Source organism: Streptomyces melanogenes (assembly GCF_014649795.1).
In the GTDB taxonomy this organism is placed as follows: domain Bacteria; phylum Actinomycetota; class Actinomycetes; order Streptomycetales; family Streptomycetaceae; genus Streptomyces; species Streptomyces noboritoensis.
Map to the genome: position 1 here is coordinate 1 of NZ_BMTS01000035.1, position 50,051 is coordinate 50,051.

Genomic DNA, 50,051 nt, shown 5'->3' on the forward strand with positions numbered 1-50,051 from the left:
CGGGCAACGGCAAGGGGCAGATCTTCGTGAAGGGTGAGGTCATCAAGACCGTGCCCGAGTCGAAGATCGTCGAGACGCTGATCGAGGAGGCGATGAAGATCGCCGAGCAGATGGAGAAGGACGGCGTGACGTCGGGCGAGCCGCAGGTGTCTGTGGCGGGTTGATCCCCCACCCCGCCCCTTCCCGAAACTCTCCGAGGGGTGTCGTTCGTCTGCGGACCGTGGATGGCTGGCCGCGCAGTTCCCCGCGCCCCTGAGATGCGCCCCTTCGGGGCGCCCCAGGGGATTGCCGCGGAGCGGCATTTTTAGGGGCGCGGGGAACTGCGCGAGCAACCCGCCACCGGCCCGCAGACGAGCACCGGGCAAGCCGCGTCGGCGCGTCGCCGGGTACAGTGCGGAGATCAGCAGACCGTATGGTGAGGCCCCTCGTGTTGACGCAGACCACCACCCGGGTCCTCGAACCCGGTGACCTCGGCGCGGCGCTCGCCGTCATGGAGAGCGATCCGGTCGCCAACGCCTTCGTGGCCTCGCGCGTGCAGGTCGCCGGCCTCGACCCGTGGCGGCTCGGCGGCGAGATGTGGGGCTGGTACGCCGACGGCAAGCTGCGCTCGCTCTGCTACTCCGGCGCCAACCTCGTCCCCATCTGCGCCACCCCCGAAGCCGTCCGCGCCTTCGCGGACCGCGCCCGCCGCACCGGCCGCCGCTGCTCCTCCATCGTCGGCCCGGCCGAGCCGACCGCCCTGCTCTGGAAGCTCCTGGAGCCGCACTGGGGCCCGGCCCGCGACGTCCGTCCGCACCAGCCGCTGATGGTCACCGAGCGGATGCCCGACGACCTGGCCCCCGACCCGTACGTACGCCGGATCCGCAAGGACGAGATGGACGTGATCATGCCCGCGTGCGTGGCCATGTTCACCGAGGAGGTCGGCGTCTCCCCGATGGCGGGCGACGGCGGGCTGCTCTACCAGGCGCGCGTCGCCGAACTCGTCGGCGCCGGGCGCTCGTTCGCCCGCGTCGAGGACGGCAAGGTCGTCTTCAAGGCCGAGATCGGCGCGGCCACCTCGCGCGCCTGCCAGATCCAGGGCGTCTGGGTCGCCCCCGAGCACCGGGGCCAGGGCCTGTCCGTCACCGGCATGGCCGCCGTCCTGCGCTACGCCCTCGCCGACGTCGCCCCCGTCGTCAGCCTCTACGTGAACGACTTCAACACGGCGGCACGCGCCTGCTACCGCCGGGTCGGCTTCCGTGAGACGGGGGCTTTCATGAGCGTGCTCTTCTGACAGTAGGGTGCGGCCATGGCACCTTCCTTTGGAGCCGGTCCCCGGACGCCCGAGGTGACGGTCGGACCGCTCGACCTCGCCGCCCGCGTGGACGAGGCCCTCGCCGTGCAGGCGGTCGCCTTCGGGCTCAGCGCGGAGGAGGTCGGCGTGCGCCGCCACATCGTGCTGCGCCACCTCGCCTGCCCCGGCGCGCGCGCCCTGGGCGCCACCACCCCCGACGGAAGCCTCGTCGGCTTCGTGTACGGGATGCCCAATGACCGCGCGCACTGGTGGTCCACGGTCGTCGAACCGTATCTGCGCCACAACGGCACCGACGCCTGGCTCGACGACTCCTTCGTGATCACCGAGCTCCACGTCCACCCCTCCCACCAGGGCCGGGGCGTCGGCCGCGAGCTCATCACCCGGATCACCGACAGCGCGGCCGAGCCGAGGTCGATCCTCTCCGCGATCGACACGGAGAGCCCGGCGCGGGCGCTGTACCGCGCGCTGGGGTATCTGGACCTCGCGGGCCAGGTCCACTTCCCGAGCGCGCCACGGCCGTACGCCGTGATGGGCGCGCATCTGCCGCTGCGGCGGCCGTGAGCCCGTAAACCGATTTCCACGCGCGCGTGGCGCGCGGATAACCTCCTGACACCACCCGTGTACGTACAGGAGAGATCCCCATGGCAGCCGCCCAGGTCCAGCGCATGTCCCGTCTGATGGTCAAGACACTGCGCGACGACCCGGCGGACGCGGAGACGCTCAGCCACAAGCTGCTGGTGCGGGCCGGATACGTACGGCGCAACGCGGCCGGGATCTGGACCTGGCTGCCGCTCGGCAAGAAGGTCCTCGACAACATCTCGAACATCGTGCGCGAGGAGATGGACGCGATCGGCGCCCAGGAGGTGCTGCTCCCGGCCCTGCTGCCCAAGGAGGCGTACGAGGCGAGCGGGCGCTGGGAGGAGTACGGCGACCTGCTGTTCCGGCTCAAGGACCGCAAGGGCGCGGACTATCTGCTCGGGCCCACCCACGAGGAGATCTTCACCCAGACCGTCAAGGACCAGTGCACGTCCTACAAGGACCTGCCGGTGATGCTCTACCAGATCCAGACCAAGTACCGCGACGAGGCGCGGCCCCGGTCGGGCGTGCTGCGCGGGCGCGAGTTCCAGATGAAGGACTCGTACTCGTTCGACACCACGGACGAGGGCCTGGCCGAGTCGTACGCGCTGCACCGCGAGGCGTACCGGAAGATCTTCGCGCGCCTCGGGCTCGACTACCGGATCGTTTCGGCGGTGTCGGGGGCGATGGGCGGTTCGGCGTCGGAGGAGTTCCTGGCTCCGGCCGCCGCCGGTGAGGACACGTTCGTGGACTGCCCGGCGTGCGAGTACGCGGCCAACACGGAGGCGGTGACGTTCGTGGCCGAGGCCGTGGACGCGTCCGGGGTCGGGCCCGTGGAGGAGCTGGACACGCCGGACACCCCGACGATCGAGTCGCTGGCGGCCCACCTGGGCGTGCCGGCCTCCGCGACCCTCAAGAACCTGCTGGTCAAGGTGGACGGCGAGATCGTGGCGGTCGGCGTGCCGGGGAACCGCGAGGTGGACCTGGGCAAGCTGGGCGAGCACCTGGCGCCGGCGGTCGTCGAGCTGGTCACCGCCGAGGACTTCGTGGACCGGCCCGATCTCGTACGCGGGTACGTCGGCCCGCAGGGCCTGGAGAAGGTCCGCTACATCGCCGACCCCCGGGTCGCGCCGGGGACGGCGTGGGTGACGGGTGCGAACCGTGCGGACACGCACGCGCGCAACGTGGTGTGCGGGCGGGACTTCTCGGTCGACGACTACCTCGACGTGGTCGTCGTCGAGGAGGGCGACCCGTGCCCCGCGTGCGGCGCGGGCCTCCGGCTCGACCGAGCGATCGAGATCGGGCACATCTTCCAGCTGGGGCGGAAGTACGCGGACACGTTCCAGCTCGACGTCCTGGGGCAGCAGGGCAAGCCGGTGCGGGTGACGATGGGCTCGTACGGGATCGGCATCTCGCGGGCCGTGGCCGCGCTGGCCGAGCAGACGGCCGACGCGGCCGGGCTGTGCTGGCCCGCCGAGGTCGCCCCGGCGGACGTCCACGTCGTCGCGGCGGGCAAGGCGCTGCAGATCGAGGTGGCGCTGGATGTGGCGGCGCAGCTGGCCGCGGCGGGGCTGCGGGTGCTGGTGGACGACCGGTCGGGGGTGTCGCCGGGGGTCAAGTTCACGGATGCGGAGCTGCTGGGCGTGCCGAAGATTCTTGTCGCGGGGCGGCGGGCCGGGGAGGGCGTGCTGGAGCTCAAGGACCGGCGGACGGGGGAGCGGGAGGAGCTGTCTGTGGCGGAAGCGGTCGCTCGTCTGCGGGGTTGAGCCCCCACCCCGCCCCTTCCCTAAACCCTCCGGGGGTGGAGGTGGCGCTCCCGGGGGCTGCGCCCCCGGACCCCGGGGTCTGCGTTCGTCTGCGGGCCGTCCCCAACTGGTCGCGCAGTTCCCCGCGCCCCTTAGATGCCGCTGCGCGGCAATCCCCTGGGGGCGCCCCGCAGGGGCGCATCTCAGGGGCGCGGGGAACTGCGCGACCAGCCCGCCACCCACCCGCAGACGAAGCTGCCCGCCCCTACAACCAGCCCGCGAACTCCAGCAGCAGTTCTGACTCCTGGGTGCGGCCCGCCGTTCGGGCGCGTAGGCCGGACTCCACCGCGCGGAACAGGGTCCAGCCGTGCAGTCGCGCCGGGTCGACATCCAGCGCGTCCGCCAGTTTGTTCACCCGGCGGCGGGCCAGCGCCGCGCCGCTCGGGGCCGCGATGAGGTCCTCGACGCGGTCGCGGACCAGGCGGGCCAGGTCGTAGGCCCGTTCGCCCACCAGGGGCTCTGGGCCGACCGTCAGCCACGGCGAGCGCCCGCCCGAAAGCACCTTGCTCTGGCGGAAGTTGCCGTGGAGGAGGAACTCCTCCGACGGTGACATCGTCAACTCGGACCGCGCCGCCAGCGCCGCCTCCGCCAGTGGGGCCACGTCCTCCGGCAACTCGCCCCTCATCGCCGCCGCCTGACGCTCCGTCCGTTCCGCCACCGACTCGAAACCGTGCGACACCGGCGGCTCCACCCACAGGCGGCGCAGCGTTCCCGCCGCCTCCAGGAGCGCCTTCGCCTCCGGGAGCGAGCGCAACGACACCTCGGGGTGCAGGCGTTCCAGCAAGAGGGAGTCGGAAGGGGAAGCGTCGAGGAACTGGGTCGCGCCCCAGCCCTTCCAGTGGGTCAGGGCCGCTCTCTCCAGCTCCGGCCGCGCCTCCGCAGGAGCCAGCTTCAGCGCCGCCGGGGTGCCGTCCGGGCAGCGGACGAGGAGGACCAGGGAGCTGCGGCCCCCGGGCGCCTGCACCCGGTCCACCGTCAGGTCGCGCTCCGCGACCGCCGCCTCGGCCAGGGCGGGCAGCTGCCCCAGCCAGCGTGCCGCGACGTCGTCCCCGTACGTCTCGCCGAGCGCGCGTACCAGCCGCTCAGGCGGTTCGAAAGCCATGCGTGCGTTGTCCCTTGGTCGGCTAACCGGTCGGGCCCGGACGTTCGGCGAGCCCCGGAAAGGCTACGCTGCCGCCCCGCCACCTCCCCGCCCGCACCGCCGCCTCCCGCAGCGCGGCCGCCGCCTCCCGGCGCAGCGGGCCCTCGGCCGCCCGGACCAGATCGGAGTAGACCCCCGCCACCCGGTCCTCCAGCTCGGCCGCCAGCCGCACCGCGGCCGCCGCGTCCGGCACCGGGAACGGCAGCGCGTACGCCGGCGCGGAGGCGACCGGCGCGCCGCCCAGGTCGCGCACGGTCCGGGTGAGCGCGTCACGGCGCGCGCGGTGGGCCGCGTAAGCCTCCCGGGCCTCCGCCCCGCGCGGCTCGGCGACCCGGCCGCCGAGCACCCCGTACCCGTACACCGCCGCGTGCTCCGCCGCGAGCGCGGCCTGCGCCGCTTCCAGCGCCGACATCAGCTGCCCTCCCGCCGGGTCAGCAGATACGCGTGGACCGCGCCCGCCGCCGCGACCGAGGCCAGCAGCCGGGCGAGCTCGGGGGGCGCCTCGGCGAGCGCCGCCGTGTGGGCATCCGAGGTCTGGCGGGCCGTCGCGGCCAGTGCGCGCAGCGCCTCGGCGGGGTCGTCGGGGATGGGGGACGGCGGCGGGGAGGCGAGGCGCGCGGGGGCCGCCGCCAGCGCCGTCGCGTGCTGAGCCGCCTCCTCACGCAGGGGCGCGAGCCGCTCCCGTACCGCCGGATGGCGCAGCGCGACCGCCTCGTACCGGTCGCGCAGCGCGGCGCTCGCCGCCGCGGTGCGCAGCCGCAGGGCGGCCTCGGCCCGGGCCGCGCGGGCCCGCTCCGCCGCGCCGCCGTCGGTCTGCCGCGACGGGCCGTCCGAGCAGGCGGCGAGCAGTCCGGCGGCGGCCGCGCCGGTCGCCGCGAGGGCGGCTCTGCGAGAGGTCGGCGTCCTGGTAGCGGGCACGTCTGTCTCCCCTGTGGGCTCCGGGCCCGGGGGCCGCCAAGTGATCACCGCAGGCGAGCGTACCCGCGCCCCGCTCCGGGTGGACGGCAACACCCCCCGGGACCGGATACCCTTTGACCTGACGGCGCAGACGTATGCCGTACGCGACGATCCCACAACAGCACACGCGGCCGAGGAGTCACCCGGATGAGCACGACCCAGAGCGAGAGGCTGCGCGGACTGCTGGAACCGCTCGTCAGCGCGAAGGATCTCGATCTCGAGGAGATCGAGGTGTCCCGGGCCGGCCGCCGCCGCATGCTGCGCATCGTCGTCGACTCCGACGAGGGCGTGGAGCTGGACACCTGTGCCGAGCTGAGCCGGGCCGTCTCCGACGCGCTCGACGAGAGCGACGTCATGGGTGACGAGGAGTACGTCCTCGAAGTCACCTCCCCCGGTGCCGAGCGCCCGCTCTCCGAGCTGCGCCACTACGTGCGCGCCATCGGGCGGCTCGCCCGGTTCACCCTCGCCGAGGGCGGCGAGCTGGTCGCGCGGATCCTGGGCGCCGACGAGGACGGGCTGGACCTGGAAGTGCCGGGCGTGAAGGGCCGCAAGGCCACCGCCCGCCGGATCGCGTACGCCGACATCGCCAAGGCGCGTGTCGAAATCGAGTTCAACCGCAAGGACAAGAAGGAAGAGGAGGCGTAGCCATGGACATCGACATGAGTGCCCTGCGGGGTTTGGTACGGGAGAAGGAGATCTCCTTCGACCTGCTGGTCGAGGCCATCGAGTCGGCCCTCCTCATCGCCTACCACCGCACCGAGGGAAGCTTCCGCCGCGCGCGCGTCAAGCTCGACCGCGAGAACGGCCATGTGACCGTGTGGGCGAAGGAAGACCCGGCCGACCTGGAAGAGGGCCAGGAGGCCAAGGAATTCGACGACACCCCGACCGGCTTCGGCCGGATCGCCGCCACCACCGCCAAGCAGGTCATCCTGCAGCGGCTGCGCGACGCCGAGGACGACATCACCTTCGGTGAGTTCGCCGGGCGCGAGGGCGACGTGATCACCGGTGTCGTGCAGCAGGGCAAGGACCCGAAGAACGTCCTGGTCGACATCGGCAAGATGGAGGCCATGCTCCCCGTGCAGGAGCAGGTCCCGGGCGAGGAGTACACCCACGGACTGCGCCTTCGTACGTACGTCGTACGGGTGGCGAAGGGCGTGCGAGGTCCCTCGGTGACGCTCTCGCGCACCCACCCCAATCTGGTGAAGAAGCTCTTCGCCCTGGAGGTGCCGGAGATCGCGGACGGCTCGGTGGAGATCTCCGCTATCGCCCGTGAGGCCGGTCACCGTACGAAGATCGCGGTGCGCTCGACCCGCAGCGGTCTGAACGCCAAGGGCGCCTGCATCGGCCCGATGGGCGGCCGGGTGCGCAACGTCATGGCCGAGCTGCACGGCGAGAAGATCGACATCGTCGACTGGTCGGACGACCCGGCCGAGATGGTGGCCAACGCGCTCTCCCCGGCCCGGGTCTCCCGGGTCGAGGTGGTCGACCTCGCGGCCCGCTCCGCGCGGGTGACCGTGCCCGACTACCAGCTCTCGCTCGCCATCGGCAAGGAGGGCCAGAACGCCCGGCTCGCCGCGCGGCTCACCGGCTGGCGCATCGACATCCGGCCGGACACGGAGCAGCCCTCCGAGCAGGACTGAACAGACGGCCACGGGGTCCGGGAATAGCACCGGGCCCCGTGGCTGTTGCCGTCATGGCGATCTTTTAGGACAACGGCCGTTCGATTTTTGCCCCAAAGGGGTGAGGTCGGTACGGGGAGGTAGACTTAAACGTGTCTGGCCGGACGCATGCCCGCGCATGCCCTGAGCGCACCTGTGTGGGGTGCCGGGAGCGAGCGGCCAAGACCGATTTGCTGCGCATCGTGGAGGTCGAGGGCGCTTGCGTCCCCGATCCTCGCGGTACGCTGCCCGGCCGGGGTGCGTACGTTCACCCCGCCTCGCTCTGTCTCGACCTGGCGGTCCGCCGCCGGGCACTCTCCCGGGCCTTCAAGGTCAAGGAGCCGCTGGACAGCGAGGCCGTGCGTCAGCACGTCGAGCAGGCAGCACCGTAAGAAGAAGTACGGCACGGAACACCGTGCGGTCAGGTACCTCGCGAGTTGGAAGTAGGTCGAGATTGCGATGAGCACTCGATGAGTACGCGATGAGTACGCCCATGAAGTAGCGACGGTCCGGCGGTAACCCGGACCTAAAAGGAGCGAAGTGGCTAAGGTCCGGGTATACGAACTCGCCAAGGAGTTCGGGGTTGAGAGCAAGGTCGTCATGGCCAAGCTCCAAGAACTCGGTGAATTCGTCCGTTCGGCGTCCTCGACGATCGAGGCGCCGGTTGTACGCAAGCTGACCGACGCTTTGCAGGGGCCCGGTGGCAACGCCGGCAAGTCCGCTGCCAAGCCGAGCGCGCCCCGCAAGGCGACGCCTGCCAAGCCCGCCGCGCCCTCCCCGGCGCAGGCGGCACGTCCCGCTGCCCCCAAGCCCGGCGCCCCGGCCCCCAAGCCGGCCGCCGCCGAGGCCCCCAAGAGCAGCACCCCGTCCACGGCGCCGGCTCCCGGCCCGCGTCCGGGTCCCAAGCCCGCGCCGGCCAAGCCCGCCCCGGCGGCTCCGGTCCCCGCGGCCGAGTTCTCGGCTCCGGCGGCTCCGGCCGCCCCCGCGCCGCAGCAGGCCCCGCGTCCCGCGGGTGCCACCCCCGGCCCGCGTCCGGCCGCCCGTCCCGCCGCCTCCGGCGGTCAGGGTGAGCGCCAGGGCGAGCGTCAGGGCGGCCAGGGTGCCCGTCCCGGCGGCGCTCCGCGTCCCGCCGCGGGCGAGCGTGCCCCGCGTCCGGGCGGTGCCCGTCCCGCGGGTCCGCGTCCCGGCAACAACCCCTTCACCTCGGGTGGCTCCACCGGCATGGCGCGCCCCCAGGCGCCCCGTCCCGGTGGCGGCGCCCCGCGTCCCGGCGGCGCCGGTGCCCCCGGTGGCGCCCCGCGTCCGCAGGGCGGTCCCGGTGGCGCTCCGCGTCCCCAGGGCCAGGGTGCTCCCCGTCCGACCCCCGGCGGTATGCCCCGTCCGCAGGGCGGCGCCCCGCGTCCGGGCGGCGCTCCGGGCGGTAACCGTCCGAACCCCGGCATGATGCCGCAGCGTCCCGCTGCGGGCCCGCGTCCCGGCGGCGGCCCCGGTGGCCGTGGTCCCGGTGGCCCCGGTGGCCGTCCGGGCGGCGCCGGCCGTCCTGCGGGCGGCGGCTTCGCCGGCCGTCCGGCCGGTCCCGGCGGCGGCGGTCGTCCCGGTGGCGGCGGTGGCTTCGGCGGCCGTCCCGGCGGTGGCGGCGGCGCTCCCGGTGGTGGCGGCGGCTTCGGCGGCGGTCGTCCCGGCTTCGCCGGTCGTCCCGGCGGCCCCGGTGGCCGTGGCGGCACGCAGGGTGCCTTCGGCCGTCCCGGCGGGCCCGCCCGTCGCGGTCGCAAGTCGAAGCGTCAGAGGCGCCAGGAGTACGAGGCCATGCAGGCCCCGTCGGTCGGCGGCGTGATGCTGCCCCGCGGCAACGGCGAGACCGTTCGCCTGTCGCGCGGTGCGTCCCTCACCGACTTCGCGGAGAAGATCAACGCCAACCCGGCGTCGCTGGTCGCGGTCATGATGAACCTCGGCGAGATGGTCACTGCCACGCAGTCCGTCTCCGACGAGACCCTCCAGCTCCTCGCGGGCGAGATGAACTACCAGGTTCAGATCGTCAGCCCGGAGGAGGAGGACCGCGAGCTGCTCGAGTCCTTCGACATCGAGTTCGGCGAGGACGAGGGCGGCGAGGAGTACCTCGTGGCGCGTCCGCCGGTCGTCACCGTCATGGGTCACGTCGACCACGGAAAGACCCGACTGCTCGACGCGATCCGCAAGACGAACGTCGTGGCGGGCGAGGCCGGTGGCATCACCCAGCACATCGGTGCCTACCAGGTCGCGACCGAGGTCAACGGTGAGGACCGCAAGATCACCTTCATCGACACCCCGGGTCACGAGGCATTCACCGCCATGCGTGCCCGTGGTGCCAAGTCGACCGACATCGCGATCCTCGTGGTGGCGGCCAACGACGGTGTGATGCCCCAGACGATCGAGGCGCTCAACCACGCCAAGGCGGCCGACGTGCCGATCGTGGTCGCGGTCAACAAGATCGACGTCGAGGGTGCGGACCCGGTCAAGGTCCGCGGTCAGCTGACCGAGTTCGGTCTGGTGGCCGAGGAGTACGGCGGCGACACCATGTTCGTCGACATCTCCGCCAAGCAGGGGCTGCACATCGACTCCCTGCTCGAGGCCGTCGTCCTCACCGCCGACGCCTCGCTCGACCTGCGGGCCAACCCGGAGCAGGACGCGCAGGGCATCGCGATCGAGGCCCACCTCGACCGCGGCCGCGGCGCCGTCGCCACCGTCCTCGTCCAGCGCGGTACCCTCCGCGTCGGCGACACGATGGTCGCCGGTGACGCCTACGGCCGAGTCCGCGCCATGCTCGACGACAAGGGCGAGAACGTGGAAGAGGCGGGTCCGTCGACTCCGGTCCTCGTCCTCGGTCTCACCAACGTCCCGGGCGCGGGCGACAACTTCCTGGTGGTCGACGAGGACCGTACGGCCCGTCAGATCGCCGAGAAGCGCGCCGCCCGCGAGCGCAACGCCGCGTTCGCCAAGCGCACCCGCCGGGTGTCCCTCGAGGACCTCGACAAGGTGCTCAAGGCCGGTCTGGTCCAGGACCTCAACATCATCATCAAGGGCGACGCGTCCGGTGCTGTCGAGGCCCTCGAGTCCTCGCTGCTCCAGCTCGACGTCGGTGAAGAGGTCGACATCCGCATCCTGCACCGCGGTGTGGGTGCGGTCACCGAGTCCGACATCGACCTGGCGATGGGCTCCGACGCCATCGTCATCGGCTACAACGTCCGTGCGGCCGGCCGTGCCGCGCAGATGGCGGAGCGCGAGGGCGTCGACGTCCGGTACTACTCGGTGATCTACCAGGCCATCGAGGAGATCGAGGCGGCCCTCAAGGGCATGCTCAAGCCGGAGTACGAGGAGGTCGAGCTCGGCACCGCGGAGATCCGCGAGGTCTTCCGCTCGTCCAAGCTCGGCAACATCGCGGGTGTGCTCATCCGCTCCGGCGAGGTCAAGCGGAACACGAAGGCCCGCCTCCTCCGGGACGGCAAGGTCATCGCGGAGAACCTCAACATCGAGGGTCTGCGCCGCTTCAAGGACGACGTCACCGAGATCCGCGAAGGCTTCGAGGGCGGTATCAACCTCGGAAACTTCAACGACATCAAGATCGACGACGTCATCGCGACGTACGAGATGCGCGAGAAGCCGCGCGGCTGATCGTCGTATCGAGTCGAGGCCGGTCGGCGGAGCTAATTCCGTCGATCGGCCTCGGCCGTTGCGTGTACGGTTCTGGTGTCCCCGCCAAGTTGTTGGCGGGGCCATCTACCCCGGACCGGCGGGATATCCGGACACCTATGTATGTGGGGACGCTGTCCTTCGACCTGCTCCTCGGCGACGTACGGTCGCTGAAGGAAAAACGCTCCGTCGTCCGGCCGATCGTCGCCGAACTCCAGCGCAAGTACGCGGTGAGCGCGGCGGAAGTCGGTGACCAGGACCTCCATCGAAGGGCCGAGATCGGCCTGGCGGTGGTCTCCGGCGACACGGGGCACCTCACAGACGTACTCGACCGGTGCGAGCGCATGGTCGCCGCCCGGCCCGAGGTGGAGCTGCTGTCGGTGCGACGCAGGCTCCACAGTGACGAAGACTGAAAACTGAGCTTGAGCAAGGCAAAGAAGGAGAAGGACCAGTGGCCGACAACGCGCGGGCGAAGAAGCTGGCGGACCTCATCCGGGAGGTGGTCGCCCAGAAGCTGCAGCGCGGCATCAAGGACCCGCGCCTCGGTACGCACGTGACCATCACGGACACCAGGGTCACCGGCGACCTGCGGGAGGCCACGGTCTTCTACACGGTCTACGGCGACGACGAGGACCGGGCCAGCGCGGCCGCCGGACTGGAGAGCGCCAAGGGCATCCTGCGCTCCGCGGTCGGCTCCGCCGCCGGCACCAAGTTCACGCCGACCCTGACGTTCGTGGCGGACGCCCTCCCGGAGAACGCCAAGACGATCGAGGACCTCCTCGACAAGGCGCGGGCCTCGGACGCCGCGGTGCGCGAGGTCTCCTCGGGCGCGAAGTACGCGGGCGACGCCGACCCGTACAAGAAGCCCGGTGACGAGGACGACGAGGGTACCGCCGCCGAATGAGCACCGTACAGAAGACGCCGGACGGCCTTGTCATCGTCGACAAGCCGTCCGGCTTCACTTCGCACGACGTCGTGGCCAAGATGCGCGGGATCGCCAAGACCCGCCGGGTCGGCCACGCGGGCACGCTCGACCCGATGGCCACGGGCGTGCTCGTCCTGGGCGTCGAGCGCGCCACCAAGCTGCTCGGGCACCTCGCCCTGACCGAGAAGGAGTACCTCGGTACGATCCGCCTCGGCCAGGACACCGTCACCGACGACGCCGAGGGCGAGATCACCTCGTCCACCGACGCCTCGAAGGTGACCCGCGAGGGCATCGACGCCGGTGTCGCGGCGCTGACCGGCGACATCATGCAGGTCCCGTCGAAGGTCTCGGCCATCAAGATCGACGGCAAGCGCTCCTACGCGCGCGTGCGCGGCGGCGAGGAGTTCGAGATCCCGGCCCGGCCGGTGACGGTCTCCTCGTTTCGCGTGTACGACGTGCGCGAGGCCGTGGCCGAGGACGGCACCCCCGTCGTCGACCTGGTCGTCTCGGTGGTCTGCTCGTCCGGTACGTACATCCGAGCCCTCGCCCGCGACCTGGGCGCCGGGCTCGGGGTCGGCGGTCATCTGACGGCGCTGCGGCGCACCCGGGTCGGGCCCTACGGCCTGGACGCGGCGCGCACGCTCGACCAGCTCCAGGAGGAGCTGACGGTGATGCCGGTCGCCGAGGCGGCGGCCGCCGCGTTCGCCCGCTGGGACGTGGACGAGCGACGCGCCGGGCTGCTCCTGAACGGGGTGCGCCTGGACATGCCCGAGGTGTACGGCGACGGCAAGCCCGTCGCCGTCTACGGGCCGGGCGAGCGGCTCCTCGCGCTCGTCGAGAGCCAGCGCGGCAAGGCGAAGAGCCTGGCGGTGTTCGGCTAGCCCCGAGGGGTGCGGCCGGGACTCGTCCCGGGCTTTCAAACGTGTGGCGGGCTCCTTGCGAGCCCGCCACAGGTGTTTTCACCCCTGCGTGCAGGCGCTCGTAGTGAAAGAGGGGTGCACAAGGGGGCGCTTTCGCCGCGCGTTCTTCTCGGGCGGATCATCCCAGAACTACCGTTTCGGACATGGGACGCGGGGACGGTGACGGGGGCCGGGAGACGCTGGTACGGATCTGCGATCTGGCGGGACGTACCCGGGGCACCGGATTCGTCGCCGACGACCGCGGCACCGTGGTCACCAGCCACGAGGCGGTGGACGGGCTCACCCGGGTGGTGCTGCACGCGCCCGGCGAGCGCACCTGCCTCGCCGAGGCCGACGCGGTCACCCCGCTGCCGGAGGCCGACCTCGCCCTGGTGCGCACCGAGGGGCTCGGGGTGCGGCCGTTGCCCGTCGCCGCCCGGGAGTCGGTCGCCGCGGGCACATACGTACGGATCGCCGCGCACGGCTGGCGCGAGGCGCGGGTGCTCGGCGAGTCGCCGGTCACCTACACCGCCACCGACCGCTTCCACCTCCTCGGCTCGGCCCTGGAGCTGGCGATCGGCACCGAGGGCGCCGACGCGCTGCGGCTCGGCGGGGAGGCCGCGGGCGGGCCGGTCCTGGACGCGGCGACCGGGGCGGTGCTCGGGGTGCTCGGCACCGCGCTGCACGCGGCGCACCGGGCGGCCGGGTTCGCGGTGCCGCTGCGGCCCGACGGGGGCCCGCTCGAAGAGCTGCTGCGGCGCAACGCGGCGACCGTTCCGGGGTACGGCGAGGACCTGAACCTGGCGGGCGCGCTCCAGCTCACCGCGACCTCGGTGGGCTCGGCCGGCGGGCCCGGGGTGCGCCAGGACCCGGTCGAACGGCGGCTCACCGTACGGCACTTCACGGACTTCGCGGCGGGCGAGGCCTGTGTGCTCGGCCTGGTCGGCGACCCCGGCACCGGCCGCACCACCGAGCTCGCCGCACTCGCCGCCCGCCGCGCCCGGGGCCCCGAGCCCGCCCCCACGGTGTGGCTGCGCGGCGCGGACCTGCGCGCGGGCGACGGCTCGGTGGCCGACGCGGTGGCGCGGGCGCTGCGGCAGGCGGGCCGGATCGTGGCGGCCGCGGGCGCCCCAGGCGACATGGAGTGTGCCACCCCCGAGCGGGTGGCGCGGCTGGCCTCGGACGCCGGGCGGCCGCTGCTCGTCCTGCTCGACGGGCCCGAGGAGATGCCGCCCGTGCTCGCCCACCGGCTGCCCGAGTGGACGGCGGGCACGGCGGAGTGGCTGCGCGCGGCCGGGGCGCGGCTCGTGGTCGCCTGCCGCCCCGAGCACTGGGAGCAGGCCGGGGCGCTCTTCCCGCCGGACGCGCTGCACCCGGCCGAGGCGTCCCGGCTGCCGCACGCCGTGCGGATCGGCGACCTCTCCCGCAAGGAGGCCGCCCGGGCTCGCGAGCGGTACGGCATCCCGGAGGGCGCCCTGGCCGACCGGGCCGGACGGCATCCGCTGACGCTGCGGCTGCTCGCCGAGGTGCGCGACGCGCTGCCGGGCGAGGTGCCGGGCCGCCCCGGCCGCGAGGACGTCTTCGCCGCGCATCTGGACCTGATGTGCCTGCGCATCGCGGTACGGCTGGCGGCCGCCCGGCGCCCCGCCCTGCGCGGCACGGCGGTGCGGCGGCTCGCCGCGCGGGTCTCGGGCCGGGTCCACGAGGCGGCCCGGCGCTGTCTGGGCCCGGGCCAGGGCGAGCTGGACCGGGAGAACTTCGAGGAGATCTTCCCCTGGCGCACCGGCTGGGCCTCCGCGGTCCTCACCGAGGGGCTGCTGGTCCCGGCGGGCTCCGGCTACCGCTTCGCGCACGAGGAGCTGGCCGACTGGCTCCAGGCTGCCCACCTCGACCTGGACGCTGCCCTGCACGCGCTGGTCCACCGCTGGTGCGAGGACGCCCCCGGCACCGCCGGCCGGGCCCCGGCCCGGCTGCCGTCCCGCCCGGGCACCAGCGGCCCGGCCGGGCGGAGCGAGGACGGGGCGGCGTACGTGCCGCCTCCGCCGGGGTCGCGCGCCGCCGCCGACGCGGACGAGGAAGCCGTCGGGCCGCCGCCCCTCGGCGTTCCCGACCAGCGCCGCCCGCCGCGCCGCGAGGACGGCAGGCGGGGGCGGCGGTTCCGGCCGGGGCCCGTGCCGCCCGCGCCCGGGGCGGAATCCGCGCCCGCCGAGGACGAGCCCCGCACCCTCCCGGTGCCCCGGCACCGCATCGGCCCCGTCCTCCAGGCCCTGCTGCTCCTGGACCGCGAGCACGGGGCCGACCGGCTCGCCCCGCACCTGGCGAAGGTGGTGGACGCGCTCGACCGGCTGGCGGCGGGCCCCGGCGCGGGCGAGCCGGATCGGACGGAGGACGCCCGTTGGTGGGCCGTCCATCTGCTCGGGCAGACGCTGCTGCGGGTGCCCGAGCCCCGTACGTACCTCTGTGTGCTGCGGCTGCTCGCCGACCGGATCAGCGAGCGGTCGGTGCGCGCGGGCGGGCCGGGACAGCTCGGTGGGCTGGGGGAGTTCGGGCCGTGGTTCTGGCAGCGGCTGCGGATCGGTGACGACCGCCGCATCGAGCTGATGCGGCGGCTGGTGCCCGCCGACGGGGCGCCGGGCGCGGCGCCTCAGTGGGAGCGCTATCTGGACGCCGTGGACCGGCGGCTCGCGGCCGAGCCCCGGAGCGTACAGCCGCTGCTGTGCCGGTGGTTCACCGACGAGCGGCCGCTGCCCGCGCCGCCGGGCAGCGAGATGCGCCCGACGGTGGCCGGGGCCGCGCAGGCCCTGCTGTACGCCCGCCGCTCGCTGGCCATCGACGACCTCACCGAGGCGCTGGTCGCCACCGCGCACGCCCGCGCCGACGAACTGCTTGCCGCGCTCGCCGAGGACGAGCCGTCCGCGCTCTGCCGGGCCGTGGACCGCTGGGCCCACGACGACCGGCCCGAACGCCGGGTGGCGGCCGCCGCGTACGGGCCGCGCGTCGCGCCGTACGTCACCACCGGCGCCGACCGCGACCTGCTGCGCTACGCCGCGCTCGCGCTGCTCGCCCGGTCCGCCGACACCCCGCTGCACGGCGCCGCACTCGGGCTGCTCATCCGGGATCCGCGCACCCGCGCCCGCTACCTCGACAAGACGCTCGCGCGGTACACGGGCGGCGATCCCCGGCTGCCCGCCGCAGCGCTCACCGCCGCCCTCACCACCCACCCCGAGCCGGTGCTCGCTGCCTTCCAGGCGCGCCTGGACCAGCCGGGCGACGGCGCGGCCGAGGTGCTGGGGGCGCTCGCCGAGATCAACACGCCCGCGCTCGCCCGCCGCGCGGCCGCCCTGGTCCGCGCCTATCTGGACCGCCACCCGGAGGGCGCGGTCCACGCCGCCGCCTTCGTGGAGCGGCGCCTGGAGTACGGACCGGCCGCGAGAGCCGTGCTGTTCCCGCTGGTCACGTCCGTACTGCGGGGTTGCTCGCCGCAGGTGCGGCGGGCGCTCGCGCCGGTGCTCGCCGCGCCCGGCAGCCGCACCTCGCGCCCGCTGCGGGCCGAGCTCCTGGACGTGCTCCTCGAATACGAGCGGTACGAGTCGCGGGACCCGGCGGTCCTGCACGCCCTGCTGCGGGCCGCGGCGCTAGGGGCCGAGGCGCGGCCCGAGGCGCGCACCCGCGACCTGGTCCACCGCACCGGGCTGCTCCTGGTGCGCACCCCCGAAGGCGCCTCCTGCTTCGACCGCCGGGTCGTCGAGCTGGCCAGGGAAGTACCGGAATTCGCCGTTCAGGTGGCGGGCTGGCTGGTCCAGGCGCCGCACGAGTGGTCGGCGGTGATCGGGCCGAGCGCCCGCCGCACGGTCGAGACGCTTGCGGTGCCCATGCCGATGCGGGCCGAGCCCGCCGGGCATGGCAGTCTTAGACCTGTGTGAGAGGCCTACTCTCACGTACACGGGTTCGGTTTTCGGGCGAGTTTCGGGCGAGGAGCGGTCACAGTGCAGCGCTGGCGTGGCTTGGAGGACATTCCCCAGGACTGGGGACGCAGCGTCGTCACCATCGGCTCCTACGACGGGGTGCACCGCGGGCATCAGGTGATCATCGGGCGGGCCGTGGAGCGCGCCCGCGAGCTGGGCATCCCGTCGGTCGTGGTGACCTTCGACCCGCACCCCAGCGAGGTCGTGCGCCCCGGCAGCCACCCGCCGCTGCTCGCCCCGCACCACCGGCGCGCCGAGCTGATGGCGGACCTGGGCGTGGACGCGCTGCTCATCCTCCCCTTCACCAGCGAGTTCTCGAAGCTGTCGCCGGCCGAGTTCGTGGTCAAGGCGCTCGTCGACAAGCTGCACGCGCGCGTGGTCGTCGAGGGCCCCAACTTCCGCTTCGGCCACAAGGCGGCCGGCAACGTGGAGTTCCTGGCCGAGCTGGGCGAGACGTACGACTACGAGGTGGACGTCATCGACCTCTTCGTCAGCGGCGAGGCGGGCGGCGGGCAGCCGTTCTCCTCGACCCTGACCCGGCGCCTGGTCGCCGAGGGCGATGTGGCGGGCGCGGCCGAGATCCTGGGCCGCCCGCACCGGGTCGAGGGCGTCGTGGTGCGCGGCGCGCAGCGCGGCCGCGAGCTGGGCTACCCGACGGCGAACGTGGAGACCCTGCCGCACACCGCGATCCCCGCGGACGGCGTGTACGCGGGCTGGCTCACCGCCGACGGCGAGCGGATGCCCGCCGCGATCTCGGTCGGCACCAACCCGCAGTTCGACGGCACCGAGCGCACGGTCGAGGCGTACGCGATCGACCGCGTCGGGCTCGATCTGTACGGGCTGCACGTCGCCGTCGACTTCCTCGCCTACGTACGCGGCCAGGAGAAGTTCGAGTCGATCGAGGCACTGCTGGAAGCGATCGCGCGCGACGTGAAGCGCTCGACGGAGCTGATCGAGGCGGACGAGGCGCGCGGCGCCTAGCACCGGTCAAACGCTGGTCAACCAGTGACCAGAAACCGCCCAAGACCTGGCATCCATTGACTATGGGTGAAGGTTTTGGGCGGTTTTCGTCGTATTGACGAACCGGAGCGGCGCATAAGTTGAGGCACGTGGCTGAACCCAATGTGTCCCGCATCCTCGGCATCGTCGGTGTCGACGCGGCCAAGGCCGCGCAACCCGGCGTCCCGCCGTACCACACACCGGTGTTCGTCCCGGCGCACCCGCGCTATCCGGCCCGGGGCGCCGCCCCGCGCGTCGACTTCGAGCTGCTGAGACCGCCCTCGGGACCGCCGGTCCCGGTCGCCTTCAGCACGCTGCCGGGGCTGGTCGACGCGCTCGGCCCGATGCAGCCCTGGATCGCCGTCTCCCTCGGCCCGTTCGCGGAGGCGATGCGCGAGGCCCGGCTGCCCAAGGTGCGCCTGGACCCGGACGTGGCGCCGGGCGGCCGCAGATGGCGGTCGGAGGACCTGGAGCGCACCTACGGAGAGAGCGGGGCAGGGGCATGAGCGCCGATGTGAAGGTCCTTCTGGCCGACCTCGACTCGATGGCGTCGACCTTCCACACGGAAGCCGGGATCTACCGGGGCATGCACGCCAACGTGAAGCCCGCGGTGGCCGGTTCCGGCGACCCCGGCTGCGACGCGGCGATCAAGTCGATGGCCGACCTGATCGCGGGCCTGCACGACAAGCTGGCGGACCGGCTGGACGACCACAGCGACAAGGTGAAGTACGCGCACGACTCGATGCAGCGCAACGACATCGACGTACACGGCCTCTTCGAGGACCTGATGTGAAGGGCACGCGGTGAGCGACAGCTGGGTGGGCGGGGACATCGGCGGCATACGCGCGATGGGCGACGCCTACAAGAACGCCAAGCACGACCTCGAATCGATCGTGAAGCCGCTGGGCACGGTCGTCGAGCAACTGGCCAAGGACGCGGCCTGGGAGGGCGAGGCGGCCGAGTCGTTCCGCGCCAAGTGGAGCGAGGACGCGCTGACGGCGGGCGGGTTCGCCGAGCTGGTCCACGCGACCGGAGAGATCCTCTGCACGCTGGCCGACCACCTCTCGGCCGCCGAGAGCGCGCTGCAGAACGCCGAGGACGTGGCCGTGAAGGCGGGCGTCCCGATGGGCCCCAAGGGCGTCCCCGGCCAGCTGATGACCAACAACCCGCCCCACCCCGACGAGCAGAAGGCGATCGACGGGCTCACCAACTACGCGGCCGTGCGCACGGACATCCTGCACGCGGCCCAGCAGGCCCGCCTGGACGCGGCCGAGGCGCTCGACAAGCTGTACCAGGAGGACACCTCCGAGGTGTCCAAGGGCGACAAGGTCACCATCGCCGACTATCTGCGCGGGCTGTACGCGTACGACTCCGAGCGCACCCGGGTCAAGGGGCACGATGCCGCCGACAAGCTGGACGACGCCAAGAAGGAAGCCGACGAGGCCAAGAAGGACCTGCGGGCCGAGCGCAAGGAGTGGCAGAAGCAGGGCAAGGCGCTGCCCAAGGACTCCCCGGCCCGGCTCGCCTACAAGGACGCGCTGACCAAGCTCGACGGCCTGGAGACCGACATCGCCCGCGCCGAGCACGGCAGTTCGGCGCTGCCGTACGACCACGCGCTCAATGTGAAGGTCGTGGACGCGGCGGACGCGCTGAAGCTGGGCAAGGGCCTGGAGAAGCTGCCGGACTTCCTCAAGGAGATCCCCGTCGTCGACATCGCGGCGGCCAGCGTCTGCGGCCTCCTGGAGGCGAAGGACGACCACGACAAGGGCTGGTCGTGGACCCACTCGGTGGTGGTGGACGGGGGCGCGGCACTGGGCGGACTCGCGGCGGGCGCGGGCGCGGTCGCCCTGGTGGCGAGTTCGGAGATCACCGTGCCCGTGGCGGTGGCCGCCGGAGTCGGCGGCCTGGTGATCATCGGGACGACCGATCTGCTCGACGAGGCGTTCCACGAGCACTGGAGCGAGGACATCCACGACCATGGCGTGGTCGGCGGCATCCTGCACGGCTCCGCGAACGTGGCGTCCGACACCTGGGGGGACGTCAAGCGGCTCGGCAGTGACGCCAAGGACGGAGCGAAGAAGGTGTGGCATGGCTTCACGGGCCTCTTCTGAGGGCGTGACTCCCGCGAAACTGCCGGTGGTCGGCACCACGTGGTATCGCCGGGGTCCGCGCTACTGGCTGCGGCGCGCCGGATTCGGCTTCGCCGCCCTGCTGACGGCGCTCCTCGTGTGCGCCGCCGCCGGCGCACTCTTCGACGGCCTGGTCTCCGGGCTCCCCGACGGCTGGCGCAAGGCCGGTTACGTCGTCGAAGGGGCGGCGGCCGTTGCCGGTCTGGCCTGGGGGTGGGTACGCGGGCGCCGCCAGATTCGCGAGCGGCTCGCTGACCCGCCGACGCCCGAGCAGAGTTGGGCGCGACAGCGAGAGGCCCGGCGAGGCGCGGCGAGTGGTGTCAGCGGCCGTGGCCTCATGTTGCTCATGCTGCCGCTGTTGCCCGCGGTGATGGCTTGGTGGCTGGGCACGATGTGTGCGGCCACGTTCGTACGGGAACTGCCGTCGGAGGTGGGCGCCCGGAGGGCGCTCCCGTAGGGGCGCGGGGCTGTGACATCTACGGCTCCGCCGCGATGGGGGTCCCCCCTGTTCGAGCGAAGCCGAGAACTTGGGGGAGCGACCAGCCACGCACGGTACGCGGCCGAAGGATCGGGTTCCAGGCCGAAGGGCCGTACCGTCATCGCGGCGGTACGGCCCTTCGACGTGCTGCCGACTCCTACTGCTGAGGCGGATGCTGCTGCCACCCCTGAGGAGGCTGCTGCCACCCCTGAGGAGGCTGCTGCCCCCCGTACGGCTGAGGCGGCTGCGGCGTATACGGCTGCGGCTGTGCCGGGAACGCCTGACCCGGGACGGGCTGGGGCTGACCGGGAACGGGCTGCGCTCCCGGCACCGGCTGCCCCGGCGCGGCGAACTGCCCCGGCATCGGCGGGGCCATGTGCGGCGGCGGGTTGACCCCGTCCCCCGTCCACAGGCCCTGCTGCTGCTGGGCGCGGACGAAGTCCTCGGCCACCAGCGCCGACAGGTGGAAGTACGCCTCGCGCGTCTTGGGCCGCATCATGTCGAGGTCGACCTCGGCGCCCGCCGCCAGGTGCTCGTCGAACGGGACCACCACGACCCCGCGGCAGCGCGTCTGGAAGTGCTGGACGATGTCGTCCACCTTGATCATCTTGCCGGTCTCGCGGACCCCGGAGATGACCGTGAGGGAGCGCTGGACGAGGTCGGCGTACCCGTGCGCGGAGAGCCAGTCCAGCGTCGTGGACGCGCTCGACGCGCCGTCGACGGACGGGGTGGAGATGATGATCAGCTGGTCCGCGAGGTCGAGCACGCCGCGCATCGCGGAGTACAGCAGACCCGTACCCGAGTCGGTGAGGATGATCGGGTACTGCTTGCCCAGGACGTCTATCGCCCGCCGGTAGTCCTCGTCGTTGAACGTCGTGGACACGGCCGGGTCGACGTCGTTGGCGATGATCTCCAGACCGGACGGCGCCTGCGAGGTGAACCGGCGGATGTCCATGTACGAGTTGAGGTACGGGATCGCCTGGACCAGGTCGCGGATGGTGGCCCCGGTCTCGCGGCGCACCCGGCGGCCGAGCGTGCCGGCGTCCGGGTTGGCGTCGATCGCCAGGATCTTGTCCTGCCGTTCGGTCGCCAGCGTCGCGCCGAGCGCCGTCGTGGTCGTCGTCTTGCCGACACCGCCCTTGAGGGAGATGACCGCGATCCGGTAGCACGACAGCACCGGCGTCCGGATGAGGTTGAGCTTCTGCTGCCGCTCGGCCTCCTCCTTCTTGCCGCCGAACTTGAAGCGCGAGGCGTTGCCCGGGTTGCGGCTGGACTTCGCCTTCTGCTTGTTGTTGCGCAGCAGCCGGTCGGAGGAGAGCTCCACGGCCGCGGTGTACCCGAGCGGCGCACCCGGCACGGACCGCTCGCGCTGGTCGTGCGCCACGGGGGAGGGCCACCCGGCCCCGCTCCGCGGATCCACGGGCCCGGCGGGCGGCTGAGCCTGCGGCTGCGGCTGCGCCGGGGGCTGGGCCTGCTGCTGGTGGGGTACGGGGGCGTGGGCGTTGGGCGTCCCCGGCTGGGGGAAGCCGTAGCCGCCGTGGGGGGCCTGCGGGGCCTGCGGTGCGGGCGGGGTTTGGGCGGGGGCCGGTGCGGGTGCCTGCGCCTGTGCCGGGGTCGGCTGCGGGAAGCCGTAACCGCCTTGGGGGGCGGGGGAGTTGGGGTCGGCGGCCGGGGTGCCCGGGTGCGGGAACGGGTGCGCGCCCTGGGGGGTGTTCGTGTCCGGGGCCGGGGTGCCGGGGGCGCCCTGTGTTCCCGGGTGCGGGAATCCGTACGCGCCCTGCGGGGTGGGGGCGTTGGGGGTGACCGTCGGGGTCGGGGCCGGGGCCGGGAAGTTCGGTGCGGCCTGTGCGGCCTGCGTGCCCGGCTGCGGGAACCCGTAACCGCCCTGCGGGGCAGGGGTGTGGGGGGCGGCGGCCGGAGTCGGTGTCGGGGCGTTCGGCGTGCCCGGGGGCGGGAAGCCGTAACCGCCCTGCGGGGCCGGAGCGTTGGGCTGGGGCAGCGGGAAGCTGCCCTGGCCCGTCGGGGGCGCGGGCTGCGGCGCCACCGGCTCGGCGCCGTGCGGCAGCGGCCACGCGGGCTGCCCGGTCTGCTGCGGCGCCGGTACGGGCCACTGCGGAGCCGGTGCGGGCGCGGCGGGCTGGTACGCGGGCGGCAACGGCGGCAGCCCCGGCTGCTGGGCCTGCGCGGCCCACGGCTGCTCGGCGGGGGTGCCCGGCGCGTCCTGCGGCACGGCGTCCTGGGGGGTCGCGTCCGCGACCGGGGGTACGGCGTCGGCGGGTGCGGTCACAGCGGCTGCCTGCGCCGCCACGGCGTCGACCGGCTCGGCGACCGGCGGCGCGGGGACGGGCTCGGCGGGTGCGGCGGGTGCGGCAGGCACGGCGTCGGCGGCCTCGGCCGTCACCGGCGCGGCGGTCACGTAGTCGCCCGACTCGTCGGGGCTGACGGAGTCGGCGGGCTCGGCGGCCACCTGGTCGGCGGGGGCCGGGGCGGCGTCGGCCGACTCGGCGGCGGGCGCCTCCGCAGGGGCGGGCGCGGCGTCGCTCGGCTCGGGCGCAGCGGCGGGCTCGGGCTCGTCCGAAGCCGCTTCGGCTTCCGGCGCGGTGCCCTCGGCGCTGTCCGGGCCGGAGGTCGGCTCGGCCTGGGCCGGAACGGCGGAGTCCTGCACGGCATCGGCCGCAGGCTCGTCCTTGACGGCCACGTCGACCGGCTCGTCGGCGGCGACCGGCGCGGGAGCAGCGGGGGCATCGGCGGCAGCGACCGGCGCATCCGCGCCCGCGCCCGCCTCGGAGTTGGCCTCCGCCTTCGCCGCGTCCGCCGCGGCCAGCCGCTCCGCGAGCTCCCGCTTCAGGGAGCCCGGCGAGAACCGCATCGTCGCGCCGCTCTCGACGTCCCCGCCGCCGAACGGCCGCGCCTCGGCGGGCGCGTCCTCGGCCGGGGCCGGGCCCGGCGGCGCGGGCGTGGTCGTCCAGTTCGGCTGGAAGCCGCCGCTGGAGGGCAGACCGGGCACGGCCACGGGCGGCCCGGCGGGCGGCGGGGGAGGCGGCGTCGCCGCGTCCGCGCTCGGCGCCGCGTTCTGCGTGTACCAGGCCGGCGGGGTGTAGTCGATGGTGAACTCACCCGTGGGCTCGGGATCGGCGTCGGACCGATTCTCGTCGCGCGCGTTCCCGCCGGTGCGGAACTGGTCCTGATCGCTGTTCACCGGATTCCTTTCGTTCGCAGGCCGTCCCAGCCTAATAGCCGACCACACCGCACCGGCAGGCCCGGCCACGTATGCGCTCGCCGCGGGAGGCGCGGTCGGTCCACCGCTGTCGGCCGACCGCGGGCCGCCGGTGCCGGTCGCGCAGTTTGCCGCGCCCCGTGGAGGATGGGGCCCCGGACGGTCAGTCCATTCTGCGGGCCGAGCCCAGCAGACCTGTCTCCGCGTCCGTGGCCTGGGTCATCACGAACTGGCGGTCGCGGGCACCGCACCACAGTGTCACGCCGTCCGCCAGCGTGGACAGCGCCTCCGTCTCGGCCTGCGGGAGATGCATGATCCGACCGATCTGCGCGGCCTCGTCCGGCGAGACCCGCTGCACACCGACCAGATCCGACTTCTCCAGCAACCGGGGTGCCACGGGGCTCAGATACGGCAGCAGCGTCAGCACCGACTGCCACGGCGCCGAGACCACGCGCCCGCGCGGCGGCCGCATCCCGCAGTCGCGCACGACCACGACCGGCGATCCGGCGGACGCGCCCTGCGGCGGCACCCGGCCCACGTCGTGCAGCGCGATGCACTGCTGCCCGCCGCCCGCCGCCTGGGCGAGCGCCGTCCAGGCCGGGGCCCGGCCCGTCTCCACGGTCACGCGCGCGCCCGTCGCGGCCGCCCGCAGCGCGAGCACCTGCGCGGTCCAGAGCCCGCCGATCAGCGTCACGTCGTACGCCGTGGGGCGGTTGATGCCGAGGACCGACGGGCGGCCCGAGGCGTCCACGCCTATCACCATGCCGTCGTCGCCGACGGGCAGCGCCAGGGCCTCCACCTGGTCGGCGGAGAGCGCGTGCCGGTCGCGGCGCGGCCCGAGGAGCCCGAAGCCCATCCGGGCGCGCCCTCTGCGCACCTCAGGAGAGGTGGGCGCAGTGGCAGGAGAGACAGAGGACGTGGTCATCAGCGCGCACCCCCGAGCGGCAGTGTGGCCAGCATGCCCGGCAGCTGTTCGCGGTCCAGGCGCACCAGGCCGGTCTTCACACCGCGCGCGGTGCGCTCCAGCTCCCGGCGGGCGGAGACCAGTTCCTCGTCGCTGCGGCCGGTGATCCGGACGTGTCCGGTGAGCGTGACCTCCTGTCGGTCGCCGGCCGCCAGCGTCAGGCTGAACGTGGTGGCGAGCGCGGGCAGCGAGGTCAGCAGGGCGACCAGCTGCGGCATCGAGGCCCCGCCGCCGCCCAGTTGGGGCCAGCGGCCCACCCAGTACGTCGTGTGGCGGCGGTCGTCGCAGCGCCAGGTCCTGGCCGTCTCCTGGGTGCGCCGCCCGGGCGTGCCCGCGCGGCCGGCCTGGGTGATCGCCATCGGGTTGGCGCAGGTCGAGGTGGCGATGGCGCCGGTCAGCTCCTGCTCGGTGAGCACCGTCGTACGGAACCCGGCGCCGGTGAGCCGGCTCGCCAGCTGGTCCGCCGCGCGCACCAGGCACTTCTGGGCGCCGGTCAGACCGCCGCCGCGCGCCGCCACCGCCTCCGGGCACAGCTCGGGGTCGAGCTTGAGCGCGATCCAGGTGATGCGCACCGCGGGCGAGCCCGTCTGCGCCTGCAGCGGTGCGTAGTTGCGGGCGGCCACCGACTGCTGCGGCAGGTGCGGGGCGGGCGCGGGCTGGGTGTGCTGGACGATCTGCGCGGACTCCAGGCGGATGCCGTCGACGTCCAGCGCGTCCCGCACCAGCGTCACCGGCAGCGGGCGGGCGCCGCGCTCGGGGCGCAGCGCCGTGGCGTCCATCTCGACCTGGAGGACGGCGGTGAGGAAGGTGCCGTCGCCGACCATGCCGACGGGGCGGCGGTCGCGGTCGCCGAACGTGTACGTCCGCAGGGCCGGGTCGCACTCCACCGCCGGGGCGAAGCCCGGTTCCGTGCCCTCCGGGACCGGCAGGCTCGCCGCCCTGCGCGTACGCGCGCGCAGCGCGAGCACCGTGCCCAGCCACTCGGGCAGCGAGCGGCGGTGGCGGCGGACGACCGCGAGCAGCACGAGCAGCGCGGCGACCACACCGGCGGGTACCAACATCAGCGTGTCGATCACCCACGCGACGAGCAGCACGGCGGCGGCCAGCTCGACGAGCACGAGTTGTTGCAGTCGGAACGACCCGAAGTGGCCGGGCCGGGCCTTGAGACGGGGGGCGGAGGCTCCCTGGGCGGGGGCCGACGGACCGGCGGCGGCAGGCCGCACACGCGTCGCGGACGCCATCACTCCACCACCCCCCATTCGTGCGCAAGCACCCAAAACATCCGGATTCCCCCAGCTCGGCAAGGGGTCTTGACGGCGGCTTCACCCTACCCGCCCCACAGGCACCCTCGGTCAACAGGCATAGTAGGGGGCCGGTCTGACAATCGAGGCCCGGGGACCGCAGGACCAGGTCCGATCAGGGGGCCGCGCGGGGAGAGACAGAGGCGCATGGCATCACGGCGGGACGAGCTCAACGCGTACACCTTTGCGAAGAAGCGCACGGTGGCGGCGTTTCTGCAACCGTCTCCCACGGGCACGGAGGAAGGTGCTCCGCGCCCGCTGAAGGCCATCGTGCCGAGCGTGATCGTGGCCGCGCTCTGCCTCGCCGGCTTCGGCGCCTGGGGGATGTTCAAGCCCAAGGCGCCGCAGGGCTGGGACACCCCGGGCACCAAGGTGATCGTCGGCAAGCAGTCGACGACCCGTTACGTCGTCCTGTCCACCGGCAAGGGCAAGGACAAGAAGGTCCTGCTGCACCCGGTGCTCAACCTGGCCTCGGCGCGGCTGCTGCTCGATCCGCAGAAGTTCGACGTCATCCAGGTCAGCGACGACATCCTGGACTCGGGCAAGCTCTCACGCGGCCCGATCCTGGGCATTCCGTACGCCCCGGACCGCTTGCCCGCCGCGAGCGAGGCCGGAAAGGCCAAGCGCTGGGCGGTCTGCGAGCAGCCCGGCGGCGGCAAGGACTCGGTCCAGAAGGCCGCGTTCGTCTTCGCCGACCGCGACTTCAAGCTGACCGACGACAAGCGCCGCCTCACCGGCGGCCAGGTCCTCTACGTCCAGGGCCAGAAGAACAAGGCCCGTTACGTGGTGGACGCCAAGGGCACCAAGTACCTGGTCAAGGGCAACCCCGGCGATCTGCTGGCCCGTACCCTCTTCGACGCCTCCGAGCAGCCGCAGCAGGTCACCGACGACTGGCTGGCGACCCTGGGCGACGGCACCCCGGTGGACTTCCCGGAGATCCCCGGCCAGGCCGGCTCCCCGGCGGCCACCGGCGGCGGTCTCTCGCCGGACCTCGACAAGGTCGGCATGGTGCTGAGCGCCCAGACCGGCGCGGGCCTCCAGCAGTACGTAGTACTGAAGGGGAAGGTGCAGCCCGTCTCCGACTTCACGGCCTGGCTGCTGCTCAACTCGCCGCAGAACACCAGGCTCGGCATGCACGGCACGGTGAAGGCCGTCGACGCGGCCTCGATCGCGCCGACCACAGAGTTCTTCGGCGCCGCCAACAACTGGCCCGACAAGAAGGCGAAGCAGGTCAACGCGGGCGGTGGCGCGGCCGCCTCGGGCGCGCGCAGCACCGTGTGCAGCGTGCTGCGCAAGGTCGACGACAAGGGCAACACCACCCTGTCCACCTGGGCAGGCACCGAGTACCCGGCGGCCATCACCGCGGGCGGCACCAGCACGTACGTCACCCCCGGAACCGGCCTGCTCTACACGCAGGTGCAGGGCAAGCAGACCAAGCCGGACGGCTCGCTGTTCCTGGTCACCGACACCGGACTGCGGTACGCGGTGCAGGCCAACGGCGACAGTGACGCCGCCCGCTCCGACATCGGCGCCGGCGACCAGCAGAAGCCCGACGACGGCCGCCCCGAGCCGAGCCAGGCGCAGCAGCGCCTCGGATACGAGAAGGTCACCCCGGCCCTGGTGCCCATCAACTGGTCGGAGTTCCTGTCCAAGGGCCCCCGGCTCGACACCAACAGCGCCCGCCAGCCCCAGGGCTCGTAGGGAGGACTGACGTCAGTGTCGATGCTGAAGCCATTCAGGAAGCCGGTGCTGGTGGGCGTGGCCACGGCCGTCGCCGCGCTGGCGCTCGCCCCGTCCGCGTACGCCGCACCCGTGCCGCCCGCCCTCGGCATCGACGGCAGCGGCGAGTGCACCTTCCCCATGAAGAAGCAGATCGAGGGTCGCCCCTGGTCGCTCCAGCGGGTGCTCTTCGACGAGCTGTGGCAGGACACCAAGGGCAAGGGCGTACGGGTCGCGGTCATCGACACCGGTGTCGACATCGCCAACCCGCAGCTGAAGTCCGCGGTCGACGCCAAGAGCGGCGCGGACTACCTCAAGCCCGAGAAGGACGGTTCGGGCGAGCAGAACGACAAGCGCGGCAAGACCGGCGGCACGGTCGACGAGGTCGGCCACGGCACCAAGGTCGCGGGCATCATCGCCGCGCGCCCGCGCGCGGGCACCGGCTTCGTGGGACTTGCGCCCGAGGCCACGATCATCCCGATCCGCCAGAACGACGAGAAGAACAGCGGCAAGACGGACACGATGGCGAAGGCCATCGACCACGCCATCGCGCAGCACGCCGACGTCATCAACATCTCGCAGGACACGACCGAGCCGCAGGGCCCCAACTCGGACCTCGCGAGGGCCGTCCGGCGGGCGCTCGACAAGCAGATCGTGGTGGTCGCCTCGGCGGGCAACGACGGCATGGACGGCAAAGCGAAGGACACCTACCCGGCGGCCTTCCCGGGCGTCCTCGCGGTCGCGTCCTCGGACCGCAACAACGAGCGCGCGGTGTTCTCGCAGCCGGGCACGTTCGTGGGGGTCGCGGCGCCGGGCGTCGACGTCGTCTCGACCGTGCCGGGCAACGGCCAGTGCTCGGACAACGGAACGAGCTTCTCCGCCCCGTACGTCGCCGGGGTCGCCGCGCTGCTGCGCGCGAAGTACCCGTACGCGAGCACGAAGTGGACCGCCGCGCAGATCATCGCGCGGATCGAGCAGACGGCCGAGCGTTCGGTCAACGGGCACGACAACTTCGTCGGCTGGGGTGTGGTCGACCCGGTCCGCGCGGTGACCGACGACTCGCCCCCGGAGGCGGCCGCGCACCCGGACCCCGGCCCGGCCAAGGCCCAGGCTCCGGACGTGGCCGCGCTGGCGCTCTCCGAGACGCCCCAGGAGCGCAACGAGCGGTACGCCACGTACGCGTTGGGCATCGCCGCCCTGCTGGTGGCGGTGGTCGCGGGCACGGCGACGGTGATCCGGGACGCCCGGAAGCGGGGTTTGCAGAAGGTGAACGGGGCGAACGGCGTTTCGGGACGAACCTGAGACGTCTTTGAGTACGGATACTCATTCGGCTCCGAAACCGGAGTGACTAGAGTGATCACATGCTTCGCGCGCTTCACGAGTGTGACGAAGCGGCAGCGGTAGCGCGGCACCAGTGGCACAGCGGTGTCGACGGGGATTCACGGGGAGGAACAGTGGCCGAGCCGAACGGTGGCGGCAACGGCGGCAAGGGCAACGGCGGCGGAAAGCCGGACCTCGGCGTCGACGGGGTGAGCCTCGCCGACTTCAAGGGCCGCATGGAGGAACTGCTGCGCAGCCTGGACAAGTCCCCGGCCCGCCACACCAAGATCGCCGACCAGCGGGTGCAGCCCGAGGCGTACGGCAAGGGGTTCGCGGCCGCGGACGAGCTGCACAAGGCGTACGACAAGGTCCGTACGAACCTGGAGCGGCTCACCAAGATCTTCGGTGAGCAGATCGAGGGCATGGGCATCGCGGTGCACATCGCGGACAAGGGCTACGGCGGCATCGACGTGGACGAGGCCCACCGCTACCAGGCCATCCGCAAGGAGACGGAGAAGTACTACGAGACTCCGGCGGCCGGTACGAAGCCGGGAGACCAGGGTCCGGGTGCGAATCCGGGTACGAAGCAGCCGCCCGCCAAGGGCAACGACGCCGACTCCGGCGGCCTGAAGTAAAGGGGGGCACAACGATGGCGACGGACGAGTTCGAGGGCATGACCCTCGAAGCCCTCAACGCGATGCTGGCCTCGGCCAAGCCGGGCGAACTGACCGGCGCGGCCGAGACGCTGGCCGCCGCGGCGCCCGACATCGCGGACATCGCGCGGGACCTGCGCTGGTACATCGACCAGGTCAAGTGGCACGGCGCCGGTGGCGACGCGTTCCGCGAGTGGGGCCGCGGCATGATCTCGGAAACGCTGGTGCTGAGCGAGTACGCCGGGGCCGTCGGCCAGGAGATGGCCCGCGCGGGCCAGGCCCTGACCGAGGCGAAGGCGGCGGTCCCGGCGTCGGACGGCATGTGCTACGCCGACCCGGAGAAGGAGAAGGCCCGCCTGAAGGCGGTGGGGCCGAAGACGAACGAGGCGATCAATGCGCTGAATCGGCTGGCGTCGTTCTACAACACGTCGAAGGATCGGATTTCGGCGCAGCCTGAGCCTAAGTTTGCGCCGTTGCCGGTCCAGCGCAGTGGCGACGAGTCCGCCTACGGGACGAGTTCGTCCTACGGCGGCGGCCCCTCCGCCGCGCACAGCGGTAGCGGCGGTGTCGTGGGCGGGGCGTCCTACGCGCCTTCCGGCTCAACGGGGCACCACACCACGGCTGGTAACGCGACAGTGACCCCCGGCTCGGCGGTTACGGCACCTTCCGGTGTGCACCAGCCGGTGGGAACCTCCATCGACTCCGTCACCATGACTCCGCCCCCGGAGACCACGACGCGGCCCACTGGGCCTGCCGTTCCCACTCCGACACATGTCGGACCGACGCCTGTTCTCACCCCGCCTCCCGTCCTGCCGGGTCCGCTCGGCAAGAGCGGTCTGGAGCGGCCGACCACGACGACCCGTGTGCCCGGCGAGGGACCGGCCACCGGTCGTTCGACGGGCGGTCTGCGCGGTCCGGGTATCGCTCGTCCGAGTGGTCCGCCGGGCACCACGCGCGGTATCACCCCCGAGGGCATCAGCGGCGGGCGTCCCACACCGATGACCGGCCGTGGCTCGACGCCCCGGCTTCCGATGGGCACGGTCGTCGGCGAGGAGCGCGCCGGAACCGGTATGGGCCGTGGGCCCATGGGCGGCGGTATGGGCCACGGCCCCGGCGGCCAGGCGCGTGGCGCGACGGGCATGGGCGGTCGCAGGCTGGCTTCCGAGCCGGGTGGAACTGTTGGGGCCCCGCGTGCGTCTCTCGGCGGGCGTGGTGAATTCACCCCCGGTGGTACGGGGTTGGTGAACGGCAACAAGCGAGGCACGGACCGGCGTCGTTCCACTTCTTCCGAGGCCCCCGACTACCTGGTCGAGGACGAGGAGACGTGGGCGATGGACCACCGCAAGGTCGTCCCGCCGGTGGTCGACTGACGTACGCAAACCATCGCCGCTCAAGGAGTCCGCAGTCCCATGTTCAGCTCAGCCCGCTCGGTGCGCAGCCGCTCGGCACTTCTCGGTGCCGCGGTGGCTGCCGCGCTGGCCTGCTGCGTCGGCACCGCGCCGACGGCGCTGGCCGACGACATGCGGTCCAAGCAGTGGTACCTGGACGCGATGGACGCGGACGCCATGTGGAAGGTCAGCACCGGTTCCGGGGTCACGGTGGCGGTCGTCGACAGCGGTGTCGACGACACCGTTCCGGAACTCAAGGGCCGTGTCCTGCCGGGCAAGAACATCGACCAGCCGGCGAAGAGTGCCCGCGAGGACACCAACCGGCACGGGACGAACATGGGGCTGCTCATCGCGGGCAGCGGTGCGCAGGGCGGGGTCAAGGGGCTCGCTCCCGGGGCCAAGGTCCTTCCGGTGAAGGCCTACGAGAACGTCCTGCCGGGGCTGAAGGTCGTCTCGCTGGGCATTCGCGCCGCCGCGGACACCGAGGCCAAGATCATCAGTGTGTCGTTGGGCGGCTCGCCCAACGGCGCCGAGGACGCCGAACTCAAGTCGGCGGTCGACTACGCCCTCAAGAAGGGCAAGCTGATCTTTGCGGCAGCGGGCAACGACGAACTCGACCGCATCGACCACCCAGGGGCGTACCCCGGTGTCGTCGCGGTGAGTGCCATCGACTCCAAGGGCAAGGTCGCGCAGTGGTCCAACCACGGTGCAGGCGTGGGGCTCGCGGCCCCGGGCGATGAGATCCCCGGGTACTGCACGCGTGGCGCCGGGTACTGCGCTTCCCACGGCACCAGCCAAGCCACCGCCCTAACCTCCGCCACAGCCGCCCTCATCTGGTCCGCCCACCCCGACTGGACCGGCAACCAGGTGCTGCGCGTGATGATGGAGACCGCCGGGCACAACGGCAAGGTGCCCAGCCAGTACATCGGCTACGGCACCGTCCGCCCCGCCCAGGTCCTCCTCAAGGGGAACGGCAACCCGGGCCCCGCAGACGTGAATCCGCTGCTCGCCGCCCGAGGCGGCGCAGCCACGACTTCCCCCTCTCCCGCAGACACAGCAGACAAGGGGGCAGGCAGTGGCGACCAGGAGAAGCCGCAGGCCGGTAAGGCCGCGGACGCGGAGTCCGAGGACAAGGACTCCGCGCCCTGGACCGTCATCGCCATCATCGCCGCGCTCGTCGTCCTCATCGGCGGCGCCGTCGCGGCGGTACGTGTACGCAACAAGCGAGCGTGATCACTCGCTCGGACACTCACGAGAGGGAAGACAATGAGCTCCAACCCCGGTGGTCAGAGCATTGGCTACGAGGCCGTCACCAAGGCCAAGAACGCCATTGAGGAAACCGCCCACGACATGAGCCAGCAGATCCGCGTCCTGGCCGACGCGATCGCCACGGTCGGGGCCGGCTGGACCGGTTCCGGTGCCAACCAGTTCGTGACCGCCCAGGACACGCTGAACCGGCGCCACGACGACATCCGCCGCAAGCTGGACGTCCTGTACAACGCCGTGATCGGTACGAAGAACCTCAACCAGGAGAACGACGCGGAGGTCGACGCCGCGTTCCGGGCGCTCAACGCGGAGGGCGGCGCCGCCAGCGGCGGCGTGCCCAACACCTCCGGCCTGAACAACCTCTAGGCACTGCCGCAAGGCACCCGGCCGGCGCCGCACGCACGCGCCGCGGGTCATCCGCGTACGTACGCATCCAGCAGTTCAGACTTCACGAGGAGCAGACATGGGCGACTTGGGTCCCGACCTCAAGATTCGGTATGAGAACGTCCAGGAGATCGCGAACAGCATCCGCGCCATCTCCAAGCGCATCACGGACGACCTCGGGCGCATGGAGGCGGCGGTCAACGTCGTCGCCAACACCTGGGACGGCGAGGCGCACGGCCAGTACCTGAAGGTCCAGAAGGACTACCGGGCCGACGCGCACGACATCCAGATGACGCTGGAGAAGATCGCCAAGACGATCGAGACCGGCAAGGAGAGCTACCACGCGACCGACCTCAAGGCGTCGCGGCTGTTCACCGAGAGCTACTGATCCCGGGGACAGGCACAGGGAAAGGGGGTCACGCCCGCGTCGGGCGTGACCCCCTTCCGTATGTACTGGAACGCCGCGCGAGCGCTCAGCGCAGGTCGAACTCGCCGTCCCTGGCCCCCAGGACGAACGCCGTCCACTCCGCCTCCGTGTACCGCAGCACGGTGTCCGGGTCGAGGGACGACCGCATCGCGACGGCGCCGCCGGGCAGATGGGCGATCTCCACCCGCTCCTCCGCCTCCTCGGTGCCGGGCGCGCTCACCCACTCCACGCCCGTGATGTCCAGGGCGTACAGCTCTTCCTTCTCACGTTCGCTGCCCATGTAGCACGTTCCCTTCGAAGTTCAGTGCCTGTCAGCGTAGTTGGAGCGGGCGGCTCGCACCGCCCGTTCCTCCTACTGTCACTGCTCCGGGAGCCAGCCCAGCTGCACCAGCGGGGTGCCGCGCTTGCGGGAGACGAAGTAGCCGCGGCCCTGCGGCATCGGGCGAGGCCGGACGTTGCCCAGCACATCGCCCTCGTTCGGGTCGCCGGACAGGACCACGCCCTGCGCGCCGAGCTCCTTGATGCGCTGCATGAACGTCTCGTACATCGAGCGCGATGCGCCCGCCGAGCTGCGGGCGATGATGAAGCGGACGCCGACGTCGCGGGAGAACGGCAGGTTCTCCACCATCACCGACAGCGGGTTGCCCGCGTTCGTCGACACCAGCTCGTAGTCGTCGATGATGATGAAGACCTGCGGGCCGGTCCACCAGGAGCGGTCGCGCAGCTGCTGCGGGGTCACGTCCGCCGGGGGCTGGCGGCGCACCATCAGGTCCGCGAGCGCGTTCATGTGCATCTCGAGCGCGCTGGCCAGCGGCGCGTACTCAAGGAGATGCGTGTCCGGGACCACGTCCAGGAGCGAGCGGCGGTAGTCGCCGACCACGATCTTCGCCTCGTCCGGCGAGTACCGCTCGGAGATCTTCTGGGCGAGGTGGCGAAGCAGCGCCGTCTTGCCCGACTCGCTCTCGCCGAAGACCAGGAAGAACGGGTCGGTCTCGAAGTCGACGAACACCGGCTCCAGATTGGTCTCGTCGATGCCGATCGCCACACCGTGCTGCGGGTACTCGAAGCCCTTCGGCAGCTGGTCGGCCGGGAGGCGGCGGGGGAGCAGCCGGACGGTGGGGGCGGCCGGGCCCTGCCAGGCCTCCTTCACCGTACGGACGAACTCCTCGGTGGCCTGGGTGAGCGTCTCGGGGTCGCACGAGCCGTCCATGCGCGGCAGCGCCGACATGAAGTGCAGCTTCTCCGCGACCTGGCCGCGGCCCGGCATGCCCACCGGCACGTTGGCCGCGACCTTGCGGTCGAACTCGGAGTCCATCGAGTCACCGAGCCGCAGCTCCAGGCGGCCCAGGATTTGGTCCTTGAGCGCGGCGCGCACCTCCATGTAGCGGGAGGCGGTGAGGATGACGTGGATGCCGTAGCCCAGGCCCCGGCTCGCGATGTCCTGGACGACGCCGTCGAGCATCTCGTAGTCGCCGCGGAACGCGCCCCAGCCGTCGATGACCAGGAACACGTCGCCCCAGGCCTCGCCCGGCAGGTCACCGGCCGCGCGGCGGCGCCGGTAGGTGGAGATGGAGTCGATGCCGTTGGCGCGGAAGAACTCCTCGCGGCGGTTCAGCACGCCCGCGACCTCCGCCACCGTACGCCGCACCCGCTCGGGGTCCAGGCGCGAGGCGATGCCGCCCACATGCGGCAGGTCGGCGACGGCCGACAGGCCGCCACCGCCGAAGTCCAGCCCGTAGAACTGCACTTCGTGCGGGGTGTGGGTGAGCGCGAACGACGAGATCAGGGTGCGCAGCAGCGTCGACTTGCCGGACTGCGGGCCGCCGACGAGCAGCATGTGGCCGGCCGCGCCCGAGAAGTCGCGGTAGAGCACCTCGCGGCGCTGCTCGAAGGGCTTGTCGATGAGGCCGAGCGGCACGATCAGACCGCCCGGGCGGGTGTACTCCGTCGCGTTGAGACCGCGCTCCGCCGTCGCCGCGATGCCCGGCAGCAGCTGGTCGAGCGAGGGCGCGTCGTCCAGCGGCGGCAGCCACACCTGGTGGGCGGGCACGCCCTGCCCCTCCAGGCGCCGCACGATCACGTCGAGCACCGTGTCGGCCAGAGCGTCGTCCTCGCCCGGGCCGCGCACGGCCGCCGGGTCCGGCGCCGCGTACACGACCGGCACCGGGGCCGCCGTGAACAGCGCGGTGCGCCGCTCTATCGGCAGCGGGCCCACGGTGAGGTCGGGGCCGCCGGAGCGGTAGGTGCCCGACACGTACGCCGCCTTGAAGCGGACCATCTCGTCCGTGCCGAACTTGAGGTAGCCCGAACCGGGCACCGATGGCAGGTGGTAGGCGTCGGGGACGCCGAGCGCGGTGCGCGACTCGGCCGCCGAGAAGGTCCGCAGACCCACGCGGTAGGAGAGGTACGTGTCCAGGCCGCGCAGCTTGCCCTCCTCCAGGCGCTGCGAGGCCAGCAGCAGGTGCACGCCCAGGGAGCGGCCGATGCGGCCGATCTGGATGAACATGTCGATGAAGTCGGGCTTGGCGGTGAGGAGTTCGGAGAACTCGTCGATCACCAGGACCAGCGAGGCCAGCGGTTCGAGCGGGGCGCCCGCCGCGCGCGCCTTCTCGTAGTCGTGCATGTTGGCGTAGTTGCCCGCCGAGCGCAGCAGCTCCTGGCGGCGCTGGAGCTCGCCGCGGATCGCGTCGCCCATGCGGTCGACCAGGGTCAGGTCGTCCGCCAGGTTGGTGATGACCGCCGCCACGTGCGGCATCTGCGACATGCCGGTGAAGGTCGCGCCGCCCTTGAAGTCGGCGAGGACGAAGTTCAGCGTCTCCGAGGTGTGGGTGACCGCGAGGCCGAGCACCAGGGTGCGAAGGAGCTCCGACTTGCCGGAGCCGGTCGCGCCCACGCACAGGCCGTGCGGGCCCATGCCCTCCTGCGCGGCCTCCTTGAGGTCCAGCATCACCGGCTGGCCGTCCTCGCCGACGCCGATCGGCACCCGTAGCCGCTCGGCCGTCGAGCGCGGCCGCCAGGTGCGGGCCACGTCGATGGAGCCCGCGTCCCCGAGGTTCAGCAGATCCGTGAAGTCCAGGTTGGCGAGCAGCGGTTCGTCGTCGTCACCGGTGCCCATCTGCAGCGGCGCGAGCTGGCGGGCCAGCGCCTCGGCGGCCGGCAGCGACATCTGGTCGGGCACGCCCTCGTACGCGAGCCCGAAGCCCGACTCCAGGCGCAGCCTGCCCGGCCGCACGACCACCGAGAGGCCGCCGCGCGGCTCGTCGAGCTCGCCCGGCACCACCTCGATGATGGTGACGCCCTGCAGGCCCTCGGCGGCCGCGAACGCCGAGTCCGGCGGCACCATCCCGCCGTCCAGGACCACCACCAGGTGCGGCTGGTCCAGGACCGGCTGGTTGTCCCGGCTGAACCGGGGCCGCCCGTCCAGCCTGCTGTGCAGCAGCAGCTCCAGCTCGCCCAGGTCGTCGCCGAACAGCCGCTTCGTACCGGCCCCGTCGACCTGGCCGGGGACCTGGGTGTGCGGCAGCCACTTCGTCCAGTCCCAGCGCGCCACCGCGCCCGGCGCCGCCACCACGGCGACCATCAGGTCGTCGGGGGAGTGCAGCGTCACCAGCTGTGCCACCAGCGCGCGCGCCGCCGACTGCGAGGCGTCCGGGTCGCCGGAGACCGTCACGTGGTAGAAGGCGCGCATCGAGACCGCCATCGGCAGCCCGTCCAGCGACCCGTGCACCGCCAGGAACTGCTGCATGGCGCCCGCGCACAGCGGCTCCAGCTCGTCCACCGGCGCCGTCTCCGGCGCTATCAGCGGGGTCGCGAGCTGCTGCGCGCCAAGCCCGATCCGGGCCTGCCCGAAGTCGTCGTCGCCGACCCGGCGCTCCCACACCCGCGAGCCCTCCGCGACCACCGACCACAACTGCTCGGGCGCCGGGTGCAGATACAGCTGCGCGTCGCGCTGGCGACGCGCGGTCTTGCGCACCGCACGCCGCGTCTGGGCGAGGTACTTGAGGTAGTCGCGCCGGACATCTGCCATTTGCCCCTGCGCACCCTTGCGGAACTTCACCAGCTGCGCGATGACCATCGCCAGGGTGGAGACCAGCATCAGCGCGCCCATGATCTTCATGAACGGCGCCGAGTTGGGCATGAAGAAGAACACCACCGACGAGCCCATGCCGAGCATCGGCAGGAGCTGCATCAGCATCGACTCCTGCTGTCCGCGCGGCAGCTCCGGCGGCGCCTCCAGCCGCAGCTCGTCCGAGGACACTTCGGGCGGCAAGGACCGCGGCGGGCGTTTGACGACGATCTGGCTCACCGGAGCATCAATCCCTCAATACGGACGGTCACTTGCGTTCCGGCGCCCCCTGACCGCTCGTTTCGGGGGCTTCCTGCGCGCGACGGTGATCCTACTTGCAGCCTGTGACACCGGAGCCCGGTAGGGTGGCGCGCGCAGTGTGCGCAACCGCGAATCAGGGGGTCCGAGGACGTGAGTACGACCGCAGCGACAGGCTTCTGCCGGGTCACGGTGGTGGCGCCCGACAGTCGCATCGATGTGGCCCTCCCGGAGGACATCGCCGTCGCCGACGTCTATCCGGAGATCCTCCGGCTCACCGGTCAGACCCAGCCCGCGGGCGCGCCCACCGGCTACCACCTGGTGCGCCGCGACGGCACCGTCCTCGACGGCGCCCGCACCCTCGCCGCGCAGCAGGTCCTCGACGGGGAGCTGCTGAGCCTGCGCCCGTTCGCCGAGTCGCTGCCGCCCGCCGTCTTCGACGACGTCTCGGACGCCGTCGCCTCCGCCGTCACCCGCGACCGCCACCTGTGGAGCGACGACCTGCTGCGCTGGGCGGGCCTGGTCGGCGGCGTCCTGCTGCTCGTCCTGATGGGCTTCGTCCTCTGGTACGCGGACCCCGTCGACCACGTCATGCACGGCCTGCCCGGCATCATCGCGGGCTCCGCCGGACTGCTGCTCACCGCCTTCGCGGGGGTGCGGGCCCGGGTCTACTCCGACCGCGCCAGCGCCGTGGCCCTGGGCCTGGGCGCACTGCCCCTGCTGCTCATCGCGGGCTCCGGCATCATCGGCCCCGACAGCGGCGACGGCCCCGGCAAGCTCCAGTTCCTGCTCGGCTGCGTCACCGTCCTGGTCGCCTCGGTGTCCCTGGTCGTGCTCACCCCGAGCGGCGACGCCCCGTTCGTGGCGACCACCTTCCTCGCCGCCACCGGCACCCTCGCCACCTTCGTGGCGATCCTCACCGAGTCCACCGCCACCCGTACGGCCGCGGTCTGCGCCCCGGTCGCCATCGGCCTGGTCGCCTTCCTGCCCGGCCTCTCGGCGCGCTTCGCCCGGCTCCCCATCGGCTACGCCTCCCCGCGCAGCGCCACCGCCGACGACTTCGGCCCCGAGCCCAGCAGCGCCCCCGACGCCCGCCCCGTCGACGCCGAGCGCATCGCCGCCCAGGCCCGGCGCGGCCACGAGATGCTGCTCGGCCTGGTCGGCGGCTGCGCCGCGACCGTCGTCGGCTCCGCCGCCGTCCTCGGCTTCTCGCACAGCCTCTACGGCCAGCTCCTCGCCCTGATGGCCGGGCTCGCCATGCTGCTGCGCGCCCGCCTGTTCCGCTACACCTCGCAGGTCGCCTGCGTCCTGGTGGCCGGGATCGCCGCCATCGCCCTGCTGGTCCTGGGCCTGTCCCTGAACCCGCCCGGCGACCTGCTGTACGACTTCGTCCGCTACGGCGACCGCGGCTCCCTCGACATCCGTACGATCTGGCTCTCCGCGGCCGTCGCCGCCGGCGCCGCCCTGATCACCGCCATCGGCCTGATCATCCCGAAGAAGGGCCTCTCGCCGTTCTGGGGCCGCAGCCTCGACCTCGCCGAGGGCGCCGTACTGCTCTCGCTGGTCCCGCTCTGCCTGGCCGTCCTCGACGTCTTCGACCGGGCCCGCTCGCTCACCAGCGGCTGACCGGGCCGCCGGGACACGCCCGGGGCGCCGGGAACCCCCGATCGGACGAGTCCCCGCGTACTGGTACGCTGTGTGACGGCCGTTTGTGTACGCGCCTCCGGGTTGTTCTGGGGGCTGCGCCCAGCGGATCCCCGCCTCCCGAGTAACGGAAGCTCCCCTGAGACAAAGACCAGGGGCACTCGGTGGCACATTTTGACTACGAGGAGTACCGAGTGTCTCTCGACGCCGCTACGAAGAAGCAGATCATGTCCGAGTTCGGCCAGAAGGAGGGCGACACCGGCTCCCCCGAGGTCCAGGTCGCCATGCTCTCCCGCCGCATCTCGGACCTGACCGAGCACCTCAAGACCCACAAGCACGACCACCACTCCCGTCGTGGTCTGCTGATCCTCGTGGGCCAGCGCCGCCGCCTGCTGCAGTACCTGGCCAAGAAGGACATCCAGCGCTTCCGTGCGCTGGTCGACCGCCTGGGCATCCGCCGCGGTGCGGCCGGCGGCGCCAAGTAAGTCGCCGTGAAGGGAGCGGTTCCCACCTATTAGGGGGCCGCTCCCTTTGCTGTACGTGCGGAACGTACCGGACGCTCAGTAGTCTGGTCGTACAACGCAACACACAATGAGCGAGAAGGCTCCTCCCGCCGCCGGTCCTCGGTAGTGGCCTCCGGGAGAAAACGCCCCCGGATGCTTCGATCGAAGACCGGCCCGCAGCCAAGGAGCGCTTCTCCGCCCGTCCCCCGCCACACGGGCCCGGGGACGAAAGACGATGAGTATCGGAGAAAACGCTAGTGGAGAACGAGACCCACTACGCCGAGGCCGTTATTGACAACGGTTCCTTCGGCACCCGCACCATCCGCTTCGAGACGGGCCGCCTGGCCAAGCAGGCCGCCGGCTCCGCCGTCGCGTACCTGGACGACGACACGATGGTCCTGTCGGCCACCACCGCGTCCAAGAAGCCCAAGGACCAGCTCGACTTCTTCCCCCTGACGGTGGACGTCGAGGAGCGGATGTACGCGGCCGGCAAGATCCCCGGCTCCTTCTTCCGCCGGGAGGGCCGCCCCTCCGAGGACGCGATCCTCACCTGCCGCCTGATCGACCGCCCGCTGCGCCCGTCCTTCAAGAAGGGCCTGCGCAACGAGATCCAGGTCGTCGCCACGATCATGGCGCTCAACCCCGACCACCTGTACGACGTCGTCGCGATCAACGCCGCGTCCGCGTCCACCCAGCTGGCCGGTCTGCCCTTCTCCGGCCCGATCGGCGGCGTCCGCGTCGCGCTGATCAACGGCCAGTGGGTCGCCTTCCCGACGCACACCGAGCTCGAGGACGCCGTCTTCGACATGGTCGTCGCGGGCCGCGCCCTGGAGGACGGCGACGTCGCGATCATGATGGTCGAGGCCGAGGCCACCGAGAAGACCATCCAGCTGGTCAAGGGCGGCGCCGAGGCGCCGACCGAGGAGGTCGTCGCCGCCGGTCTGGACGCCGCGAAGCCCTTCATCAAGGTGCTCTGCAAGGCCCAGGCCGACCTCGCCGCCAAGGCCGCGAAGCCGACCGGCGAGTTCCCGGTCTTCCTCGACTACCAGGACGACGTCCTGGAGGCGCTCACCGCCGCGGTCAAGGGCGAGCTCGCCCAGGCGCTCACCATCGCGGGCAAGCAGGACCGCGAGACGGAGCTGGACCGCGTCAAGGAGCTGGCCGCCGAGAAGCTCCTCCCGGCCTTCGAGGGCCGCGAGAAGGAGATCTCCGCCGCCTACCGCGCGCTGACCAAGAAGCTGGTCCGCGAGCGCGTCATCAAGGACAAGGTCCGCATCGACGGCCGCGGGATCACGGACATCCGTACCCTGGCCGCCGAGGTCGAGGCCATCCCGCGCGTGCACGGCTCGGCGCTGTTCGAGCGTGGCGAGACCCAGATCCTGGGCGTCACCACCCTCAACATGCTCCGTATGGAGCAGCAGCTGGACACCCTTTCCCCGGTGACCCGCAAGCGCTACATGCACAACTACAACTTCCCGCCGTACTCGGTCGGCGAGACCGGCCGCGTCGGCTCCCCGAAGCGCCGCGAGATCGGCCACGGCGCGCTCGCCGAGCGCGCGATCGTGCCGGTCCTGCCGACGCGCGAGGAGTTCCCGTACGCGATCCGTCAGGTGTCCGAGGCCCTCGGCTCCAACGGCTCGACGTCCATGGGCTCGGTCTGCGCCTCCACCATGTCGCTGCTGAACGCCGGTGTGCCGCTCAAGGCCCCCGTCGCCGGTATCGCCATGGGCCTGATCTCCCAGGAGATCGACGGCAAGACGCACTACGTCGCCCTCACCGACATCCTCGGTGCGGAGGACGCCTTCGGCGACATGGACTTCAAGGTCGCCGGTACGAAGGAGTTCGTCACCGCCCTCCAGCTCGACACCAAGCTGGACGGCATCCCGGCCTCCGTCCTGGCCGCGGCCCTCAAGCAGGCCCGCGACGCCCGCCTCCACATCCTCGACGTGATGATGGAAGCGATCGACACGCCGGACGAGATGTCCCCGAACGCCCCGCGGATCATCACCGTCAAGATCCCGGTGGACAAGATCGGTGAGGTCATCGGCCCCAAGGGCAAGATGATCAACCAGATCCAGGAGGACACCGGCGCCGAGATCACGATCGAGGACGACGGCACCATCTACATCGGTGCCCAGGTCGGCTCGCAGGCCGAGGCCGCCCGCGCCACGATCAACGCGATCGCCAACCCGACCATGCCGGAGGTCGGCGAGCGCTACCTGGGTACGGTCGTCAAGACCACCACCTTCGGTGCGTTCGTCTCCCTGATGCCCGGCAAGGACGGCCTGCTGCACATCTCGCAGATCCGCAAGCTCGCCGGTGGCAAGCGCGTGGAGAACGTCGAGGACGTGCTCGCGGTCGGCACCAAGGTCCAGGTCGAGATCGCGGAGATCGACTCCCGCGGCAAGCTCTCCCTGGTCCCGGTCGTCGAGGGTGAAGACGGCGACGAGACGAAGGACGACACCGACAAGTGACGTCCCGTAGCTCCAAGGCGACGGCCCGCACCTCCTCGGAGGCGCGGGCCGTCGCCCGTACCCAAACGCTTCTCCAGGGCACCAACGGCATCGGCACCGTCCGCCGCACCACCCTCCCCGGCGGCCTGCGCGTCGTCACCGAGACCCTGCCGTCCGTACGGTCGGCGACCTTCGGCATCTGGGTCCAGGTCGGCTCCCGCGACGAGACGCCCACGCTCAACGGCGCCACGCACTACCTGGAGCACCTCCTCTTCAAGGGCACACGCAAGCGCAGCGCCCTCGACATCTCCTCCGCGATCGACGCGGTCGGCGGCGAGATGAACGCCTTCACGGCGAAGGAGTACACCTGCTACTACGCGCGCGTGCTCGACACCGACCTGCCGCTGGCGATCGACGTCGTCTGCGACATGCTGACCGGCTCGCTGATCCTCGAAGAGGACGTGGACGCCGAGCGCGGTGTCATCCTCGAAGAGATCGCGATGACCGAGGACGACCCGGGCGACTGCGTGCACGACCTGTTCGCGCACACCATGCTCGGCGACACCCCGCTGGGCCGCCCGGTCCTCGGCACGGTCGACACGATCAACGCGCTGACCCGGTCGCAGGTCGCCCGCTTCTACAAGAAGCACTACGACCCGCGCCACCTGGTCGTGGCGGCCGCCGGAAACGTCGACCACGCCACCGTCGTACGCCAGGTCCGCAAGGCCTTCGAGAAGGCCGGCGCGCTCAGCCAGACGGACGCGGTCCCCCTCGCCCCGCGCGACGGCAACCGCACCCTGAAGACGGCGGGTCGCGTCGAGCTTCTCAACCGCCGCACCGAGCAGGCGCACGTCGTCCTCGGCATGCCGGGCCTGGCCCGCACCGACGAGCGCCGCTGGGCGCTCGGCGTGCTGAACACGGCCCTGGGCGGCGGCATGTCGTCCCGCCTCTTCCAGGAGGTACGGGAGAAGCGCGGCCTCGCCTACAGCGTGTACTCGTACACCTCGGGCTTCGCCGACTGCGGTCTGTTCGGCGTGTACGCGGGCTGCCGCCCCAACCAGGTCCACGACGTCCTGAAGATCTGCCGGGACGAGCTGGACCGGGTCGCCTCGGACGGCCTGTCGGACGAGGAGATCGGCCGCGCGGTCGGCCAGCTCTCCGGTTCGACCGTGCTCGGCCTGGAGGACACGGGCGCGCTGATGAACCGCATCGGCAAGAGCGAGCTGTGCTGGGGCACCCAGATGTCGGTCGACGACATGCTGGCCCGGATAGCCGCGGTCACCCCGGACGACGTCCGCGAGGTGGCCCGTGATGTGCTGGGCCGGCGTCCCTCGCTGTCCGTCATCGGCCCGCTGAAGGACAAGCAGGCCGACCGCCTCCATGAAGCGGTCTCCTGATCCGTACGTGTTCGCAAGGACGTAAGGAAGCAAGCATGAGCAAGCTGCGCGTGGCGGTCCTCGGCGCCAAGGGCCGGATCGGCTCCGAGGCGGTACGGGCCGTGGAAGCGGCCGAGGACATGGAGCTGGTGGCCGCGCTGGGCCGGGGCGACAAGCTGGAGGCGCTCGCCGACGCGGGCGCCCAGGTCGTGGTCGAACTGACCACCCCCGCCTCGGTGATGGGCAACCTCGACTTCTGTGTGCGCCACGGGATGCACGCGGTCGTCGGCACCACCGGCTGGACCGAGGACCGCCTCGCGCAGCTCACCACCTGGCTGGACGGCTCGCCGTCCACCGGTGTGCTCATCGCGCCGAACTTCTCCATCGGGGCCGTCCTGACGATGAAGTTCGCGCAGCTCGCCGCCCCCTACTTCGAGTCGGTCGAGGTCGTCGAGCTGCACCACCCCAACAAGGTGGACGCGCCCTCGGGCACCGCGACGCGCACCGCGCAGCTGATCGCGGCGGCCCGCGCCGAGGCCGGGGTCGCCCCCGCGCCGGACGCCACGGCGACGGCGCTGGACGGGGCGCGCGGCGCGGACGTCGACGGCGTCCCCGTCCACGCGGTCCGGCTGCGCGGTCTGCTGGCGCACCAGGAGGTCCTCCTGGGCGCCGAGGGCGAGACGCTGACGATCCGTCATGACTCGCTCCACCACAGCAGCTTCATGCCGGGCATCCTGCTCGGCGCGCGCCGCGTGGTGACCACTCCGGGCCTGACCTTCGGCCTGGAACACTTCCTCGACCTGAACTGAGCTGGACTGCCGGTCATGCGCGCAAAGATCACTTACTTCGTCACGGCTGCCGTCCTGGTCTTCTACTTCGTCCTGGTCGGCAGCCGGGGCGTGATGCTCATCCAGGACGGCAAGCTGATCACCGTCACCATGGGGATCGCGGTCCTGGTGCTGCCGCTGATCGGCATCTGGTTCCTGTGGGCCAACACCCGCTTCGTGACCCGGGCCAACGCCCTCGCCGCCGAGCTGGAGGCCGAGGGCGGCCTCCCGGTCGACGAGCTGGTCCGCACCCCGGCCGGCCGCATCGACCGCGACTCGGCCGACGAGGTCTTCGCCCGCCGCAAGGCGGAGACGGAGGACGCCCCGAACGACTGGCGCTGCTGGTTCCGCCTGGCGGTGGCCTACCAGGACGCCCGAGACACCCCCCGAGCCCGCAAGGCGATGCAGCGGGCGATCACGCTGAGGGAGGCGGCGGAGTAGTCCGCCGCGCCCGCGCGGCACGGCTCCCGGTCAGGGGCGCCCGTACTCCGCGCCCCAAGCCTCCACCGTGTCGGCCGCCCGGTCGAACGCCTCGACGCGCGACAGGAAGTCCGCGTTGTGGTCGGTGAGCAGCACCGGAAGCGTCGCCCCACCGGGCCGGGAGGCGAGCAGCGCCTGCCCCTGCACGGTCCGCGGCAGCCCGAGCCACCGCACCGGCTGCTGCACCGTCCGTACGTTCTCGATCTGCTGCCACGGCACCGTGGACGTGCTCAGGAAGCGGACCCGCCGCAGCCCGGCGCGGCTGACCCAGACGCCCATCCGCAGCATCCGCAGCGCGGACGCGATCACGGCGAGGGCGACCACCAGGACCGCCAGGGCCGCGGCCGGACCACCCGTGAACGCGATGATCACCGCGGCGAGCAGCACGAACGACGCCAGGAGCAGCAGCACGGCGGCCGCTCCGACCCGCCAGGGGCCCGGCCGGTAGGGCCGCCGCCAGTGGTCGTGGTCGTCGAAGGGCAGCGCGACGTCGTCGGCGGTCGCATCGAATGCGCGGTCGGCCGTCAGGAAGGGCAGGGGCACGACTGATCCTCACTCACAAGCACGCTCGATTGGCTGTGCCCGGTGAGGCTACCCAGGAGGCGGTGGAACGACCAGTTCCGGGGGGCCATGGGGGTGCCTCCCACGCCATTCGGGCGAGGGGGGAGCGTCAGCGGCCGTCCGCCTGGGACTGCTGGGAGTGCGCGGGCGACTGGGTCGGCTCCATCGCGGGCAGGCCGAACAGGAGCGAGCCCGCGAGCCCGGCCACCACGGTGAGCCCGACCAGCGTACGGCCCACTATTCGCCCGGCGCCTAGACGCTCGCGCGGCGGCGGGGTGACATTGCTGCGGAAGCGGTCGGCCTCGGCGACGAACGTGAACGGGACGGACTCCCGCCGGCGGAACATGAGGGGCGTCTCCTTGCCTCTGGGGGTGGTGCGCGGGCTTGTGGTGTGGTGCTCGAACTGTGGTGCGTCTACTGGTACAGACGCACGGAGTTGAGGATTGGTGCCCGAATTCCCCGAATTGGCCGAAGAATTCTGTGACGCATCGTCAGCGCGGGCGTTGTCGGTGCCGGGCCGTAGAGTGGTCGCCGCCGCACCAAATGGAAGGACCCGCCGGTGACCGACACCCCCGCCGCAGACCTCAAGCCCAGCTTCCGCAGTGACGTCACCGTCGAGCTCGTGAAGCACACCGCCGGCGACTCCGACGTGCTGTGGGCGGCCCGCGTCTCCACCGCCGGCGAGCAGTCCCTGGAGGAGCTCCAGAAGGACCCCGAGCGCTCCCGCGGCTTGATCAACTACCTGATGCGGGACCGGCACGGCAGCCCCTTCGAGCACAACTCGATGACGTTCTTCATCAGCGCCCCGATCTTCGTCTTCCGCGAGTTCATGCGGCACCGGGTGGGCTGGTCGTACAACGAGGAGTCGGGCCGCTACCGGGAGCTCCAGCCGGTCTTCTACGTGCCGGGAGCCGACCGCAAGCTCGTCCAGCAGGGCCGCCCCGGCAAGTACGAGTTCGTCGAGGGCAGCGAGGCCCAGCAGGAGCTGACGAACCGCGCGATGGAGGACTCCTACCGCCAGGCGTACGAGGCGTACCAGGAGATGCTGGCGGCGGGCGTGGCCCGCGAGGTCGCCCGCGCGGTGCTCCCGGTCGGCCTGTTCTCGTCGATGTACGCGACGTGCAACGCCCGTTCCCTGATGCACTTCCTGGGCCTGCGCACCCAGCACGAGCAGGCGAAGGTGCCGTCGTTCCCGCAGCGCGAGATCGAGATGGTCGGCGAGAAGATGGAGGAGCACTGGGCGAAGCTCATGCCGCTCACCTACGCCGCCTTCAACGCCAACGGCCGCGTAGCCCCGTAAGGGCCCCGAATCCGCCCGCACGGGCACAGATGTGCGGATAGCGCGCGCAAAGTGTCCGTATTGCGGCGTTTCGTGAAGTTCATCTAGGCTGATCAAACGGACCCGGCACTGCTTGAACCCCCGAGCAGGCAGTGCCGGGCTCCCTCTGCCACGTCCCCCGAGGGGACACCGGGCGCTGAGCAGCGAGTAGCGTGTTACCCATGGCTCCGATCTCCACTCCGCAGACCCCCTTCGGGCGGGTCCTCACCGCCATGGTCACGCCCTTCACGGCGGACGGCGCACTCGACCTCGACGGCGCGCAGCGGCTCGCCGTCCACCTGGTCGACGCAGGCAACGACGGACTGATCGTCAACGGCACCACCGGCGAGTCCCCGACCACCAGCGACGCGGAGAAAGACCAGCTCGTACGGGCCGTACTGGAAGCGGTTGGAGACCGGGCCCACGTCGTCGCCGGCATCGGCACCAATGACACGCGTCACACCCTGGAGCTGGCCCGCACGGCCGAGCGCTCCGGCGCACACGGCCTGCTCGCCGTCACGCCGTACTACAACAAGCCCCCCCAGGAGGGCCTGTACCGGCACTTCTCGGCCATCGCCGACGCCACCGAGCTCCCGGTGATGCTCTACGACATCCCCGGCCGCAGTGGTGTCCCGATCGACACCGAAACCCTGGTACGCCTCGCCGAGCACCCGCGTATCGTCGCCAACAAGGACGCCAAGGGCGACCTCGGCCGTGCCAGCTGGGCCATCGCCCGCTCCGGCCTCGCCTGGTACTCCGGCGACGACATGCTCAACCTGCCGTTGCTCTCGGTCGGCGCGGTCGGCTTCGTCTCGGTCGTCGGCCACGTGGTCACCCCCGAGCTGCGCGCGCTCCTCGACGCGTACCTCTCGGGCAACGTCCAGAAGGCCACCGAGATCCACCAGCGGCTGCTCCCGGTGTACACGGGCATGTTCCGTACCCAGGGAGTGATCACCACCAAGGCAGCGCTGGCCCTCCAGGGCCTGCCCGGTGGACCGCTGCGACTGCCGATGATCGACCTGACGGCGGAGGAAACCGCCCAGCTCAAGATCGATCTTGCGGCCGGCGGGGTAGAGCTGTAGCTCCTGCGGGGTACAGCTGTCACCACAGACTTCACAACTGAATACGAAGAACGAAACAGACAACAGCAAGTGCACGAATGTCATGCGCGCCACGTGCCTCAGAGGTACGTGGCGTGTGTGGTGAGGAGAGTCTTTTGAGTCATCCGCATCCCGAACTCGGCACCCCGCCGAAGCTTCCCAAGAACGGCCTGCGCGTCACCCCGCTCGGCGGTCTCGGCGAAATCGGCCGGAACATGACGGTCTTCGAGTACGGCGGCCGCCTGCTCATCGTCGACTGCGGCGTGCTCTTCCCCGAGGAGGAGCAGCCCGGCGTCGACCTGATCCTGCCGGACTTCAGCAGCATCAGGGACCGCCTCGACGACATCGAGGGCATCGTGCTCACGCACGGCCACGAGGACCACATCGGCGGCGTCCCGTACCTGCTCCGCGAGAAGCCGGACATCCCGCTGATCGGCTCCAAGCTGACCCTCGCGCTGATCGAGGCGAAGCTCCAGGAGCACCGCATCCGCCCGTACACGCTGGAGGTCGCCGAGGGCGACCGCGAGCGCCTGGGCCCCTTCGACTGCGAGTTCATCGCGGTCAACCACTCCATCCCGGACGCCCTCGCGGTGGCCATCCGCACCCCCGCGGGCCTGGCCGTCGCCACCGGCGACTTCAAGATGGACCAGCTCCCGCTGGACGGGCGCCTGACCGACCTGCACGCCTTCGCCCGGCTGAGCGAGGAGGGCATCGACCTCCTCCTCTCCGACTCGACGAACGCCGAGGTCCCCGGTTTCGTACCGCCGGAGCGGGACATCTCCAACGTCCTGCGCACGGTGTTCGCGAACGCCGACAAGCGCATCATCGTGGCCAGCTTCGCCAGCCACGTGCACCGCATCCAGCAGATCCTGGACGCCGCGCACGAGTACGGCCGCCGGGTCGCCTTCGTCGGCCGCTCGATGGTCCGCAACATGGGTATCGCGCGCGACCTGGGCTACCTCCGGGTCCCCGCGGGCCTGGTCGTGGACGTCAAGACGCTCGACGACCTGCCGGACGACGAGGTCGTGCTGGTCTGCACCGGTTCGCAGGGCGAGCCCATGGCGGCGCTGTCCCGCATGGCCAACCGCGACCACCAGATCCGGATCGTCCAGGGCGACACGGTGATCCTGGCGTCGTCCCTGATCCCGGGCAACGAGAACGCGGTCTACCGCGTCATCAACGGCCTGACCCGCTGGGGCGCGAACGTCGTCCACAAGGGCAACGCCAAGGTGCACGTCTCGGGCCACGCCTCGGCCGGCGAGCTGCTGTACTTCTACAACATCTGCAAGCCGAAGAACCTGATGCCGGTCCACGGCGAATGGCGCCACCTGCGGGCGAACGCGGAGCTCGGAGCCCTCACCGGCGTCCCGAAGAACCACATCGTCATCGCCGAGGACGGCGTGGTCGTCGACCTGGTCGACGGCGCCGCGAAGATCGTCGGCAAGGTCCAGGCGGGTTACGTGTACGTGGACGGCCTCTCGGTCGGCGACGTCACCGAGTCCTCGCTCAAGGACCGCCGCATCCTCGGGGACGAGGGCATCATCTCGGTCTTCGTGGTCGTCGACTCGTCGAGCGGCAAGATCGTCAGCGGTCCGACGATCCAGGCGCGCGGTTCCGGCATCGAGGACTCGGCCTTCACCCCCGTGGTCTCGAAGGTCGAAGAGGCGCTGAACAAGTCCGCCCAGGACGGCGTCGTCGAGCCCCACCAGCTCCAGCAGCTGATCCGCCGCTCGGTCGGCAAGTGGGTCTCGGACACCTACCGTCGGCGCCCGATGATCCTCCCGGTCGTCGTAGAGGTCTGACGACCCGTCTGACACCAACGGCGTACGCCCGGAGCGGGGCCCCTCGATTTGCATCGGGGCGCCCCGCTCCAGTACGTTTACATCTCCTCCAGACGGGAACCCGGCACCTTCACGTGCCGCCCGCGTCAGTGACGCGGGGACAGGGAAACCGAACGGGAGGGAAATTCCGACTCAGAATCTCTGATAAAGTCGGAGCCGCCGGAAAGGGAAACGCGAAAGCGAAAACCTGGAAAGCGAATCCCGCTGACCGGGAATCGGACACGAAAGAGTCTGATAGAGTCGGAAACGAAGGAAGCGCCCGGAGGGCCCGGAAACGGGAACAAAGGAAGCGTCCGTACCTTGAGAACTCAACAGCGTGCCAAAAGTCAACGCCAGATTGACAACCCCGGCCCACTTCGGTGGGTTGGAGGTTCCTTTGAAAAGTCCTTCCGGTCCTTGTGACGGGTAGGCAACAACACAGCGAGGACGCTGAGAACAGTCGGCCATATTCCGGCATGACTGTTCCGCTCTTACGTGTGTGTGCACCGGATTA

At 71.9% G+C, this 50,051-nt stretch carries 42 protein-coding genes and 1 pseudogene; 33 read left to right on the plus strand and 10 right to left on the minus strand.

The window, feature by feature from the left end; translation table 11 throughout:
• The 4 genes and pseudogenes from IE252_RS38670 to IE252_RS38685 form a co-directional block, all read left to right on the plus strand.
• Positions 1-164, plus strand: a pseudogene (locus tag IE252_RS38670) (flavodoxin-dependent (E)-4-hydroxy-3-methylbut-2-enyl-diphosphate synthase); the annotation flags it as partial.
• Positions 165-430: 266 nt separating this feature from the next.
• Entirely contained in the window at positions 431-1,273 is an 843-nt protein-coding gene (locus IE252_RS38675; protein WP_190094225.1) for a GNAT family N-acetyltransferase, read from the plus strand.
• 15 nt (positions 1,274-1,288) lie between these two features.
• Positions 1,289-1,855, plus strand: coding sequence for a GNAT family N-acetyltransferase (locus tag IE252_RS38680; RefSeq protein ID WP_190094190.1), 567 nt, complete (start codon positions 1,289-1,291; stop codon positions 1,853-1,855).
• 80 nt (positions 1,856-1,935) lie between these two features.
• Positions 1,936-3,636 carry a proline--tRNA ligase gene (locus IE252_RS38685; protein ID WP_190094191.1) on the plus strand — a complete coding sequence of 567 codons (1,701 nt, stop codon included), beginning with the start codon at positions 1,936-1,938 and terminating at the stop codon, positions 3,634-3,636.
• A 244-nt stretch (positions 3,637-3,880) separates the two neighbouring features.
• Here IE252_RS38685 and IE252_RS38690 read toward each other — a convergent pair whose 3' ends face one another.
• Genes IE252_RS38690 through IE252_RS38700 form a run of 3 tightly spaced genes read right to left on the minus strand, consistent with a single transcriptional unit; the run spans position 3,881 to position 5,734 of the window.
• Positions 3,881-4,777, minus strand: a complete 897-nt coding sequence (locus IE252_RS38690; RefSeq protein WP_190094192.1) for an aminoglycoside phosphotransferase family protein — start codon at positions 4,775-4,777, stop codon at positions 3,881-3,883.
• 22 nt (positions 4,778-4,799) lie between these two features.
• Positions 4,800-5,228: a ferritin-like domain-containing protein gene (locus IE252_RS38695; RefSeq protein ID WP_190094193.1), complete on the minus strand. Its 429-nt coding sequence runs from the start codon at positions 5,226-5,228 to the stop codon at positions 4,800-4,802.
• A complete protein-coding gene (locus IE252_RS38700) occupies positions 5,228-5,734 on the minus strand; it encodes a hypothetical protein (RefSeq protein WP_190094194.1) in 507 nt (168 codons plus the stop codon). The genes IE252_RS38695 and IE252_RS38700 overlap by 1 nt, the downstream gene beginning before the upstream one ends.
• A 186-nt stretch (positions 5,735-5,920) precedes the next feature.
• Here IE252_RS38700 and rimP point away from each other — a divergent pair, with 186 nt between their 5' ends.
• From rimP to IE252_RS38765, 13 genes are all read left to right on the plus strand, one after another.
• Entirely contained in the window at positions 5,921-6,418 is a 498-nt protein-coding gene (rimP, locus tag IE252_RS38705; protein ID WP_190094195.1) for a ribosome maturation factor RimP, read from the plus strand.
• 2 nt (positions 6,419-6,420) lie between these two features.
• Positions 6,421-7,413, plus strand: coding sequence for a transcription termination factor NusA (gene nusA, locus IE252_RS38710; protein WP_101390450.1), 993 nt, complete (start codon positions 6,421-6,423; stop codon positions 7,411-7,413).
• 131 nt (positions 7,414-7,544) lie between these two features.
• Positions 7,545-7,823, plus strand: a complete 279-nt coding sequence (locus tag IE252_RS38715) for a YlxR family protein (RefSeq protein WP_190094196.1) — start codon at positions 7,545-7,547, stop codon at positions 7,821-7,823.
• A gap of 148 nt (positions 7,824-7,971) precedes the next feature.
• The gene (gene infB / locus IE252_RS38720; protein ID WP_190094197.1) at positions 7,972-11,079 is read left to right on the plus strand and encodes a translation initiation factor IF-2; all 3,108 of its coding nucleotides are present in this window, start codon (positions 7,972-7,974) and stop codon (positions 11,077-11,079) included.
• Positions 11,080-11,216: 137 nt separating this feature from the next.
• On the plus strand, positions 11,217-11,510 hold the full coding sequence (locus IE252_RS38725; RefSeq protein WP_067164897.1) for a DUF503 domain-containing protein: 294 nt from the start codon (positions 11,217-11,219) through the stop codon (positions 11,508-11,510).
• A 38-nt stretch (positions 11,511-11,548) separates the two neighbouring features.
• Positions 11,549-12,001, plus strand: a complete 453-nt coding sequence (gene rbfA, locus IE252_RS38730) for a 30S ribosome-binding factor RbfA (RefSeq protein WP_190094198.1) — start codon at positions 11,549-11,551, stop codon at positions 11,999-12,001.
• Complete coding sequence (gene truB / locus IE252_RS38735) at positions 11,998-12,903, plus strand: tRNA pseudouridine(55) synthase TruB (RefSeq protein WP_190094199.1); 906 nt, start codon at positions 11,998-12,000, stop codon at positions 12,901-12,903. Before rbfA ends, truB begins: the two co-directional genes overlap by 4 nt.
• Before the next feature lie 182 nt (positions 12,904-13,085).
• A complete protein-coding gene (locus tag IE252_RS38740; RefSeq protein WP_190094200.1) occupies positions 13,086-16,844 on the plus strand; it encodes a S1 family peptidase in 3,759 nt (1,252 codons plus the stop codon).
• Positions 16,845-16,907: 63 nt separating this feature from the next.
• Positions 16,908-17,867, plus strand: coding sequence for a bifunctional riboflavin kinase/FAD synthetase (locus IE252_RS38745; RefSeq protein WP_190094201.1), 960 nt, complete (start codon positions 16,908-16,910; stop codon positions 17,865-17,867).
• A 128-nt stretch (positions 17,868-17,995) separates the two neighbouring features.
• On the plus strand, positions 17,996-18,391 hold the full coding sequence (locus tag IE252_RS38750) for an SAV_915 family protein (RefSeq protein ID WP_229849081.1): 396 nt from the start codon (positions 17,996-17,998) through the stop codon (positions 18,389-18,391).
• A complete protein-coding gene (locus IE252_RS38755; RefSeq protein ID WP_190094202.1) occupies positions 18,388-18,678 on the plus strand; it encodes a DUF6317 family protein in 291 nt (96 codons plus the stop codon). Before IE252_RS38750 ends, IE252_RS38755 begins: the two co-directional genes overlap by 4 nt.
• 10 nt (positions 18,679-18,688) lie before the next feature.
• Positions 18,689-19,996, plus strand: a complete 1,308-nt coding sequence (locus IE252_RS38760; protein WP_190094203.1) for a WXG100 family type VII secretion target — start codon at positions 18,689-18,691, stop codon at positions 19,994-19,996.
• A gap of 4 nt (positions 19,997-20,000) precedes the next feature.
• Positions 20,001-20,471, plus strand: a complete 471-nt coding sequence (locus tag IE252_RS38765; RefSeq protein WP_190094204.1) for a hypothetical protein — start codon at positions 20,001-20,003, stop codon at positions 20,469-20,471.
• Between the two features lie 178 nt (positions 20,472-20,649).
• Here IE252_RS38765 and IE252_RS38770 read toward each other — a convergent pair whose 3' ends face one another.
• The 3 genes from IE252_RS38770 to eccE all read right to left on the minus strand — a co-directional run bounded on the left by IE252_RS38770 (position 20,650) and on the right by eccE (position 25,914).
• Positions 20,650-23,691, minus strand: a complete 3,042-nt coding sequence (locus tag IE252_RS38770) for an SCO5717 family growth-regulating ATPase (RefSeq protein ID WP_190094205.1) — start codon at positions 23,689-23,691, stop codon at positions 20,650-20,652.
• 181 nt (positions 23,692-23,872) lie between these two features.
• Entirely contained in the window at positions 23,873-24,634 is a 762-nt protein-coding gene (locus tag IE252_RS38775) for a hypothetical protein (protein ID WP_373298680.1), read from the minus strand.
• The gene (gene eccE, locus IE252_RS38780) at positions 24,634-25,914 is read right to left on the minus strand and encodes a type VII secretion protein EccE (protein WP_190094206.1); all 1,281 of its coding nucleotides are present in this window, start codon (positions 25,912-25,914) and stop codon (positions 24,634-24,636) included. Before eccE ends, IE252_RS38775 begins: the two co-directional genes overlap by 1 nt.
• Before the next feature lie 207 nt (positions 25,915-26,121).
• Between eccE and eccB the strand changes: the two genes are divergently transcribed.
• The 7 genes from eccB to IE252_RS38815 all read left to right on the plus strand — a co-directional run bounded on the left by eccB (position 26,122) and on the right by IE252_RS38815 (position 33,092).
• Positions 26,122-27,675 (plus strand): type VII secretion protein EccB, encoded by a 1,554-nt coding sequence (gene eccB / locus IE252_RS38785; RefSeq protein ID WP_190094207.1) that lies wholly within the window; start codon positions 26,122-26,124, stop codon positions 27,673-27,675.
• Between the two features lie 21 nt (positions 27,676-27,696).
• Positions 27,697-28,995 (plus strand): type VII secretion-associated serine protease mycosin, encoded by a 1,299-nt coding sequence (gene mycP / locus IE252_RS38790; RefSeq protein WP_190094208.1) that lies wholly within the window; start codon positions 27,697-27,699, stop codon positions 28,993-28,995.
• A gap of 152 nt (positions 28,996-29,147) precedes the next feature.
• Entirely contained in the window at positions 29,148-29,648 is a 501-nt protein-coding gene (locus IE252_RS38795; RefSeq protein WP_190094209.1) for a DUF2563 family protein, read from the plus strand.
• Between the two features lie 14 nt (positions 29,649-29,662).
• Positions 29,663-31,036, plus strand: coding sequence for a hypothetical protein (locus tag IE252_RS38800; RefSeq protein WP_190094210.1), 1,374 nt, complete (start codon positions 29,663-29,665; stop codon positions 31,034-31,036).
• A 39-nt stretch (positions 31,037-31,075) separates the two neighbouring features.
• Positions 31,076-32,287: a S8 family serine peptidase gene (locus IE252_RS38805; protein WP_190094211.1), complete on the plus strand. Its 1,212-nt coding sequence runs from the start codon at positions 31,076-31,078 to the stop codon at positions 32,285-32,287.
• A 33-nt stretch (positions 32,288-32,320) separates the two neighbouring features.
• Positions 32,321-32,686, plus strand: coding sequence for a WXG100 family type VII secretion target (locus IE252_RS38810; protein WP_190094212.1), 366 nt, complete (start codon positions 32,321-32,323; stop codon positions 32,684-32,686).
• Positions 32,687-32,783: 97 nt separating this feature from the next.
• Positions 32,784-33,092 (plus strand): WXG100 family type VII secretion target, encoded by a 309-nt coding sequence (locus IE252_RS38815; RefSeq protein WP_190094213.1) that lies wholly within the window; start codon positions 32,784-32,786, stop codon positions 33,090-33,092.
• 85 nt (positions 33,093-33,177) lie between these two features.
• Here IE252_RS38815 and IE252_RS38820 read toward each other — a convergent pair whose 3' ends face one another.
• Both IE252_RS38820 and eccCa read right to left on the minus strand, forming a co-directional pair.
• Entirely contained in the window at positions 33,178-33,411 is a 234-nt protein-coding gene (locus IE252_RS38820) for a DUF397 domain-containing protein (protein ID WP_190094214.1), read from the minus strand.
• A gap of 78 nt (positions 33,412-33,489) precedes the next feature.
• Positions 33,490-37,437, minus strand: a complete 3,948-nt coding sequence (eccCa, locus tag IE252_RS38825) for a type VII secretion protein EccCa (RefSeq protein ID WP_190094215.1) — start codon at positions 37,435-37,437, stop codon at positions 33,490-33,492.
• Between the two features lie 171 nt (positions 37,438-37,608).
• Here eccCa and eccD point away from each other — a divergent pair, with 171 nt between their 5' ends.
• The 6 genes from eccD to IE252_RS38855 all read left to right on the plus strand — a co-directional run bounded on the left by eccD (position 37,609) and on the right by IE252_RS38855 (position 44,699).
• Positions 37,609-39,081, plus strand: a complete 1,473-nt coding sequence (gene eccD, locus IE252_RS38830) for a type VII secretion integral membrane protein EccD (RefSeq protein ID WP_190094216.1) — start codon at positions 37,609-37,611, stop codon at positions 39,079-39,081.
• A 212-nt stretch (positions 39,082-39,293) separates the two neighbouring features.
• A complete protein-coding gene (gene rpsO, locus IE252_RS38835; RefSeq protein ID WP_067164948.1) occupies positions 39,294-39,584 on the plus strand; it encodes a 30S ribosomal protein S15 in 291 nt (96 codons plus the stop codon).
• Positions 39,585-39,859: 275 nt separating this feature from the next.
• Positions 39,860-42,076 carry a polyribonucleotide nucleotidyltransferase gene (locus IE252_RS38840; protein WP_190094217.1) on the plus strand — a complete coding sequence of 739 codons (2,217 nt, stop codon included), beginning with the start codon at positions 39,860-39,862 and terminating at the stop codon, positions 42,074-42,076.
• A complete protein-coding gene (locus IE252_RS38845) occupies positions 42,073-43,452 on the plus strand; it encodes a M16 family metallopeptidase (RefSeq protein WP_190094218.1) in 1,380 nt (459 codons plus the stop codon). Before IE252_RS38840 ends, IE252_RS38845 begins: the two co-directional genes overlap by 4 nt.
• A gap of 35 nt (positions 43,453-43,487) precedes the next feature.
• A complete protein-coding gene (gene dapB, locus IE252_RS38850; protein ID WP_190094219.1) occupies positions 43,488-44,240 on the plus strand; it encodes a 4-hydroxy-tetrahydrodipicolinate reductase in 753 nt (250 codons plus the stop codon).
• 15 nt (positions 44,241-44,255) lie between these two features.
• Entirely contained in the window at positions 44,256-44,699 is a 444-nt protein-coding gene (locus IE252_RS38855; protein WP_190094220.1) for a hypothetical protein, read from the plus strand.
• A gap of 30 nt (positions 44,700-44,729) precedes the next feature.
• Here IE252_RS38855 and IE252_RS38860 read toward each other — a convergent pair whose 3' ends face one another.
• Complete coding sequence (locus IE252_RS38860) at positions 44,730-45,281, minus strand: SCO5741 family PH domain-containing membrane protein (RefSeq protein ID WP_190094221.1); 552 nt, start codon at positions 45,279-45,281, stop codon at positions 44,730-44,732.
• 127 nt (positions 45,282-45,408) lie between these two features.
• Entirely contained in the window at positions 45,409-45,645 is a 237-nt protein-coding gene (locus IE252_RS38865) for a hypothetical protein (protein ID WP_190094222.1), read from the minus strand.
• Positions 45,646-45,858: 213 nt separating this feature from the next.
• Between IE252_RS38865 and thyX the strand changes: the two genes are divergently transcribed.
• The 3 genes from thyX to IE252_RS38880 all read left to right on the plus strand — a co-directional run bounded on the left by thyX (position 45,859) and on the right by IE252_RS38880 (position 49,519).
• The gene (thyX, locus tag IE252_RS38870) at positions 45,859-46,599 is read left to right on the plus strand and encodes an FAD-dependent thymidylate synthase (protein WP_190094223.1); all 741 of its coding nucleotides are present in this window, start codon (positions 45,859-45,861) and stop codon (positions 46,597-46,599) included.
• Positions 46,600-46,799: 200 nt separating this feature from the next.
• Positions 46,800-47,699, plus strand: coding sequence for a 4-hydroxy-tetrahydrodipicolinate synthase (gene dapA, locus IE252_RS38875; RefSeq protein WP_190094224.1), 900 nt, complete (start codon positions 46,800-46,802; stop codon positions 47,697-47,699).
• Between the two features lie 134 nt (positions 47,700-47,833).
• Positions 47,834-49,519 carry a ribonuclease J gene (locus IE252_RS38880; protein ID WP_101390480.1) on the plus strand — a complete coding sequence of 562 codons (1,686 nt, stop codon included), beginning with the start codon at positions 47,834-47,836 and terminating at the stop codon, positions 49,517-49,519.
• Positions 49,520-50,051 lie beyond the last annotated feature (532 nt).

Coding starts and splice junctions, on each gene's coding strand:
- mycP (WP_190094208.1), top strand. CDS start 27,697: ATGCTGAAGCCATTCAGGAAGCCGGTGCTGGTGGGCGTGGCCACGGCC.
- IE252_RS38685 (WP_190094191.1), top strand. CDS start 1,936: ATGGCAGCCGCCCAGGTCCAGCGCATGTCCCGTCTGATGGTCAAGACA.
- IE252_RS38680 (WP_190094190.1), top strand. CDS start 1,289: ATGGCACCTTCCTTTGGAGCCGGTCCCCGGACGCCCGAGGTGACGGTC.
- eccB (WP_190094207.1), top strand. CDS start 26,122: ATGGCATCACGGCGGGACGAGCTCAACGCGTACACCTTTGCGAAGAAG.
- dapB (WP_190094219.1), top strand. CDS start 43,488: ATGAGCAAGCTGCGCGTGGCGGTCCTCGGCGCCAAGGGCCGGATCGGC.
- eccE (WP_190094206.1), bottom strand. CDS start 25,914: ATGGCGTCCGCGACGCGTGTGCGGCCTGCCGCCGCCGGTCCGTCGGCC.
- IE252_RS38690 (WP_190094192.1), bottom strand. CDS start 4,777: ATGGCTTTCGAACCGCCTGAGCGGCTGGTACGCGCGCTCGGCGAGACG.
- IE252_RS38755 (WP_190094202.1), top strand. CDS start 18,388: ATGAGCGCCGATGTGAAGGTCCTTCTGGCCGACCTCGACTCGATGGCG.
- IE252_RS38815 (WP_190094213.1), top strand. CDS start 32,784: ATGGGCGACTTGGGTCCCGACCTCAAGATTCGGTATGAGAACGTCCAG.
- IE252_RS38725 (WP_067164897.1), top strand. CDS start 11,217: ATGTATGTGGGGACGCTGTCCTTCGACCTGCTCCTCGGCGACGTACGG.
- dapA (WP_190094224.1), top strand. CDS start 46,800: ATGGCTCCGATCTCCACTCCGCAGACCCCCTTCGGGCGGGTCCTCACC.
- IE252_RS38865 (WP_190094222.1), bottom strand. CDS start 45,645: ATGTTCCGCCGGCGGGAGTCCGTCCCGTTCACGTTCGTCGCCGAGGCC.
- IE252_RS38810 (WP_190094212.1), top strand. CDS start 32,321: ATGAGCTCCAACCCCGGTGGTCAGAGCATTGGCTACGAGGCCGTCACC.
- IE252_RS38775 (WP_373298680.1), bottom strand. CDS start 24,634: ATGACCACGTCCTCTGTCTCTCCTGCCACTGCGCCCACCTCTCCTGAG.
- IE252_RS38695 (WP_190094193.1), bottom strand. CDS start 5,228: ATGTCGGCGCTGGAAGCGGCGCAGGCCGCGCTCGCGGCGGAGCACGCG.
- IE252_RS38855 (WP_190094220.1), top strand. CDS start 44,256: ATGCGCGCAAAGATCACTTACTTCGTCACGGCTGCCGTCCTGGTCTTC.
- IE252_RS38820 (WP_190094214.1), bottom strand. CDS start 33,411: ATGGGCAGCGAACGTGAGAAGGAAGAGCTGTACGCCCTGGACATCACG.
- IE252_RS38805 (WP_190094211.1), top strand. CDS start 31,076: ATGTTCAGCTCAGCCCGCTCGGTGCGCAGCCGCTCGGCACTTCTCGGT.
- rimP (WP_190094195.1), top strand. CDS start 5,921: ATGAGCACGACCCAGAGCGAGAGGCTGCGCGGACTGCTGGAACCGCTC.
- IE252_RS38740 (WP_190094200.1), top strand. CDS start 13,086: ATGGGACGCGGGGACGGTGACGGGGGCCGGGAGACGCTGGTACGGATC.
- IE252_RS38800 (WP_190094210.1), top strand. CDS start 29,663: ATGGCGACGGACGAGTTCGAGGGCATGACCCTCGAAGCCCTCAACGCG.
- nusA (WP_101390450.1), top strand. CDS start 6,421: ATGGACATCGACATGAGTGCCCTGCGGGGTTTGGTACGGGAGAAGGAG.
- truB (WP_190094199.1), top strand. CDS start 11,998: ATGAGCACCGTACAGAAGACGCCGGACGGCCTTGTCATCGTCGACAAG.